This is a genomic window from Mesorhizobium sp. M1338 (genome assembly GCF_040318045.1).
In the GTDB taxonomy this organism is placed as follows: domain Bacteria; phylum Pseudomonadota; class Alphaproteobacteria; order Rhizobiales; family Rhizobiaceae; genus Mesorhizobium.
In genome coordinates, this window is sequence record NZ_JAMYLL010000003.1 from 1 (window position 1) to 55450 (window position 55450).

General features: G+C 62.3%; 59 protein-coding genes and 1 tRNA gene (1 of these 60 cut by a window edge). 21 read left to right on the forward strand and 39 right to left on the reverse strand.

The annotated features are described in order from the left end of the window. Positions 1-118: 118 nt before the first annotated feature. Both NKH19_RS03785 and betI read right to left on the reverse strand, forming a co-directional pair. Complete coding sequence (locus tag NKH19_RS03785; protein ID WP_352981882.1) at positions 119-1201, reverse strand: ABC transporter substrate-binding protein; 1083 nt, start codon at positions 1199-1201, stop codon at positions 119-121. Between the two features lie 30 nt (positions 1202-1231). Continuing rightward, entirely contained in the window at positions 1232-1939 is a 708-nt protein-coding gene (betI, locus tag NKH19_RS03790) for a transcriptional regulator BetI (protein WP_352871842.1), read from the reverse strand. 339 nt (positions 1940-2278) lie between these two features. On the opposite strand from betI, the gene NKH19_RS03795 reads away from it, so the two are divergent. Genes NKH19_RS03795 through NKH19_RS03810 form a run of 4 tightly spaced genes read left to right on the forward strand, consistent with a single transcriptional unit; the run spans position 2279 to position 6976 of the window. Continuing rightward, positions 2279-3898: a phytoene desaturase family protein gene (locus NKH19_RS03795; RefSeq protein WP_352871845.1), complete on the forward strand. Its 1620-nt coding sequence runs from the start codon at positions 2279-2281 to the stop codon at positions 3896-3898. Then, positions 3885-5450, forward strand: coding sequence for a phytoene desaturase family protein (locus NKH19_RS03800; RefSeq protein ID WP_352871847.1), 1566 nt, complete (start codon positions 3885-3887; stop codon positions 5448-5450). Before NKH19_RS03795 ends, NKH19_RS03800 begins: the two co-directional genes overlap by 14 nt. Before the next feature lie 3 nt (positions 5451-5453). Then, positions 5454-6713, forward strand: a complete 1260-nt coding sequence (locus tag NKH19_RS03805; RefSeq protein ID WP_502910877.1) for an aminomethyl transferase family protein — start codon at positions 5454-5456, stop codon at positions 6711-6713. 2 nt (positions 6714-6715) lie between these two features. Beyond that, positions 6716-6976 carry a hypothetical protein gene (locus tag NKH19_RS03810; protein ID WP_352871851.1) on the forward strand — a complete coding sequence of 87 codons (261 nt, stop codon included), beginning with the start codon at positions 6716-6718 and terminating at the stop codon, positions 6974-6976. A 6-nt stretch (positions 6977-6982) separates the two neighbouring features. Here NKH19_RS03810 and NKH19_RS03815 read toward each other — a convergent pair whose 3' ends face one another. From NKH19_RS03815 to NKH19_RS03830, 4 genes are all read right to left on the reverse strand, one after another. Beyond that, positions 6983-8041: a dipeptidase gene (locus NKH19_RS03815; protein WP_352871853.1), complete on the reverse strand. Its 1059-nt coding sequence runs from the start codon at positions 8039-8041 to the stop codon at positions 6983-6985. 143 nt (positions 8042-8184) lie between these two features. Next, positions 8185-8484, reverse strand: coding sequence for a GNAT family N-acetyltransferase (locus NKH19_RS03820; protein WP_023763762.1), 300 nt, complete (start codon positions 8482-8484; stop codon positions 8185-8187). A 2-nt stretch (positions 8485-8486) separates the two neighbouring features. Then, positions 8487-9107 carry an alpha/beta hydrolase gene (locus NKH19_RS03825; RefSeq protein ID WP_352871855.1) on the reverse strand — a complete coding sequence of 207 codons (621 nt, stop codon included), beginning with the start codon at positions 9105-9107 and terminating at the stop codon, positions 8487-8489. A gap of 3 nt (positions 9108-9110) precedes the next feature. Continuing rightward, the gene (locus NKH19_RS03830; protein WP_352871857.1) at positions 9111-10043 is read right to left on the reverse strand and encodes a VOC family protein; all 933 of its coding nucleotides are present in this window, start codon (positions 10041-10043) and stop codon (positions 9111-9113) included. Between the two features lie 226 nt (positions 10044-10269). Here NKH19_RS03830 and NKH19_RS03835 point away from each other — a divergent pair, with 226 nt between their 5' ends. Continuing rightward, positions 10270-11841: an alkaline phosphatase family protein gene (locus NKH19_RS03835; RefSeq protein WP_352871859.1), complete on the forward strand. Its 1572-nt coding sequence runs from the start codon at positions 10270-10272 to the stop codon at positions 11839-11841. A gap of 50 nt (positions 11842-11891) precedes the next feature. Here NKH19_RS03835 and NKH19_RS03840 read toward each other — a convergent pair whose 3' ends face one another. After that, the gene (locus tag NKH19_RS03840) at positions 11892-13184 is read right to left on the reverse strand and encodes a PRC-barrel domain-containing protein (protein WP_352871861.1); all 1293 of its coding nucleotides are present in this window, start codon (positions 13182-13184) and stop codon (positions 11892-11894) included. 275 nt (positions 13185-13459) lie between these two features. Between NKH19_RS03840 and NKH19_RS03845 the strand changes: the two genes are divergently transcribed. Further along, positions 13460-14380, forward strand: coding sequence for a diacylglycerol/lipid kinase family protein (locus tag NKH19_RS03845; RefSeq protein WP_352871863.1), 921 nt, complete (start codon positions 13460-13462; stop codon positions 14378-14380). A gap of 29 nt (positions 14381-14409) precedes the next feature. On the opposite strand, the gene NKH19_RS03850 is transcribed toward NKH19_RS03845, so the two are convergent. After that, complete coding sequence (locus NKH19_RS03850; protein ID WP_023757374.1) at positions 14410-14583, reverse strand: hypothetical protein; 174 nt, start codon at positions 14581-14583, stop codon at positions 14410-14412. A gap of 136 nt (positions 14584-14719) precedes the next feature. Here NKH19_RS03850 and NKH19_RS03855 point away from each other — a divergent pair, with 136 nt between their 5' ends. Further along, a complete protein-coding gene (locus NKH19_RS03855; RefSeq protein WP_352871866.1) occupies positions 14720-16252 on the forward strand; it encodes a sensor histidine kinase in 1533 nt (510 codons plus the stop codon). Positions 16253-16342: 90 nt separating this feature from the next. On the opposite strand, the gene NKH19_RS03860 is transcribed toward NKH19_RS03855, so the two are convergent. Together NKH19_RS03860 and NKH19_RS03865 are read right to left on the reverse strand one after the other, a co-directional pair. Then, complete coding sequence (locus NKH19_RS03860) at positions 16343-16801, reverse strand: hypothetical protein (RefSeq protein ID WP_352871868.1); 459 nt, start codon at positions 16799-16801, stop codon at positions 16343-16345. A 12-nt stretch (positions 16802-16813) separates the two neighbouring features. After that, complete coding sequence (locus tag NKH19_RS03865; RefSeq protein WP_352654111.1) at positions 16814-17140, reverse strand: ElaB/YgaM/YqjD family protein; 327 nt, start codon at positions 17138-17140, stop codon at positions 16814-16816. A 341-nt stretch (positions 17141-17481) separates the two neighbouring features. Here NKH19_RS03865 and NKH19_RS03870 point away from each other — a divergent pair, with 341 nt between their 5' ends. After that, positions 17482-17886: a response regulator gene (locus NKH19_RS03870; RefSeq protein ID WP_502910878.1), complete on the forward strand. Its 405-nt coding sequence runs from the start codon at positions 17482-17484 to the stop codon at positions 17884-17886. 34 nt (positions 17887-17920) lie between these two features. Here NKH19_RS03870 and NKH19_RS03875 read toward each other — a convergent pair whose 3' ends face one another. Then, entirely contained in the window at positions 17921-18472 is a 552-nt protein-coding gene (locus NKH19_RS03875) for a sigma-70 family RNA polymerase sigma factor (protein ID WP_027037058.1), read from the reverse strand. Between the two features lie 3 nt (positions 18473-18475). Continuing rightward, positions 18476-18679 carry a NepR family anti-sigma factor gene (locus tag NKH19_RS03880; protein ID WP_352871872.1) on the reverse strand — a complete coding sequence of 68 codons (204 nt, stop codon included), beginning with the start codon at positions 18677-18679 and terminating at the stop codon, positions 18476-18478. A 223-nt stretch (positions 18680-18902) separates the two neighbouring features. Here NKH19_RS03880 and NKH19_RS03885 point away from each other — a divergent pair, with 223 nt between their 5' ends. From NKH19_RS03885 to NKH19_RS03910, 6 genes are all read left to right on the forward strand, one after another. Then, entirely contained in the window at positions 18903-19697 is a 795-nt protein-coding gene (locus NKH19_RS03885; protein ID WP_352871874.1) for a response regulator, read from the forward strand. Positions 19698-19900: 203 nt separating this feature from the next. Then, a complete protein-coding gene (locus NKH19_RS03890; RefSeq protein WP_006203859.1) occupies positions 19901-20065 on the forward strand; it encodes a DUF1328 domain-containing protein in 165 nt (54 codons plus the stop codon). A 187-nt stretch (positions 20066-20252) separates the two neighbouring features. After that, positions 20253-21284 carry a sensor histidine kinase gene (locus NKH19_RS03895; protein WP_352871876.1) on the forward strand — a complete coding sequence of 344 codons (1032 nt, stop codon included), beginning with the start codon at positions 20253-20255 and terminating at the stop codon, positions 21282-21284. 132 nt (positions 21285-21416) lie between these two features. Then, positions 21417-21587, forward strand: coding sequence for a hypothetical protein (locus NKH19_RS03900; RefSeq protein WP_352871878.1), 171 nt, complete (start codon positions 21417-21419; stop codon positions 21585-21587). A 111-nt stretch (positions 21588-21698) separates the two neighbouring features. Continuing rightward, entirely contained in the window at positions 21699-22025 is a 327-nt protein-coding gene (locus NKH19_RS03905; RefSeq protein ID WP_352871880.1) for a hypothetical protein, read from the forward strand. Between the two features lie 83 nt (positions 22026-22108). Further along, positions 22109-22354, forward strand: coding sequence for a YMGG-like glycine zipper-containing protein (locus NKH19_RS03910; protein ID WP_023757387.1), 246 nt, complete (start codon positions 22109-22111; stop codon positions 22352-22354). A 97-nt stretch (positions 22355-22451) separates the two neighbouring features. Here NKH19_RS03910 and NKH19_RS03915 read toward each other — a convergent pair whose 3' ends face one another. From NKH19_RS03915 to xylF, 4 genes are all read right to left on the reverse strand, one after another. Next, positions 22452-24098: a CHASE domain-containing protein gene (locus NKH19_RS03915; RefSeq protein WP_352871882.1), complete on the reverse strand. Its 1647-nt coding sequence runs from the start codon at positions 24096-24098 to the stop codon at positions 22452-22454. A gap of 152 nt (positions 24099-24250) precedes the next feature. Then, complete coding sequence (locus NKH19_RS03920; protein WP_352871884.1) at positions 24251-25051, reverse strand: ATP-binding cassette domain-containing protein; 801 nt, start codon at positions 25049-25051, stop codon at positions 24251-24253. Positions 25052-25064: 13 nt separating this feature from the next. Next, the gene (locus NKH19_RS03925; protein WP_352871886.1) at positions 25065-26396 is read right to left on the reverse strand and encodes a sugar ABC transporter permease; all 1332 of its coding nucleotides are present in this window, start codon (positions 26394-26396) and stop codon (positions 25065-25067) included. Between the two features lie 144 nt (positions 26397-26540). Then, positions 26541-27581 carry a D-xylose ABC transporter substrate-binding protein gene (gene xylF, locus NKH19_RS03930; protein WP_352486460.1) on the reverse strand — a complete coding sequence of 347 codons (1041 nt, stop codon included), beginning with the start codon at positions 27579-27581 and terminating at the stop codon, positions 26541-26543. Positions 27582-27852: 271 nt separating this feature from the next. On the opposite strand from xylF, the gene NKH19_RS03935 reads away from it, so the two are divergent. Next, positions 27853-29097, forward strand: coding sequence for an ROK family protein (locus NKH19_RS03935; RefSeq protein ID WP_352871889.1), 1245 nt, complete (start codon positions 27853-27855; stop codon positions 29095-29097). A 138-nt stretch (positions 29098-29235) separates the two neighbouring features. On the opposite strand, the gene NKH19_RS03940 is transcribed toward NKH19_RS03935, so the two are convergent. The 10 genes from NKH19_RS03940 to NKH19_RS03985 form a co-directional block, all read right to left on the reverse strand. Continuing rightward, positions 29236-30555 carry an HlyD family type I secretion periplasmic adaptor subunit gene (locus NKH19_RS03940; protein ID WP_352871890.1) on the reverse strand — a complete coding sequence of 440 codons (1320 nt, stop codon included), beginning with the start codon at positions 30553-30555 and terminating at the stop codon, positions 29236-29238. A gap of 3 nt (positions 30556-30558) precedes the next feature. After that, on the reverse strand, positions 30559-32316 hold the full coding sequence (locus NKH19_RS03945; protein WP_352871892.1) for a type I secretion system permease/ATPase: 1758 nt from the start codon (positions 32314-32316) through the stop codon (positions 30559-30561). Positions 32317-32360: 44 nt separating this feature from the next. Further along, entirely contained in the window at positions 32361-33785 is a 1425-nt protein-coding gene (gene eglC, locus NKH19_RS03950) for an endo-1,3-1,4-beta-glycanase EglC (RefSeq protein WP_352871894.1), read from the reverse strand. Between the two features lie 737 nt (positions 33786-34522). Next, positions 34523-35212: a phosphate regulon transcriptional regulator PhoB gene (phoB, locus tag NKH19_RS03955; protein ID WP_010911896.1), complete on the reverse strand. Its 690-nt coding sequence runs from the start codon at positions 35210-35212 to the stop codon at positions 34523-34525. Positions 35213-35231: 19 nt separating this feature from the next. Next, positions 35232-35939 (reverse strand): phosphate signaling complex protein PhoU, encoded by a 708-nt coding sequence (gene phoU, locus NKH19_RS03960; RefSeq protein WP_023757396.1) that lies wholly within the window; start codon positions 35937-35939, stop codon positions 35232-35234. A gap of 25 nt (positions 35940-35964) precedes the next feature. After that, positions 35965-36768 carry a phosphate ABC transporter ATP-binding protein PstB gene (pstB, locus tag NKH19_RS03965; RefSeq protein ID WP_352871897.1) on the reverse strand — a complete coding sequence of 268 codons (804 nt, stop codon included), beginning with the start codon at positions 36766-36768 and terminating at the stop codon, positions 35965-35967. Further along, the gene (gene pstA, locus NKH19_RS03970) at positions 36765-37616 is read right to left on the reverse strand and encodes a phosphate ABC transporter permease PstA (protein WP_352633396.1); all 852 of its coding nucleotides are present in this window, start codon (positions 37614-37616) and stop codon (positions 36765-36767) included. Before pstA ends, pstB begins: the two co-directional genes overlap by 4 nt. Positions 37617-37619: 3 nt before the next feature. After that, entirely contained in the window at positions 37620-38603 is a 984-nt protein-coding gene (gene pstC / locus NKH19_RS03975) for a phosphate ABC transporter permease subunit PstC (protein ID WP_352871899.1), read from the reverse strand. A gap of 65 nt (positions 38604-38668) precedes the next feature. After that, positions 38669-39724 (reverse strand): phosphate ABC transporter substrate-binding protein PstS, encoded by a 1056-nt coding sequence (gene pstS / locus NKH19_RS03980; protein WP_352871901.1) that lies wholly within the window; start codon positions 39722-39724, stop codon positions 38669-38671. 512 nt (positions 39725-40236) lie between these two features. Beyond that, the gene (locus NKH19_RS03985; RefSeq protein ID WP_352981883.1) at positions 40237-44793 is read right to left on the reverse strand and encodes a PAS domain-containing protein; all 4557 of its coding nucleotides are present in this window, start codon (positions 44791-44793) and stop codon (positions 40237-40239) included. A 191-nt stretch (positions 44794-44984) separates the two neighbouring features. Between NKH19_RS03985 and NKH19_RS03990 the strand changes: the two genes are divergently transcribed. Then, positions 44985-45338, forward strand: coding sequence for a hypothetical protein (locus NKH19_RS03990; protein WP_352871905.1), 354 nt, complete (start codon positions 44985-44987; stop codon positions 45336-45338). Positions 45339-45387: 49 nt separating this feature from the next. Here the strand turns inward: NKH19_RS03990 and NKH19_RS03995 are convergent, their stop codons facing one another. Together NKH19_RS03995 and NKH19_RS04000 are read right to left on the reverse strand one after the other, a co-directional pair. Continuing rightward, a complete protein-coding gene (locus tag NKH19_RS03995; protein WP_352871906.1) occupies positions 45388-45624 on the reverse strand; it encodes a hypothetical protein in 237 nt (78 codons plus the stop codon). Between the two features lie 24 nt (positions 45625-45648). Next, complete coding sequence (locus tag NKH19_RS04000) at positions 45649-45786, reverse strand: hypothetical protein (protein WP_352871907.1); 138 nt, start codon at positions 45784-45786, stop codon at positions 45649-45651. A gap of 155 nt (positions 45787-45941) precedes the next feature. Here NKH19_RS04000 and NKH19_RS04005 point away from each other — a divergent pair, with 155 nt between their 5' ends. Beyond that, the gene (locus tag NKH19_RS04005; RefSeq protein ID WP_352871908.1) at positions 45942-46157 is read left to right on the forward strand and encodes a hypothetical protein; all 216 of its coding nucleotides are present in this window, start codon (positions 45942-45944) and stop codon (positions 46155-46157) included. Positions 46158-46210: 53 nt separating this feature from the next. On the opposite strand, the gene tolA is transcribed toward NKH19_RS04005, so the two are convergent. Then, a complete protein-coding gene (gene tolA, locus NKH19_RS04010; RefSeq protein ID WP_352871910.1) occupies positions 46211-46579 on the reverse strand; it encodes a cell envelope integrity protein TolA in 369 nt (122 codons plus the stop codon). A 54-nt stretch (positions 46580-46633) separates the two neighbouring features. On the opposite strand from tolA, the gene NKH19_RS04015 reads away from it, so the two are divergent. After that, positions 46634-46915: a hypothetical protein gene (locus tag NKH19_RS04015; RefSeq protein WP_352871912.1), complete on the forward strand. Its 282-nt coding sequence runs from the start codon at positions 46634-46636 to the stop codon at positions 46913-46915. A gap of 29 nt (positions 46916-46944) precedes the next feature. Here the strand turns inward: NKH19_RS04015 and NKH19_RS04020 are convergent, their stop codons facing one another. The 6 genes from NKH19_RS04020 to NKH19_RS04045 all read right to left on the reverse strand — a co-directional run bounded on the left by NKH19_RS04020 (position 46945) and on the right by NKH19_RS04045 (position 50132). After that, positions 46945-47754 (reverse strand): glutathione S-transferase family protein, encoded by an 810-nt coding sequence (locus tag NKH19_RS04020; RefSeq protein ID WP_352871913.1) that lies wholly within the window; start codon positions 47752-47754, stop codon positions 46945-46947. 21 nt (positions 47755-47775) lie between these two features. Further along, positions 47776-48357: a VOC family protein gene (locus NKH19_RS04025; protein ID WP_352871915.1), complete on the reverse strand. Its 582-nt coding sequence runs from the start codon at positions 48355-48357 to the stop codon at positions 47776-47778. A gap of 402 nt (positions 48358-48759) precedes the next feature. Next, entirely contained in the window at positions 48760-48936 is a 177-nt protein-coding gene (locus NKH19_RS04030) for a Flp family type IVb pilin (RefSeq protein WP_352871918.1), read from the reverse strand. A 209-nt stretch (positions 48937-49145) separates the two neighbouring features. Beyond that, positions 49146-49220, reverse strand: a tRNA-Glu gene (locus tag NKH19_RS04035). 90 nt (positions 49221-49310) lie between these two features. Continuing rightward, complete coding sequence (locus tag NKH19_RS04040; RefSeq protein WP_352871920.1) at positions 49311-49718, reverse strand: VOC family protein; 408 nt, start codon at positions 49716-49718, stop codon at positions 49311-49313. A gap of 30 nt (positions 49719-49748) precedes the next feature. Further along, positions 49749-50132, reverse strand: coding sequence for a fimbrial protein (locus NKH19_RS04045; protein ID WP_352871921.1), 384 nt, complete (start codon positions 50130-50132; stop codon positions 49749-49751). A gap of 26 nt (positions 50133-50158) precedes the next feature. Here NKH19_RS04045 and NKH19_RS04050 point away from each other — a divergent pair, with 26 nt between their 5' ends. Then, positions 50159-51199, forward strand: a complete 1041-nt coding sequence (locus tag NKH19_RS04050) for an RluA family pseudouridine synthase (RefSeq protein ID WP_352871922.1) — start codon at positions 50159-50161, stop codon at positions 51197-51199. 188 nt (positions 51200-51387) lie between these two features. Beyond that, on the forward strand, positions 51388-52299 hold the full coding sequence (gene rpoH, locus NKH19_RS04055) for an RNA polymerase sigma factor RpoH (protein WP_023757412.1): 912 nt from the start codon (positions 51388-51390) through the stop codon (positions 52297-52299). Positions 52300-52617: 318 nt separating this feature from the next. On the opposite strand, the gene NKH19_RS04060 is transcribed toward rpoH, so the two are convergent. From NKH19_RS04060 to NKH19_RS04075, 4 genes are all read right to left on the reverse strand, one after another. Further along, the gene (locus NKH19_RS04060; protein WP_352871924.1) at positions 52618-53490 is read right to left on the reverse strand and encodes an MBL fold metallo-hydrolase; all 873 of its coding nucleotides are present in this window, start codon (positions 53488-53490) and stop codon (positions 52618-52620) included. Between the two features lie 145 nt (positions 53491-53635). Further along, positions 53636-54295, reverse strand: a complete 660-nt coding sequence (locus tag NKH19_RS04065; RefSeq protein WP_352871926.1) for a peroxiredoxin — start codon at positions 54293-54295, stop codon at positions 53636-53638. 221 nt (positions 54296-54516) lie between these two features. Then, positions 54517-54882 carry a cell division protein ZapA gene (locus NKH19_RS04070; protein ID WP_352871927.1) on the reverse strand — a complete coding sequence of 122 codons (366 nt, stop codon included), beginning with the start codon at positions 54880-54882 and terminating at the stop codon, positions 54517-54519. A gap of 20 nt (positions 54883-54902) precedes the next feature. Further along, on the reverse strand, positions 54903-55175 hold the full coding sequence (locus NKH19_RS04075) for a DUF4164 domain-containing protein (RefSeq protein WP_013529251.1): 273 nt from the start codon (positions 55173-55175) through the stop codon (positions 54903-54905). Positions 55176-55438: 263 nt separating this feature from the next. On the opposite strand from NKH19_RS04075, the gene tkt reads away from it, so the two are divergent. After that, positions 55439-55450: the 5' end (the start) of a transketolase gene (tkt, locus tag NKH19_RS04080; protein WP_352871928.1), read on the forward strand. 1980 nt of this gene lie beyond the right edge of the window; the window shows 12 of its 1992 coding nt (coding positions 1-12); the start codon lies at positions 55439-55441; its stop codon lies beyond the right edge, outside the window.

Consider the following 55450-nt stretch of genomic DNA (forward strand, 5'->3'; position numbering starts at 1 on the left):
GCGGCGGGTTGATCCGCAGGCAACCCGGCCTCGCGCGCAGCATCGAACTGCTCGTCAAACCCGATAGCCTGCCCCGGCTACAACCCATCCAACCCGTCGAATCCTCTGTGCACAGGTACTAGTAACCGGCTTTGATCTTCTCGAACTCGGCGATCATCTTGAGCTTGAGGTCCGACGGCACCGGCGATTGGAACAGCGTCTTGTCGACGAATTTCTGCACATCGTCATAGCCCTTTTCCTTCAGCGCCGCCTGGTCGACGCCGGCCATGCCCTTGGCGTTGGCCTGGCCATAGCCCCAGTCCTTGACCAGCACCTTGGCCGTCTCCGGATCGTTGACCGCGTTCAGATAATCATAGGCTTTGTCGACGTTTCCGGGCACGTCCTTGAACAGCACATAGCCGCAGACCCAGGTCGAGATGCCTTCGTCGGTGTCCTTCTTCGCCATGATCGGCACGCCGGCTGCCACCGACTGCACGGTTGCGTCATTCCAGGCCCAGGCGAGGTCGACCTCCCCGCCGCTCAACAGCTGAACGACATCGGTGGTGTCGGTCCAGTAGGAGCGGACGTTCTTGTGCACCTGGCGCAGGAAATCCGACGCCTGCTTGAACTGCTCGTCGGTCATCTTGGTCCAGTCCCCGAGGCCGATGGCGAGGCTGGCCAGCGCATAGGCGTCGTCGACATTGTCGCCGATCGACACCTTGCCCTTGAATTTGGGATCGGCAAAAGCCTTCAGCGATTGCGCGTCCTTGGCGTCGATCTTGGAGGTATTGTAGGTGAGTTGGGTATTGCCCCAGTCCCAGGGCATGAACCACGCCTTGCCATCCGGCGTGGTGGCAAGATCCTTCATCGCCATGATGCCGGGATTGAGATCTTTCCAGCCCGTGATCTTCGACGTGTCGAGCGGCTGGAGCAGGCCCGCTTCGCGCCATTTAACCACGCTCTGCGAGCAGGGATGGCCGAGATCGGCCTTGAAGCCGGAGCGCACCTTTTCGAACGCCTCGTCCTCGTCGCCGAAGAAGGCGAAGGTCGGCGAGTCGCCGTTCTTCTCGACATATTTCGGATGGAAGCTGGGGTCCTCGTAGCCGGACCAGTCGAACACGATCAGGTCCTTGTCGGCTGCGACCGCAAGTGCCGCGGCCGATGCCGCCAGCGTTCCAGCCAGCGCCAAGGTCAATGTCAGCCGTCGAGCCAATGTCTTCATTGCTGTTCCATCCTCTGCGTCCTGATTTTCTTATGGTTTCGTCGCGTCCTTCAGCGGGTAGTGTTTCGGGAATGCCGCCGACAGGAATTCATTGGCCGCCTGCAAGGCGGTCTCGCGGGTGGTGTCCTCGGTCCCCATCATCAGCCGTAGCCACAGCCCTTCGAGCATGGCGCTGAGCGCCAGGGCCATGACCTGCGGCTCATAGGCATAGTCGCCGCTCTGCTTGAGTGTCACGCACAGGTCGATGAAGATGGTCTGATAGACGGCGTCGCGGGCGCTGCTCAGCGCCTGATAGGTCGGCCGCGACTTGGCCTCGCCCCAGAACGCGCACCATGCGGCCAGCTTGCGCTTGTTACAGATCGAACGGTCGAAATCGGCGGAGACCAGAGCGTGAAGCTGATGGGCGGGGTCATCGCCTGCCTTCTGCAAGGCATTGCGCCAATGCGCCGAGTACTCGTCATACATATGCTGCAAGGTCGCGATCAGCAGCTTTTCCTTGCTCTCGAAATGGAAATTGACGATGCCGCGCGACAGGCCGGCGCCGTCGGCGACATCGGCCATCGTCGTTTCCGAATAGCCGCGCTTGGCCAGGGAATCGATTGTCGCTTCGATGAGCTGAAGCTGCCTGACCTCCTTCGAGGCCTTGCGTCCGCGCTTTTCAGCCTCGCTTTTCCGCACCGAATCAAGGAGGGCTTCCCTGGCGACTGCTGTCTTCATGGGTCCGATGGTCTCCAGCATCGCCGGCTATCCAACCGGCTTTCGACCGCGAAGATGAGTGGGACGGTGCTCACCACTGTCAAGCATCTTCTGCATCGCTTCCCAGGTTCGTATGTTGTTGTCGACATAGGCTGCGGCCGCTATCTGCCGTTTCGATCATCGGATGTCGTCCTCGTCAGCCGATTTCAGAACTTTAGAACGCCGGCAAAGCGTAACGCATGGCAGCGAAAACGCAATATCATTTGTTGAACATTCATTCAGTACGGCTGGACAGAATGGCTACCCTCGTGCCAAATTCCGCGCATTCGGGAACAGATCACGCAAAAATGAGCGCGGGTCGCACACGAGAACTGGGCCAAAATGAAAGCTTGGGATGCGATCATCATCGGCGGCGGACATAACGGCCTCGTCAACGCCTGCTACCTGCAGCGCGCGGGCCTCGACGTGCTGGTGGTCGAGAAGAACGACTGGGTCGGCGGCGCCGCCACCAGCAGGGAACTGACGCCGGGCTTCCTCTACTCCAACTGCTCCTATGTCTGTTCGCTGTTCCGGCCGGAGATCATGCGCGACCTCGAACTGCCGCGCTTCGGCCTGCAGGTCATCTCCTACGAAGGCGGCGCGGTGTTCACTCGCGACGGCGACTACCTCGCCAACTACCGAGACCACGACGCGCACCGGCGCGAGTTCGCCCGCTTTTCCAAGCGCGATGCCGAAGCCTACGACCGCTACGCCCGCGACGTGACGCGACAGTGCCGCTTTATCCAGCCGCTGTTGATGCGCACTGCCCCCGATCCGACCAGCCTGCGGCCCCGCGACATCGGAGAACTGCTCTATCTCGGCAAGAAATTCGCCGATCTGTCGACTGAGGAAATAGCGCTGACGCTGCGCTTCTGGACCATGTCGATCTCCGAGTTTCTCGACGAGTATTTCGAGACCGATGTCATCAAGGCGAACTTCGCTTTGTCTGGCATCATCGGAACCGCACTCGGGCCGATGTCACCGGGCACGGCTTACGTGCTGCTGCACCACTATATGGGCGAGGTCGACGGTTCCATCGGCGCCTGGGGCTATGCGCGCGGCGGCATGGGCGCGGTGACCAAGGCACTGGCCGCGTCGTTCAAGGCGTCCGGTGGAACCATCCGCACCGGCGCCGAGGTCGACCATGTGCTCGTCCAGCGCGGCAAGGCCAGGGGCGTCGTGCTGGCCGGCGGCGAGGAGATTTACGGCAAGCTCGTCGTCTCCAACGCCGACGTCAAGCGCACCTTCCTGAAACTTGTCGAGGAAAAGGAACTGCCCGACATTTTCCTGCGCCGGGTCAGGAACTTCAAGATCCGCGGCTCCTCCGGCAAGGTCAACATCGCGCTCGATTCGCTGCCGGAATTCCCGGCGCTGCCGAAGGACTCGCCGGTCTATCGCGGTGACATGCATTTCACCGATTCGATTGAGCGCATGGAGCGCGCCTATGACGACTGGAAGGACGGCCGCTGGTCGGCCGATCCGTTCCTCGACATGGTCATCCCGACGACACTCGACCCGACCATGGCGCCGCCCGGCAAGCATTTCATGAGCTGCTTCGTGCAATACGCGCCGCCAAAGGTGAACGGCCGCGAATGGACAGATGCCGACCGCGACGGTTTCGCCGAAAGCGTGATTTCGCAGATCGCTGAATACTCGCCTGGCTTTCGCGACCGCATCGTCCACATGGAGGTGCGTACGCCGCGCGAGATCGAAGCGGAAGTCGGCCTCACCGAGGGCAACATCTTCCAGGGCGAACTGACCTTCGACCAGCTGCTGTTCAACCGGCCGGTGCCGGGCTACGCGCAATACCGTTCGCCGCTCAGTGGGCTCTATATGTGCGGCTCCTCGACCCATCCCGGCGGCGGCGTCATGGGCGCGCCCGGCCGCAATGCAGCGGCGGAAATCCTGCGCGATCTTGCCAAGTCGACCTCCCACATGAGCCCGGCCCATGACGTCATTTGATGCAATCGTCATTGGCGGTGGCCACAACGGCCTCATCGCCGCTGCCACGCTGGCGAAAGCCGGCCGCAAGGTGCTCGTGCTGGAAGCTGGAAGCGAGGTCGGCGGCGCCGCACGCACCGAGGAATTCGCACCGGGCTTTCGGGTCTCTTCGATCGCCCATCTGCTGAACCGGCTGCATCCCGATGTGGTGAAGACGCTGGAGTTGGAAATGCACGGGCTGCGGGTCGCCCGCACCGACTTCATGCCGTCGGTGGCGCTGTCGAAGGACGGCCCGTCGCTTGTCCTGCATGGCGCGTATGGCGAGGTGCTGACCGGCGCCAGTCCCTCCGAGCAATCGGCCTGGAAGGACCTGCGCGCCCAGCTGCTGCGCTATGCCGGCATATTGAAACCGTTCCTCTCCCGCCGGCCGCCCGATCTCGCCGGCATGTCGCTGATCGAGACCGCTTCACTCGGCCAGGTCGCGCTGGCGCTGAAAAAGCTCGGCAAGGAAGACATGCGCGACTTCCTGCGCGTGCTGCTGATGAACGTCGCCGACCTGCTCGACGAGCAGCTTGCCGATATCAGGCTGAAAGGCCTGCTCGCCTTCGATGCGACGCTTGGCAGTCACCTCGGCCCGCGCTCGCCGACCTCATTGCTCGGCCTTTACTATCGCCTCGCCGGCGAGGCGGGCGGTACAGCCGGCGCGCAGGTCCTGCCGCAAGGTGGCATGGACGCGGTTATCGTCGCCATCCGTGCCTCGGCGGAGAAGGCTGGCGTCGAAATCCGCACATCGGCGCCCGTAGCAAAAATCATCGTCGAGAGAGGTCGCGCCGTCGGTGTCGCGCTCGAAAATGGCGAGGTGCTGCGCGCGAGAACGATCGTCTCCGCCATCAATCCGGCCACCACCTTCCTCGACCTTGTCGGACCGCGCGAGATCGACACCGGCTTCGTCCGCAAGGTGAAGAGCATCCGCATGAAGGGCGATGCGGCCAAGCTCAATCTGGCACTCGACCGGCCGCCGCAATTCGGCGGCGTCGATGCCGCCGGCCACAAGGGCCGGCTGGTTATCGCCCCCTCGCCCGATCACGTCGAGCGCGCCTTCAATCCCTGCAAATATGGCGAGTTCTCGCCCGAGCCGGTGATGGAGATCACGCTACCCAGCGTCGCTGACCCATCGCTCGCGCCCAACGGCGCCTGCGTGCTGTCCGCGGTGGCGCAATATGCGCCCTATGCGCTGAAGGAGGGCTGGGCTGCCGGCAAGCCGAAATTCCTCAAGGCGATCATGACGCAGCTCGAGTCTCACGCGCCTGGTATCGGCAAGATCGTGGTCCATGCCGAGCTTCTGACGCCGGCCGACATCGAGACGCGCTACCGCATGCCGGGCGGCCACTGGCATCACGGCGAATTGCAGGCCGATCAGATGCTGGTCTCGCGCCCCGTGTCCGGCTGGTCCGGCTACGATACGCCGGTCGAAGGGCTGTTCCTGGCTGGCGCCGGCTCGCATCCCGGCGGCGGCGTTTCCGGCGCTCCTGGCCTCAACGCCGCGCGGCGAATCATTGCGATGAAGGGATAGGCCATGGTTCAGGCAAACAGAAAGAAGCCCATGGCAAAGACAGCCGGTGCAGCCGCTTCCGATCGAGCAGCCGCACAGGCTCATTTCCGCACGCTGCGTCTGGGCACGCCGTTCCAGCCGCGCATCGATGCGCTGGCCAGAACCCAGGACTGGTACAATTGGGCCGGCTACCGCGCCCCGCATTCGCTGTGGGACGAGGAGCTCGAATATTTCGCCATCCGCAGCCAGGCGGCGCTGTTCGACATTTCGCCGATGACCAAATATCGGATCGAGGGTCCGGACGCCGAAGCCTTGCTCGATCGTGTCACGCTGCGCGACGTCACCAAGCTCAAGCCCGGCCGCGTCCACTACACCGCCTGGTGCGACGATGAGGGCTTTGTCCTCGACGACGGCACGCTGTTTAGGCTGTCGCCGACCCACTTCCGCCTCTGTTCGCAGGAGCGGCACCTGCCGTGGCTGCTCGACAGCGCCATTGGATTCAACGTCACGGTCGAGGAAGAAACCGAGGCCGTCGCTGGCCTCGCTTTGCAAGGCCCGACCTCCTTTGCCGTGTTGCGCGATGCCGGCTTCGCCGGCGTCGAGCGGCTGAAAATATTCGACCTCGCCGACTTCCCGCATGATGGCGGTGCCGTCAGCATTTCGCGCACCGGCTTCACCGGCGATCTCGGTTACGAACTGTTCGTGCCGAACGGCAAAGCGCTGAGCCTGTGGGACCGGTTGATGATTGCGGGCGAACCGCGCGGCATTCGCGCTATCGGTTACACCGCGCTCAACCGCGCGCGTCTCGAGGCCGGGCTGATCGTTGCCAATACGGATTTCACCACAGCCGAGCACGCCATCCGCACAGACCGCTTGCGCATGCCCGACGAGATCGGGCTTGGCTTCATGATCGATCTGGAAAAGGGCCATTTCAACGGCCGCCGCGCCATCCTCGAGGCGAGAGCGAAACGCAAATTGCGTTATGTACTGGTCGGGCTGGAGATCGAAGGCAACATCCCGGCCGAACAGGCCATCGTCTACCACAAGAAGACTCAGGAGGTCGGCCTTGTCAGCGCCGCCATGTGGTCGCCGATGGCCAAGCGCAACATCGCCATCGCCTCGCTGGCGCGGCCATATGGTGATACCATGGTCGAGGATCTCTGGGTTGAGATTTACGCGATGCGCGAGCTGCGGTATCAGAAGCTGATGAAGCGAGCCAAGGTGGTGGCGCGGCCGTTCGTCAAGCTCGACCGCCGCACTGCCAACCCGCCGGCGGACTTCTGATCATGACCGACGAAGCCGACAAGCTGGATGGAGACGGGGAAGCAGCCGAACAGTGGGAGCTGGTCAACACGCCGCTCGGCGAAAAATGGTCAGGCCGCACGCGCTATGCCGCGGCCATGTTTTTCTACAAGCGCGACGAGATGAACGCCGAGACACTCGAAGTCTACCGCATCTGCGCACGGCTCGATTCGGAAGATCCGCTGCCGATCATCCGCGTTCGCGGCGTCGGCAGGGACTGGCTTAAGCGCATGGGCTTCCAATAGGTCGTCCTAACCTATCGTTTTTTCCAGCATGTTGAGCCAGTTGCGATAGGCGATCTTCTCGATCAGCGCGCGGCCGAAGCCACGCGCGGCCAATGCATCGAGCAGCTTCGGCAGGCCGGCAACGTCGCCGATCACGGCCGGGATCATGGCGCCGTCGAAATCGGAGCCGAGGCCGACGCCATCTTCCCCCAGCGCCTGCAGCAGGGAATCGACGTGGCGCACCATGATGTCGAGGCTGGTGTCGGCATTCATGCGCCCGTCCTCGCGCAAGAAGCCGGTGGCGAAATTCAGCCCGACCATGCCGCCGGACTCACGGATCGCGCCGAGCTGCCAGTCGGTGAGATTGCGCGAATGACCGCAGATCGCATGCACGTTGGAATGGGTGGCGACCAGCGGCGCATCGCTGAGCGCGGCGACATCGCGAAAGCCCTTCTCGTTGAGATGCGACAGGTCGACCATGATCTTCAGCTGGTTGCAGGCCTTGACCAGCGCCTTGCCGGCATCGGTCAGGCCGGGCCCGGTGTCGGGCGAGGACGGAAAGCGGAACGGCACGCCGTGACCGAAGGCATTGGGCCGGCTCCAGACGATGCCGAGCGAGCGCAAGCCGGCGGCGTGCAGCACGTCGAGCATGGTGAGTTCGGGATCGATCGCCTCGACCCCTTCGATGTGGAACACCGCCGCGATCGAGCCTTGCGCCATGGCGTTGCGCACGTCGCCGGCGCTGCGGCAGACGGTGAGCGCTCCGGCCCGTTCCAGCCGGAATAGGATCGAGGCCATCGCAATCGTCGAGGTCAGCGCGTCATTGCGCGGAACCTCGGGCGGCAGCGGCTCGGCATGGCTCGGCGCCAAGGGCACGGCGCTGCGCCTGGATTTCTCGACAGGCGGCGGAAAGACGGCGAACATCCCGCCGGCAAAGCCACCGGCCTTGGCACGCGGCAGGTCGATATGGCCGCCTGATTTCCCCTCTATGAACAGCTTTTCGACGTCGGTGTCTTTCGACTGATAGAGTCTGAGCAACGTATCGTTGTGGCCGTCGAAGACGGGAACGAGGTCGGTTTCGGTCATGGGGGATCATTCGATTCGTTTGTCGGCAAGGTGGCTGCGATAGATCATATCTACTTAGGCAGGATGCGCCACCCGGGCAAATGCCAAAGCCACCCCGGTGAGACCGCAGCCGCCTGCCGCGCCGTTTGCGAACGCCAAAATCCCTACTGCTTCAGCACGTCGGCCCATTCCTTGTGGCGGCGGAATTGGGCGTTGGCGAACGGGCAGAGCGGAATGATCTTTTTCCCCGCCGCGCGCGCATCCTCGACGGCGCGGGTGACGAGCCGAAGCCCGGCACCCTGGCCGCGAAACGCGTCTGGTACCTCTGTGTGATCGATGATGATCTGGTGCTCGCCGATCTTGGTGAAGGTCATCTCTGCTTCGGCGCCACCGGGCCCGCGAAGGACGTAGCGACCCTTGGAACCGCGATCCTCCAGTTCGATCTCAGGCAGTTGATCCGGCATCGCTATACTCCTTGGGCAGCACCGGCAAAGAGCCGCCGTGCCGCCTCGATCTCGTTTGGCCGCACCTCGTGCCCGCCTTCATGCCACTCCACTGTGACATCGGCGCCATCGGCACGCAAATAGGCTTCGAGCCGCGTCGTCAGGTTCGGCGGGCTGATCGGATCGCGCTTGCCGGCGGTCACGAGAATGTGACGGCCGGCAAGGCTGCCCTTGACCTCCGGTTCGAACGGGATCAGCGGATGCATCAGCACCGAAGCGTCGAACTGCGCCGGCGCCGCAAACACCACCGAGGCCAGGATATTGGCGCCGTTGGAGTAGCCGAGGCCGAGCGCGGCCGATGGCTTCGCCGCCTCGACATGCGCCTTGACGAAGCCCGCCATCTTGTCCGTCGCCCGCGCCAGATCGTCCATGTCGTAGACGCCTTCGCCAGTGCGACGAAAGAAGCGCGCGGCACCTTGTTCCGACACATCGCCGCGCGGCGAGATGATGGTTGCCCGCGGCGCGAGATCGCGCCCCAGCGACAGAAGCTGGTTCTCATCGGCCCCCGTGCCATGGAAGACGAACAGCAGCGGACCGCCCGGCGAACCGGGCAGCAGCTTGTGGATGTACGCGTCCTTGCTCATGGTCTAGCCTTCCAGCTTCTGCAGATGCTGTTCGAGATAGGGTCGCAGGTGCTGGTGCTGCGTCGGCAGCTTCAGCGCCTCGCCGAGATGAGCGGTATCCTCATCGCGATCGAAACCCGGCTCGTTGGTGGCGACTTCGAACAGCACGCCACCCGGCGTGCGGAAATAGATTGCCCAGAAATAATCGCGGTCGATCACCGGCGTCACTCCATAGCCAGTGTCCATCAACGCCTTGCGCACTTCGAGCTGCTTGGCGCGGTTCTCGACGGCGAAGGCGACATGGTGGACGGAGCCAGCGCCGAGATCGGCGAAGGCCGTGGTCGGCAGCGATTCGATATCGACGACGTCGGCGCCGTTGCCGTTCTTCACAGCGAGCCGCCTGACATTGCCTGATTTCTCGATCTCCTCGTAGCCCATGAATTTCAAAAGCTCCTCGGTAGCGCCGCCATCCTTCAGCCGGAGCGACACGGAATGGAAGCCGCGGATCGCCTCATCAACGGGGATGCCGCCTTTCGCCCATGGCGCTCTGCCGTCTGCCTTGTCCTCGACCAGCGCGAAACCGTCGCCATCGGGACCAGCAAAGGCCAGACGCTTCTCGCCGAATGCCTCTTCGCGCGACACGCCGGTGACGCCTTCATCGGCAAAACGCTTTTCCCAGTAGGCAAGCGTACCTTCGGGCACCGAATAGACCGTGGTGCCGACTTCGCCGACGCCATGACGGCCTTTGCCGATGTTGGGGAACGGGAAATAGGTCATCACCGAACCGGGCGTCCCGGACTCGTCGCCATAGTAGAGGTGGTAGACATCGGGCGCGTCGAAATTGACGGTCTTCTTGACCCGGCGCTGGCCAAGCTTTTGGGTGAAGAACTCATTGTTCTGCCGGGCATCCCTGGCCATCGATGTGACGTGATGCAGGCCCTTGATCTGGTCGAGCATTGTCTTGCTCCTTCTCTTGGTGCTTGTGCGGCCTCGCCGCTGTCCACGCCAATATGAGGATGCGAGCGCTTTGGGCAAAGACGGCAAACACAGAATGGACTGTGCTGTAAAAGTGAACAAAGGAAAGAGGTTTGTTCACCAAATGACTCGCGAGACAAACTTGCGCCGTCGCCGGAATTCGGTTCCATGAGCGGCGTTCGACCATCCAGCGACAAGGGTATCGCGAATGACTGGAAAAGCCAGGCGGCCTAACATTCTGCTGATCACATGCGACCAGTGGCGCGGCGATTGTCTGTCGGCCGCGGGCCATCCGCTTGTGAAGACGCCGAATGCCGATGCGCTCGCCGCGGAGGGAGTGCTGTTCAAGCGGCACTATGGTGGTGCTGCGCCCTGCTCGCCGGCTCGCGCGTGCCTCTACACCGGCCTCTACCAGATGAACAACCGCGTCTGCCGCAATGGGACGCCGCTCGACGCCCGTCACGGCAACATCGCGCTGCATGCCCGCGGCCTTGGCTATGATCCGACGCTGTTCGGCTACACCGACGTGTCGCTCGATCCACGTTTGCTGGCGCCGGGCGACCCTCGGCTGCAAAGCTATGAAGGCGTGCTGCCGGGCTTTACGGTGCGCCAGTTGCTGCCTGAGCATCAGAAGCAGTGGCTGTCCTGGCTGAAGCAGCGAGGTATCGACACCAGCGCCGGATCTCCCGACATCCACCGCCCGGTGACCGACGGCAAGGCCGGTGCCGGCGTCAGCAACGCGCCGCCCATCTATTCCGAGGACGAAACGCCGGCCGCGTTCCTGACCCGCGAATTCACGCGCTGGCTCGGCGAGCAGGAGCACGCATCACCTTGGTTCGCGCATCTGTCCTTCATCAGCCCGCACCCGCCCTTCATCGTACCGGAGCCCTACAACACGCTGTATGAATCAGCAGACGGTCCCGCCTTCCAGCGCGCGGCAAGCTGGCAGACAGAGGCGGAAAGCCATCCCTATCTCGCCTATGACCTCGGCCGGCAGAAGCAGGCCAAGTTCCGTCCCGACGCCAGTGGCATGGTGCATGACTGGAGCAATGAAGACTTTCGCCGCCTCCGCGCGATCTATTACGGCATGATCTCCGAGGTCGACGCGCAGCTCGGCCGCGTCTGGCAAGCGGTCAAGGCCGCGGGCGCGTGGGACGACACCATCATCGTGCTGACATCGGACCATGCCGAGATGATGGGCGACCATTTCATGCTGGGCAAGGGCGGCTACTTCGACGGCAGCTACCACATTCCGCTGATCGTCCGCGATCCGCGACACCGCAAGGCGGCCGGCGGCAGCGTCGACCGCTTCTCCGAAGCGGTGGACCTAGTGCCGACGCTTCTCGACCTGCTCGGCGAGGATCCCGCGCCGCACCTCGACGGCCATTCGCTGAGGCCGTTCCTGGACGGCAAGAACCCTGCAGCCTGGCGCGATGCCGCGCATTGGGAGTTCGACTTCCGCTCGGTTGCCGAAGGTGAGGCCGAACGCCATTTCGGCATCGCCTCACGCCAGTGCAATCTCGCCGTCATCCGCACGAAAAGATTCAAATATGTGCATTTCGGTGGTGGCCTGCCGCCGCTGCTCTTCGATCTGGAAAGCGATCCGGGCGAACTGCACAATCTCGCGGCCTCCCCAAAGCATCTCGCCGTGCGGCTGGAGTTTGCCGAACGGCTGCTTGCCTGGCGTGCCGAACATCTCGACCAGTCGCTGGCACTGGCCGAACTCACCGAGCACGGAATTGCGGGCCGCGCCGCCGGTCTCCCTCCGCGCCTGACATGAAAAAGGTCCGCGCCGTTGCCGGGGCGGACCTTCTTCAAGACTGAACCGAGCTACCGCACAATCATGCGCTGCTGATCGCGCTTCTCGGCATAGCTGCCCTTTTCATAGGCGGTTTGAGCCTCGAGCTGTTCCTTGGTGAAGGTCGTGTAGAGATACTTGTTGCCGTCCTTGTCGGTCATGAATTTGAGATTATCCATACCGACCGCGACTTCCTTCGCGCCAATGCCGAGGAAGCCGCCGACATCGACGATCACGGCATCGGGTTTTTTGTCGGGGGTCAAGACGACGTCGCCGATCACGCCGACCTTGGCATCGTTGGCACCGTAGACGGTGGTGCCCTTCAGATCGTCGGCGCGGATCTCACCAACCGGCATTTCGGTCAGCGCGGACTTGTCGATGGCTGCGGTCTGTGTCTGGTCAGGAGCCGTCGGAACAGCCGCGGTCTTGTCCGCCGGAGCGGTCGTGGCAGAAGGTGCGGCGGCCGGTGCGGTTGCTGGCGGCGCATTGGAAGCCGTCGTTGCCGGTAGCGGATCATAGGCCTTGCGGTCGAAATCCGGCTGCGCCTCCAGCTCTTCCTTGGTGGTCTGGGCCACCAGCCAGCGATCGCCATTCTTCTCGGCCCATTTGGCCTTGTTGAAATCATAGGCGACGTTCTTGGCCCCTATACCGAGGAATCCGCCGACGCCGATGATCAGGGACTGCGCTTTGCCTTCCTTGGTCAGAACGATATCGTTGACGCTGCCGATGTTCTGCGCGTCATCGCCGGTGCCGTTGTAGACGGTTTCGCCGAGGATGTTGGTGGCAAGGTTGCCGTCGGCGCGCTTCACCGGTTCCGTCGGAGCGGCGTTCATGTCGACAGGCTTTTGCGCGGTATCCGTCGTCGCGGGTGCTGTTGGCGCCGCGGTCGATGCGGCAGGTGCAGGAGCGTAAGGCTTGCTATCGAATTCTGCCTGCGCCGTCAGCTCGTCCTTGGTCGTCGGGGCAACCAGCCAGCGGTCGCCGTTCTTTTCGGCCCATTGCAGCTTGTCGTAGTCGAAAGCGACGTTCTTCGCTCCGACACCCAGAAAACCGCCGACGCCGATGATGACGGATTTCGCCTGCCCATCCTTGTCGAAGACGACGTCAGTGACCTTGCCGATGTTCTCGGCATCGTCGCCGGTGCCGTTGTAGACGGATTCACCGACGATGTTGGTGACGATGCTGCCTTCCGCGCGCACTACCGGAGCGGCCGGCTCCTGTACGGCAGGTGCATCCGCAGGTGCCGGGGTTGTCGTACTCTGCGCGTAGGCCCCGGTCGCGACCAGCGCTGCGAGTGCGGTCGTGGCTAAGAGGTTGCGGGTCATGATGTTCTCTCCTCGTGCCTGATTTCGTGCACGCCGCGCTCATCGCTAAAAGGAGATCGGACGCGGCGTCTTTTACAGCTTCACAACGTCGTGAGCATGCTGTTGTTCCGACAAAAAGCGCGGGCGTCCGTGCCAGAAAGCACCGAGCGATGTAACCTTGGTCGCAGAGCGACCCGAGCGAATGTCAATTGCTCTCGAGCGGAACCTTTCCCGCTTCGCCGCGTTTCAGCCTGCGGCTGGGTCTGTCCCGGTCCAACCTAATGACGGGAGCGGGCATGAAATTCGCGGCGGTGCTGAACCGGGATGGTGGCACCTTACGCACAACTGACCTTGCCGCTTTCTCCGACAGGATGCATCAGACGCTGGAGACGGCAGGTCACTCTCTCAGCATCGAGATTGTCGCAGGCAAGGATGTGGTGGAAACGCTCGACGGCGCGGCTTCACGCCGCTCCGTCGATGTCGTGCTGGCCGGTGGCGGCGACGGGACCATTTCCGCCGCGGCTGCTCGGCTAATGGGCACGAAGAAGGCGCTCGCCATATTGCCGGCCGGCACCATGAACCTGTTCGCACGCGGGCTGGGTATTCCGCAGTCGCTCGATGCCGCGCTCAAATCCTTCGCCGACGGCGAAATCATCGCGGTTGACATGGCGACTGCCAACGGCCGACCCTTCATCCACCAGTTCTCGATCGGCATGCATGCGAAGATGGTGCAACTGCGCCAAAAAATGGAGTTCGGTTCGCGGCTGGGAAAGATCCGTGCCTCGGTCAGGGCGGCTTGGGTGACGATCAAAAATCCACCGGCGATGAACGTGACGCTCAGCATCGGCGAAGCCGAGATGGCGGCCCGCATTACCGGCATCGGCATCACCAACAATCTGTTCGGCGAAGGCCACTTGCCCTACGCCGACAACCCGGCGGGCGGTGTGCTTGGCGTCTATGTCACGGTGGCGCGGCAGCGCGCCGAACTGGTCAAATTCTTCTTCAACATGGCGCGCGGCAAATGGCGCGACAACGAACATGTCGAAATCCATCAGGCGAGCAAAACGGTCCTGAAAATCCATTCGGGGAGCAGCAAGTTTCGCGCCGTGATGGATGGAGAACTGGTCCGTCTCGACCGTGAAACGACGATCGAAATCCACCCTGGCGCACTGAATGTGCTGGTGCCGGCCAGCGTCGCCGAGGCAAAGGCCGCCTGATGCGATCTCTAACCAGGAAGCCCGAAAATCTAGCCGCTCGGCGCACTTCCTTGCTCTGTCGCCGGCGTCTTGACAATTTCACCATAGATCTCGGCGATGCCCCAGGCGGCGAAGGCCAGCAACAGCGCGGCAATCAAAATGCGCAGGCCGTGCCAGCCCCATCGCCCCTGACGCGCTTTGTTTTCGGGAATGATCTTGGGCATGGTCGGTCCCTATCGCGTTTTGCGCCAGGTGACGGGTCCGGCACAATATTGTCAGGTAACGGTTCCTCGCTAGGATGGTTCCGGGTCGACGAAGACAGCGCGGGGCGAAGACGAAGACCGGGCATTGGGGACTTGGGTGAATAGCAAGGCGGAGATAGTGCCGGATTTGCCGGCCGAAGTTGCGCGCGCGGTCGAGGACGAAGACCGGCTGGCGGTGCTGCATGGGCTGGAGATACTGGATATTGCGGCCGACCCGGATTTCGACCGCATCAGCAGCCTTGCCGCGGCGGTGATGCGGGTGCCGATCGCCCTGGTCACGCTCGTCGACCATGGGCGGCAATGGTTCAAATCCTGCTTCGGCCTGGACGAGACCGAAGCCGCGACCGACGCCTCCTTCTTCGCCCATGCGATTGCCGCCGGCAACGAACCGATTGTGATCGCGGACGCAACGATGGACCCCCGTTTCAGGGCCAACCCGCTGGTCACCGGCAAGCAACATGTCCGCTTCTATGCCGGCGCGCCGATGATCGCCGCAGGTGCCCACATCGGCACGCTGTGCGTGCTCGATCGCAAGCCGCATGCCTTTCCATCCCGCGCCGAACTCGACCAGTTGAAGGCGCTCGCCGGCCTCGCCGCCAGCCTTTTCACCTTGAAGGACGCCACCCGCAGCGGTGCCATCGCCGAGGCTGCACTGGCGCGTGAGGAAAAGCGGCGCGCCATCGCGCTCGATGCGGCGTCGCTCGCCAGCTGGGCGTGGGACATCCGCACCGACATCATCGAATGCGACGCCTTGCTGTCGGAACTGTTCAACCTGCCGCGCTCGAACCGGCTGCGGGCACGCGACATCCTCACCGCCATCGATCCGCGCGACGTCTATCAGAGCAAAACCCGCTTTCGCGATGTCTTGACCGGCAGCGACGACTATTTCGGCGAATACCGGGTGAAGGGCTTTCATCCGCCACGCTGGCTCGCCACGCGTGGCCGCGTCATCGAGCGCGGCGGCGACGGCAAGCCGACGCTGATCTTCGGCGTCAACTACGACATATCAGAGCGCAAGCTTGGCGACGAGCGGCAACGGCTGCTGCTGCGTGAGGTCAACCACCGCGTCAAGAACACGTTGGCGACGGTCCAGGCACTGGCGACGCAGACCGTGCGCCATGCCCGCCAGCCGAGCGAATTCCTCGAAGCCTTCGGCGCCCGGCTTCAGGCCCTGGGCATCGCCCACAATTTGTTGTCGGACCGCGAGTGGCGCGGCATCGGCATTCGTGAACTCGTCAAGATCGAGGTCAGGCCTTTCGAAACGGCAGCGCAGCCGCGCATGACGATCTCCGGCGACGATTTGCTGCTGTCGCCCGACCAGGCTGTCGGTCTTGGCCTGATCCTGCATGAACTGGGCAGCAATGCGCTGCAATATGGATCGCTGTCGGTGGCATCGGGCAAGGTTGATCTCGACTGGAGGACGCGAGGCAGGAAGGGTGCCCGACGCCTTGTGCTGACCTGGCGCGAAAGCGGCGGCCCGCAAGTCGCTCCGCCGGAGCGGCACGGCTTCGGCTCGATCCTCATCCGCCGCGGCCTTGCCAAGGTCATTTCCAGCGAAGTGACCCATGAGTTCCGGCCGGAAGGCGTGTTTGCCGAAATATCGATGCCGCTGGAGGATCCGTCGAAGTGACAGACCATGATCCCCGAAAAGTGGAAACCTGGTTTTCGCGGCCAAACGGTTTCCGTTTGTCCAGAAATCCTGGTCAAAGAGGAAAACGACCTATTTCCGCTCGCTCTCATCTGGATCGTCGGATTTCACATTCTCGCGGTAGATCGCGTAAGCCGCGAGCGCCACGGCCGGACCCAGAATGACACCGAGACCGCCCTTTCCCTTGAGCAGCATCGGCAGCACAGCCAATGCGGCGGTGATGCCGATTGCTTTCATGTCGGCATTGCGGCGCTGCGCCCGGCGCCGAGCGCGCGAGCCCGCGGATATCAGGTAAATCAGCAGGATCAGCCCGGCAAGCACCAGGAAACCGGCGCCAAAGCCTAGCGCGGCGGCAAGCGACCCGTAGCGCGTCGCCGCCCAGATATAGGCTGCCCCGACCAGAAAGCCGAGACCACAGAGCGCTGCCGTTATGGCGATCCCATAGACGATTGCCGCCGTGCGCGCCCGGCGCATGGCGGCAACGATTTCGCCCGACGCCAGGCCGGAAATCAGGGATGCGAGCATTCCCATCCGAGGATGCGATTAGCGACGCGCGAGGAGCGCGAAGAGGAAGCCGACGCCGGCAGCGATCGCCAGTGACGTCACCGGCTTTTCGCGCACGCTGGCCATCATCTGAGCTTCGATGTCCTTGGCGTTGCTGCGCAGACTGTCAAAGGCGGCTTCGCCTTGCGCACGCAGTTGCTCGACCCCTTCGGTGGCCGCGCGGCGGGCCGTGCCATAGCCATGCTCCCCGGTCTTGGCCAACTGCTTGGTGAGCTTGTCGATATCGGCCTTCAGCTGCCTGATGTCGGCTTCGAGGTCCGCATTCGCACGGGCGTCGTTTGCGGTCTTTCCTGCGGCAGTTGCCATTGCTTAACTCCTTGTGATTGCTTGGTTTCAAACGCGCCGCGTGTCTCAAGGTTCCGACACCAGGGGCAAACTAGCCGAAAACGCGTCCGCGCGCACCCTGTCCGCCGACATAGTAAAAAAAGCGCTTCGTCAGATCAGCGGCCGGCGGCCGCAACGGGCAGTTCTCGCAAGGATACTGGCGGCTGGAGAAAGCGCGATTGTCCTGCGCTGACATTTCGACCCCTCTTCGAAAGCCCGCTCTTTGGAAGAGCTGCATTTCAACGCGTTGCAAGGATTGAGGTTCCGCCGCCTGCCACATGTCTTTTTTAAATGACAGCACGCCGATTAGCGATCATGAGTCTATGCGTTTCAAGGAGTCCTTGCCTGTGCCCACATTGCTCGACGGATTGCGGATTCTCGTCCTGGAGGACGAATTTCTTATCGCCATGGATGTCGAGCAGCTTTGCCGTGACCACGGCGCCGGTGAGGTGGTGATCGCGCGCGATCTGACCGAGGTCGATGGCCGGGAGGTCGCCTTGCAATTCGATGCGGCCATCGTCGACCTCATGCTGGGCGGCGCCTCGACACTCGATTTCGCGTCGGGGCTGCGCGCGGCGGGCGTTCCTTTCGTGTTCGCGTCGGGCTATTCGGATGCCGATGAAATCAAGGCATCGTTTCCGGGTGTCAGGCTGGTCGGCAAACCCTATTCGGGCGAAGACCTCGTGCAGGCGGTGGCGGCGGCCTGCGGACGTTCTGCTCCCGGTTGAGACAAGATTTCGACCCGCGCCTGGCGATCGCGGGTCAGCTGGCTGGCGAGCCCGTTACCTGGGCCGAAATCGCATCCGGACCATACTCGTCTTCGCCCGATATTTTCAGGATCTCCTGCAGGCGCGTGCGGGCCCGGCTGACGCGGCTCTTGATCGTCCCGACCGCGCAACCGCAAATCTCGGCCGCCTCCTCGTAGGAGAAACCCGACGCACCGATAAGGATGATGGCTTCGCGCTGGTCCTCCGGCAATTGTTCAAGGGCGCCGCGAAAATCCTTCAGATCGAGCTGGCCATGCTGGGCCGGATGAACGGCAAGCCTGGCCGTCATGATGCCGTCGCTGTCTTGCACTTCGCGCCCGCGTTTGCGCATCTGCGAATAGAATTCATTGCGCAGGATCGTGAAAAGCCATGCCTTGAGATTGGTGCCGGGCTGGAAGCTCTCATGCTTGTCCCATGCCTTGACCAGCGTTTCCTGGACGAGGTCGTCCGCTTTGTCGGCATTCTGCGTCAACGACACGGCAAAGGCGCGCAAGCTCGGGATCGCCCCAAGCAAATCGGTCTTGAAGCCTTGGGAGACCGCTGCCATGCCTCAGTCCTTCTTCTGTGCGGGTTCGGCCTGTTCCAGTTGGCTGAGCAACTGGGCGAAGCGATCCGGCACATCGTCGGAGACCAGCTCGTCGTAATATTGTTTGAGTTTGCGTCCGATTTCGGAGTTCGGCCCGAGGGCGTCACCAGAACCGTTCCGGCGCCTCCCCGCGGCGCCAGCTAGAATATCTTTCGTCATATCCTTCATTTTGCCCTTGTATTCCCAGAACCCAAGCCGCTCACAACAGACTCAACAAAACGCAAGCGGCACCCTCGTCTGGTTGCCCATCCCGGCGCCTAAACGCCGTCTGCCCGCATTAGTTCCATCGAGATCGGAACTTTTTCTCAGGACCAGCGTTGTTTGACCGGGGTTGCAATCAGCTTAACCTGCAATCTATGCAATTACGTCATTCTGAGGGAGACGTCCTATCATGAGCTTATCCGCCACCATCGCACCACATCTGCCGTTCCTGCGCCGCTTCTCGCGGGCCGTTTCCGGATCGCAGGAGAGTGGCGACGCGCTGGTCGCCGCGATGCTCGAAGCCATTATCGCCGATGTCGATATCTTCCCCGAGGCATCGAGCGATCGTATCGCGCTGTACAAGGTTTTCGCCAAGCTGTTCACATCGGTCGCCATCCGCGTCCCGCAGGAGCAGGTGCAGTCGGCATGGGAACAGCGCGCCGCCGCCAATCTGAATGCTATAGCGCCGCTCCCCCGCCAGGCCTTCCTGCTCGTCGCCGTCGAAGGTTTCAGCGAGGACGAGGCGGCGGAGATTCTCGATGTCGGCGACCAGGAGTTTTCCGAGCTGCTTGCCCAGGCAAGCAACGAGATTTCCCGCCAGGTGGCAACCGACGTGCTGATCATCGAGGATGAACCGCTAATCGCCATGGATATAGAGGAAATGGTCGAGAGCCTCGGGCACCGCGTCGTCGGAACGGCGCGCACCCATGCCGAGGCGGTGATGATGTTCGGCAAGACACGGCCAAAGATGGTGCTGGCCGACATCCAGCTCGCCGACGGCAGTTCGGGCATCGAGGCGGTAAACGAGATCCTGTCGTCGACATCGGTGCCGGTCATCTTCATCACCGCCTTTCCCGAGCGTCTGTTGACCGGCGAACGTCCCGAACCGGCCTTCCTGGTCACCAAGCCGTTCAATCCCGATATGGTCAAGGCGCTGATCAGCCAGGCGCTGTTCTTCGATCGCCAGGCAAAAGCCGCCGCCTAGACTCGCGGCACGTCCTGCCGGCACGACATTGAGGACCGCCCGATGCGATACATCGGGCGGCTTTGTGGCGAGCCGGATTCATCATCGGCGAAATTCCCGCACCTCCGGCTTCGAACGATTTGCAAGCATCGTCTTTTTCGGCAAAGGGTGGAACAAACCGCATCTACCCACGTTTTCATCGCACCATTCGAAGGAGATGGACCATGCTTTACTGGGCGCTCGTATTTCTCGTCGTGGCAATCATCGCCGGCGCGCTTGGTTTCGGCGGCATCGCCGGTACGTCTGCTGGCATAGCGCAGATATTGTTTTTCATCTTTCTCGCTTTCCTGATCATTTCGCTTCTTGCGGGCCTATTCAGACGGGCGTGAGGGCCGAGCGATCATCCGAGCGAACACTGGAAGCCGCACCCCTCAAACGGTTTCCAGTCACCGCCGGGCGGTATCCTGCAAAGGGCACTGTCCGGCGGACCGCTTTTGGAGGCTGGTTTCGGGAATCTCTTTTGGAACCCATTCAACAGTGAGCCGTTCAGCCTGAGTTGGGTGGACAGTTTGGCCGATGCGTTCCAGAACCGGAGATAGGAAGGACGACGTGCAAAGCGATGAAGTCATCGCCCTGCATCCTGCCGAAAGCGGTATGCAGCTTGGCCGGGCTCTTCTCCACGCCTTGCACAATGCCGGCATTTCCGTTCTCTATCAGGATCGCGAGATGAAAACCGTATGGGCGCGCAACATGCGCGCGCCCTGGGTTTCCGACACCGCCGACAGCAACGGCATCCTGCCGGCGGCGCAGGCCGACCGCATTGGCGCGGCCAAGCGCGACGTCATTGCATCCGGCAACCCGCAACGTCTCGAGATCAGCGTTCCCGTCGAGGATGGCATCCGCTGGTTCCAAGTCTGGATCGATGCCGACCACGGCGATGGCGGCACGGTGCAAGGCGTCGTCACCACCATGGTCGAGACGACCGAGCAGAAACGCCGTGAGCAGACCCTGACGACGCTGCTGCGCGAAGTCAGTCATCGCTCGAAGAATCTGCTGGCGATCATTCAAAGCATAGCCACCCAGACCGGGCGCTACTCCGACAGCATCGGTGATTTCCTGACACGCTTCCGCGGCCGGCTGCAATCGCTGGCTTCGTCCCAGGATCTCGTGACCTCCTCCAATTGGAGAGGCGCCGCACTTCGCGAACTGGTATCGGGCCAGGTTGGCCGCTACGGCGGAGATCCGGTGCGCAGCCTGCGTTTTCAGGGGGCAAACCCCTATCTCAATCCGAACGCTGCCCTGCATATCGGCCTCGCCATGCATGAACTCGCCGTCAACTCGGTGAGCTATGGCGCCTTGTCGCGGCCGGATGGGTTCGTCGAGGTTACAGCCAGCCTGCCTGCGGCCGACACCGGGACCTCCCTGTCTCTGACATGGGCCGAGACGATCGGAGCCAATGATATCACGCGTAGCGAGAAGCGCTTCGGCAGCGTCGCGCTTGAACGGGTCGTGCCGGCGTCGCTGAACGGCACGGCGACGCTTGAAATCGAGGCTGGTCGCCTCGAATACCGCCTTGTCGTTCCACGGGGCAATTTCGAGACGGAATGAGCGACCGACGCCGATCCTTAACCGGGTGTTCACCATAAAAGCGGATGCTGTTTTTCCCAGATACCGCTGGAACCTGTTGCATCGCCGGACATTGCCGCGGCAGGACTTGCAGCATGGTGCGGGAGGAATGCCTTGACGGTTGCCGATATGAACAGACTGGAACAGGCCGCTCGTATCTCCATGGGCGAGTTTGAGGACTCCGAGGCGTCCGTACCACCTGTCCCCCATGCCTCACTGCGCCTTCTCGCCTTAGGTCTGGCCGCGGTTGTACTCGCAGCCGTGCTCTTCCAGTTGGCTTTCTGACGTCGAAGCCCGGCGCGCCCAGCCCGCCCCATCCTAATTAGCTGGTAAGCCTTGCGATGCAGGAACTTTGTCCAATATGAACCGTTACTATGGCGGGAGGACTTTTCCGCCATGGAACACATCGCTGCATTGTTGCTGGTCATCGGCTGCTCGAACACGATGGCCGACTGCCGTGAACTCCAGGTTCCTGTAAGTGTCTTCGAAACCGCTGACCAATGCATTGCCGAACGGCCGTTTGCGATGAGCGATGTCCAGGGGCAGGCTCAGCATATCGTGGGCAAGTGCCTTTCGGTCGATCCGGCTCTGGAAGACGACTATGACCAGATCGTCTGGAATGTGCATCCGGACGGCACGCTCGACGCTTCCCTGGCGATTTCCAGCGTCGTGATGGCGTCGAACACGGTGCGCCCAGAAAAAGACTATCTTCGGCAACAATAGATTGCAGCAGCAAAGGCCTCCATTTCATGCTAAATGGCGGTTGGAGCTTATTAAAGTGAGGACACAAAGTGAGGAGTGACTCTATGCGGAAGATGATTATCGCCATGGTTGCGGTGGTGGCGGTCAGTGGCTGCACCTCGACCGAACAGGACGTGGTTGGCGGCGGCTTGATTGGCGCCGGTGTCGGCGGCTTGGTCGGCGGCGGCAAGGGCGCGCTGATCGGCGCGGCCGTGGGTGCCGGTTCCGGCCTGCTGGTGCGCAATCTGCGCAATGGCTATTGCCAGTATCGCGATCATCGCGGCCGGATCTACACGGCTCGCTGCAACTAGTTCGGGCGATAATCGAAACGTTGATCCGGAGACCGGTCGGCCGGCCTCCGGATTTTCGATGTTTGGATGCTTGATCCTGGCCGCCTGACGATCGCCGTCAGCTCGCCAGAGGGATTCTGATTTCCACGTTCAGCCCATTGGCCCGGAAATCACGCTTGATCGTGCCGCGCAATTCGCGCGTGACGTTGAGGTCTATCAGCTTGGTACCGAATCCGGTCTTGGCGGGCGCTTCGAATTTCTTCTGCCCGGTTTCGCGCCAGTTGAGAGCCAGCGTCCTGTCACGCCCGCGCCCTTCGAGCGACCAGTCCACTTTCAGCGCCCAGTCCCCCTTGAGCGAATTGGCCGAATTGCCGGCTTCGCCGTATTTCAGCGCATTCGTCGCCAGTTCGTGAAAGGTCAGGCCGAGCGCTTGCGTCGTGGTTTCGTCGAGCAGCACCTGCGGCCCTGACAACAGCCCTTCGGGCAGTTCCTTGCCGAACACCTGGCCGAGCTCGATACGCAAGAGATCGCCAAGATCGGCCTTCTGCCAGCGCGAGCGCGTCAGCATGTCCTGAGACGCCGCCATCGCCTGGAGCCGGGCCGAGAAGGATGCGGAAAACTCATTGACGTCGGTGGCCCGCGAAGCCGTCTGCCGCGCGATCGCCAGCACCCTGGTGATCGAATTCTTGATGCGATGCTTCATCTCCTGCAGCATCAGGTCTTTTTCGAGCAGGCTCTTTTCCGTCGTCTCGTGCAAGCGCGCCGCCGCCTCATAGGCCCGCTCCTGATAACGCGCCACCAGCGCGATGGCGCCGGCCAACAGCAGGCCGAACAGCCCCAGCATCACCGGAATGGCGCGCGACGAAGGCTGCGAGAAGGCGCTCGTCGGCCGGAACAGAACAGTCCATGGCCGCCCGGCCACAATGATCTTGCGTGTGACCAGCAGCCTGTCCCCGAAGGTCGAAGCCGGTGGCGTCTCAGACCGGAACAACAGATTGTCGCCGCTCACGGCGCCGTCGCCGTCGTAGATTTCCGTGTTGACCGGCAGCAGCGGTGACCGGCTGAGCGCGGTCTGGAACAGGTCGCGAGCTCGAAAGGCCGCATAGAGAAAACCGGCTGTGGAGGATCCGGGCGCATTGATGGCATCGGGTGCGGTTTCGACATTGAGCCGAACGAAGACGAGGAAGCCGGTGAACGTCTGCGCGGCACCGGTGTCCTGACCCAGCTGCACCAGCCCGCTGGCGTGCTGCTGGTCGTCCGACATCGCTTTTTCGATCGCCGCGCGCCGCACCGGTTCACTGAACATGTCGTAGCCGACGCTGGTCTGGTTGGAAGGATCCAGCGGCTCGAACAGCACGACGGGGGTGCGCCAGGGCTGCGTGGTATCAGGATAGATTGGATGGCTGACGCCATGGTCGTGCGGCATATCGCGTTCGATCGCCGCCTCGTCTCCAGCCCTTGCCAGCCTGAGATAGCCGATGCCGCGTAAGCCGGCAAAGTTTCTGTCGACATCGAGCGCTTTGAAGAACGCGTTGAACTCGTTGCCGGAAATATTGCCGTTGCGGGCATCGAACAGGGCCTGCGTCGAGCGCAGCAGCGAGAGGTGGAGGTCGATGCGGCTCTCGATCCGGTTGAGCGCGTCGTCGGCTGTCGCTTCGAACTTGATGCGGGCGGCCTCTTGCGTCGCGAAATAAGCAAACCCCGCCATCGTCATGCTGATCAGCGCGACGGCGATGAACGCGACGATTGGAAAAAACCTTTTCAACGGATGATGCGATCCCTGGGCATGTCGGGCCTTTATGGGCAAGTCGCCGTGCCAACACAATGGCAAGGCCAAGCCATCCTGACGGCTGGCACATCAGATGGTCCGAGACCCGGCATATTCGTCCAGCCAGCTGGCACCGCTACCGGCAGGCCTCAAGCGGCGATCTTCAGCGCGCCCGGTCCGGGGATCGCGCCGGGCGGGCATTTGCCCAGAATGATCATGCCGAGCACCTCGTCCTGGGTCACGTCATTGGTGCGGGCGGTGCCGACCACCTGGCCGTTCTTCATGACGCAGACCCGGTCGGCAAGTTCGAACACATCATGGATGTCGTGGCTGATCAGGAAGATGCCGATGCCGTCGGACTTGAGCTGCTTGACCAGTTCGCCGACCTGCGCCGTTTCCTGCGGGCCAAGCGCCGCCGTCGGCTCGTCCATGATCAGGATCCTCGCGTTGAACAGGATCGCGCGCGCGATCGCCACCGACTGCCGCTGGCCGCCCGACAGCTTGATCACCGGCTCCTTGAAGCGCTGGAAGCGCGGATTGAGCCGGCCCATCACCTTGCGCGCCTCCGCCTCCATGGCAACGTCGTCGAGCGTGCCCCAGGCGGTCATCAGCTCGCGGCCGAGGAACAGATTGGCGGCGGCGTCGACATTGTCGGCCAACGCCAGCGTCTGGTAGATCGTCTCGATGCCGTATTTCTTGGCGTCGCGCGGATTGGAGATAGCTGCCTCCTCGCCATTGACGAAGATCTGGCCCGCATCGCGCTTGTAGGCGCCGGACAGGATCTTGATCAATGTCGACTTGCCGGCGCCATTGTGGCCGAGCAGCGCCACGACCTCGCCGGGGAAAAGATCGATCGAGGCGTCGTCGACGGCGCGAATGCCGCCAAAGGCGATCGAGACGTTGCGCATGTCGATCAGCGCGGTGCCGGTGGGAGCGGTCTTGTCTGCCATGATCTTGTCCTCCCTAGACGCGCTTGCGATAGACGGTATCGAGCCAGACCGCGACGACGAGCACGGCGCCGACGACGATGCTCTGCAGCGGCGAGTCGATGCCAAGCAGCACCATGCCGGACTGCAGCGACTGCATGAGCAGCGCGCCGAGCATGGCGCCGAGCACCGTTCCGGAGCCACCGGCAAGCGAGGTGCCGCCGATGACGGCGGCGGCGATCACCAGCAACTCGTCCAACGTGCCCAGCGCATTGGTCGCCGCGTTGAGGCGGGCCGACGAGATCGCCGCGCTGATCGCGGCCAGCACGCCCATGATCATGAACACCTTCATGGTCACCCAGCGCGTGTTGATGCCGGCGAGATTGGCGGCCTCCGGATTGCCGCCGATGGCAAAGACATAGCGACCGAAACGGGTGCGCTTGGTGATGAAGGTCATGACGATGCCGACCGCGACCGCCATCAGCACCGGTATGGCGATGCCGTGGGCGATGAACAGCCCGCCTTCGGGAATGGTGATGCCGTTCTGCTGCGCATACTGGCGCACGATGCCGATTGGCCACGGATAGGAATTGGCGATCCAGACGGCTCCAAGGATGGCAGCGCAGGTGACCACACCGAGGAAGGTTTCGGCCCAGACGGGGCGCAGTGGAAAGTTGAACCGTTTGCGCTGCGACCGGCCGTTCAGCAGCGCGAAAGCGACAGCCACGCAAGCGACGATGCCGATGATCCAGCTGGCGGTGGCGCCGACGGAGCCCCGCGGCCCGCCGCCCATCAGCTGGAACGTAGCGTCAAGCGGCGCGACCGTGCGCCCGTTGGTGATCAGCCATGCCATGCCGCGCCAGACCAACAGACCGCCCAGCGTCACGATGAAGGCAGGAACTTCGAGATAGGCGATGATGAAGCCCTGGAAGGCGCCGATCACAAGACCGAGCACCGCGCCGGCGGCCAGGGCGACGATCCAGAGCCAGGGATTTCCAAGCTGGAAGCCGATGACGCGAATGAGGAATTCGGCTTGCGCCACGCCCATGATCATACCGATCACGCCTTCGACGGAACCGACCGAAAGGTCGATGTTGCGCATGACGATGACCAGCACCATGCCGGTTGCCATGATCGCGACCGAGGAGGTCTGCACCGACAGGTTCCAGAGATTGCGCGGCGTCAGGAACAGTCCGCCCGACAGGATGTGAATACCGACCCAGATGACCAGCAACGCACCGACCATGCCAAGCATGCGCGTATCGAGTTCGGTTGCCTTGAGAAAGCGTCCGACAGCGCTCAGTTCGGACGCGCGCGCTTGGTCCGCGGGGGTATCTGCAGCAAGTGGGTTGGACGTCGTGTCGGTCATGATTTTCTCCCAACCGGCGGGCCGTCTGACGCGAATACCGGAACCAGCCTAGAAGCTATCCGCGTGATGCGGAAACACAAATCTTTTTGAGAAAACGCCGCGGCTTTTGGGCCGCGGCGTTGAGAATGCAGAAAGATCCCAGTTCTAGTTGCAGGCCGCGACGGTGCCGGCGGCGACGCCCGCGCAGACTTCGTCCTTCTTGATCCAGCCGGCGTCGATGACGACGTTGAGATTGTCCTTGGTGATGGCAACCGGGGTCAGGAACAGCGACTTGACGGTGTTGCCGCCCGGTGTCGTGAAGTCCTTGGCGCCTGCAATGTCGCCCGTCTTCTTGCCGTCGGCCAGCTGCGAGGCGATCTCGGCGGCATTCTTGCCGAGTTCGCGCGCATCCTTCCACACCGACACGGTCTGCGTGCCGAGCGCGATGCGGTTGAGTGCTGCATGGTCGCCGTCCTGACCCGAGACCGGCACGGTGCCGGCAAGTCCCTGCGCCGTCAGCGCCGCGACGACGCCGCCGGCGGTGCCGTCATTGGCCGCGACCACGGCATCGACCTTGTTGTCGTTAGCGGTCAGGAACTGTTCCATGTTCTTCTGGGCGTTGGCGGGCAGCCAGCCGTCCGTATAGGCCTCGCCGACATTCTTGATCTTGCCGCTGTCGATGGCTTCCTTGAGCACTTCCATCGAGCCGGCGAACAGGAAGTCAGCATTCGGATCGGCGCCCGAACCCTTGATGAAGACATAGTTGCCTTCCGGCTTGACCTTGAACACTTCGCGGGCCTGCATGCGGCCGACTTCCTTGTTGTCGAAGGTCAGATAGAAGACGTCCTTGTTCTCGATCAGCCGGTCATAGCCGACGACCGGAATGCCTTCGTCCAGCGCCTTCTGTACCGCCGGGCCGATGGCCGAGGCATCCTGCGCCAGGATGATCAGCGAATTGGCGCCCTGCGAGATCAGGCTCTCGACATCGGTCAGCTGCTTGCCGGGATTGGACTGCGCGTCGGCGGAGATGTACTTGTCGCCGGCAGCCTCGATCGCCGTCTTCATGGCGGCCTCGTCGGTCTTCCAGCGCTCTTCCTGGAAGTTGGACCACGAAACCCCGATGACCTTGTCCTTCGCCTGTGCGACCGACGCGAGCGTCAGCGACATGGCGACACCCGCCAGGATGGCGGCTGTGAATCTTTTCATAATATCCTCCCTGCGCCGCGTATGGCGCGACCAAACTGACCCGAAGGCCGGCACAGAGGCTCTATTTTTTCGAGCCTCGAAAAAATACTGATCCAACGCCCGAACGCTGTCAACATCGATTCTGATGGATTTTGAGGTGCTCGCGAATTTTTTTCGAGCTCCGGAATAAATAAATGACAGAGTGGACAGCTTCTGCCAGTATTTGGCTGCGTCGCCGACAGCGTTCGAGGGGTACGGAGAACCGCGGCGACCGGGAGGACTTGAAGAGGACATGTCGGTCGGAATCCGCCACGACGATTTGCGCCGGCGCAACCGGGCGATGGTGATCGCCGCCGTACGCCGAGCCGGACAGCCGTCACGTACCGAGATCGCCGCGACCACGGGCCTAAGCCACTCGACCATATCGGCGATCTCCTCCGACCTGATCGGCGAAGGCATCCTGGCCGAAAGCAAGCCAAGCGAGGCCGCTTCGCTCAAACGCGGCCGGCCGCAGGTCGGCCTCAGCCTCAATCCGGAAGCCGCGACGGTGATGACCGTGGTGCTGTCGCTGAATTTTCTCTCCGTCGCCGTCATCGACTACGCCGGCCAGGTGATATCGGAGGAACAGCGCCGGCTGGACACGCTGACAATGCCGCGCGACGCGCTGATCGGCGAATGCATGGCAATCGTGCGGCGCCGCTTCGAAGACCCGGACCTCGACATGCGCAGCGTCGCCCGCATCGCGTTGGCGATCCAGGGCATCACCGACACCCGTTCCCGCGCAATGCTGTGGTCGCCGATCACCCCGCACACCGACATCGCCTTCGCCGACATACTCGAAGCCGAGTTCGGCATCCCCGCCACCATGGAGAACGACTGCAACATGATGGCGATCGCGCTGCGCTGGCGCGATCCCGATCGCTACCGCGACGATTTCATCGCCATCCTGCTGTCGCACGGCATCGGCATGGGCCTGGTGCTGAAAGGCGAGCTGTTTACCGGCACCCATTCCTCGGGCGGCGAGTTCGGCCACATGATCCATCAGCCAAACGGTGCGCTGTGTCGCTGCGGGCGGCGCGGCTGCGTCGAGGCCTATGCCGGCAACTACGCCATCTGGCGCAATGCAAGGCAGATGGGCGAAGACGCGGAACCAGTCGCCGATGTCAGCGACGCCGACATGCGGGCCCTGGCGACCGCGGCCCGCGAAAGGGATGGGCCCGAGCGCGAGGCCTATCGCAAGGCCGGTGAAGCGCTCGGCTACGGTCTCGGCAGCTTGTTCGCGCTGATCGATCCGGCGCCCGTTGCCATGGTCGGCGTCAGCGCCGCCGCCTTCGACTTGATCGAGCCTGCATTGCGGCAGGCCATTTCCCAGACCGCCGGCGGCCAGCACTCGGAATCGATCTCCTTCGACACCGAGCCGAACGAACTGCCGCTGATCCGCGAAGGCTGCGCGATGCGCGCGCTGACCTTTGTCGACCAGGAGATTTTTGCACCCGGCGCGCAGACGAGAGGAAGCGTCGGAAAGAGCGTTGCGTGAGGACCAGGGTCAAAAACCAATCATTCTGAACGACCGAGTTCGACCCTGAGCGGAAGTTCGCACGCCCTCGGTTGAACTCTCATACCCAGCCCTGGTGATCATTGACCGTGCCTGAGGGGATTGCGCGGCCCGTAACATCTACCGCTCGGTGAAAGCGCGAGCGAAGGAATCAAGCATCGGCCGTGCGAGATACTCGAAGAAAGTCCGGTCGCCAGTTCTGATGAACGCCTCTACCGACATTCCGGGGTAAAGCTGCTCCGCTTTCACGCCGGGCGGCAGGTTGGCGGCAATCTTCAGCTTGGCGCGGAAATAGGGTTCATGCGTAGCCTCGTCGATGAGCCGGTCCGCGGAAACTTGGGTCACGATGGCTGAAATCTCAGGGGTGAGCCGCATGTTCAACGCGGACAATCGCAATTTTGCCGGCTGGCCGATACGAACCTGATCGATGTCTTTCGGCGGTAGCCGTGCATCGACTATCAGGCCCGATGCCGTAGGCAGGATCTCCATGATCTTTTCGCCTGGGGCAATCACGCTGCCCTTGGCATTGTAGGTGGACGACACCACGATGCCCGCTGCCGGTGCCTTGATCGTCGTCCGCCGCAGCACTGCCTCGGATGCGCGCATCTGTTCGTCAATGTCGGCCAGCGAAGAATGCACCTCGTCGAGCTTCGTCAGGGCCTCCTCCACGCGTTGCGTGGTCAGGCGCTCGATCTGCTCCTGGGCTTCGACGATCTCGGTGTTGGCCGATGCAAGATTTGCCTCCAGCGCCCCTGCCTGCCCGACGAGATCGGCCTCGCTGCGCAAAAGCTGCGAATATTCGGTGCGATTGGTGAGGCCTTTGCCCAACAGGCTGGTCTTGATGCCGAGTTCTTTCTTCACGACTTCGGCCTGTTGCTGAATGGCCTGTTTCTGGGCCTGCAATCCCACGACCGACTGGCGATGCATGGCAAGCCGTTGCCTGAGGATCGATTGTTCCGATCGAAACCGGGCGAGCCTGGCGTTGAATTCCTTCTGCTGTTCTTGAACCAGAGTCTCGAAATCGTGCTGGAACGGTGGTGGCGCAGCCTCCGCGATTGGCGCAAGCCGGTCCAGTCCGTCGCGCTCCGCCTCCAGCCGCGAGGCGCTGGCCTTGAGCGCGACAGACTGCCTCGCCAGTCGGTTGAGCTCGGCTTGCGCGGCTGTTCGATCCAGTATGATCAGATCCTGGGCCTGTTGCACGCGATCACCTTCATGAACCAGCAATTCCTGGATGATGCCGCCTTCGGGATGCTGAATGAGAATGTTGCCGCCCGTCGCCGAGATCGTGCCTTGCGTGATCACCGCTCCGGACAACGGTGCACTGACCGCCCAATAGCCAAGGCAGCCCACCAATATTGCTATTGCCGCGTATCCGGCGAATGCCACCCGCCGGATGTCGGTGCGTGCTTTGCCTTCCCAGACAAGACTCTGTGCTGCCATCTTCTAGGATCCAAAGCGGACGCTATGAGGGGTGCTGCGGATCGTCGTGGCAAAAGACCCTGTCACCACCGTGTCGCGCTGTGGGGGAAGGCCGTTACCGGCAATCGACCGCCGCAATACGTCGCCGCTTGGACCGAAGGCTTCGATCACTCCACCGCGCAGAAGCATCACGCGGTCGCAAGCCGCGGCGATCGAGGGACGGTGCGTTATCAGGATTGTCGTAACGCCCGCCGCTTTCGCCGCGGCAAGCGCCCCTTCAAGCGCCGCTTCGCCGCTGCCATCGAGATGGGTACTGGGCTCGTCCAGAACCAGAATACGCGGATTGCCGTAGAAGGCGCGCGCCAGCCCGATCCTTTGGCGTACGCCGCCCGACAGTGTTCTGTCCGACGGACCTATTCTGGTCTGATAGCCGTCTCGCTGCTCCAATATCAGCTCATGCGCCTGGGCATTCTTTGCCGCTTCGACGATCGAGGTGTCACTTGCATCGGGTTCAAAGCGGGCGACATTTTCCGCGATCGATCCGGGAAAGAGTTCCACCTCCTGAGCGAGATATCCGATATGACGGCCAAGCTGCTTCTCGTTCCAGGTTCTGAGGTCAGCGCCGTTGATCCTGACGCAGCCGCTGGTCGCTTGGATCGCACCGACAAGCAATCTCGCCAGGGTGGACTTGCCGGCTCCGCTTGGACCTATTATCGCAACCGCTTCGCCGGCGCCGATGTGGAAGTTCAGTCTCTTGATGATGGGTTCGGTGCCGGGCGTGGCGTTCGGCGCGACAAAGATCAGGTCCTGCACGACGATTTCGCCCGACGGATCCGGCAGTATCAGTTTTTGCGTTTGTGCCGAATGGGCGGAAAGCGCCTTGTCCAACCGCTTCCACGATCGTCTGGCGTCGACGATCTGGCGCCATGAACCGATCAGTTGGTCGAGCGGCTGCAGCGCGCGGGACGACACCAGGGAAGACGCGAAGATCATCCCGGCCGTCATCTTCCCTTGCAGCACGAGCCATGCTCCGACACCCAGTATCGCCAGCTGAAGCATCATGCGTACGGCTCGCGACGTTCCGCTGAAAATCGCGTTGGCCATGGACGAACGGTCATGAAGAATTAGCGCCTCCGCCACGTGCCTACCCCAGACGCGCGCGGCGTTTTGGACCATGCCCATGGCGAGCAGCGTCTCCGCGCTGCGGGCAAAGGCCTGCTCCGACAGGCTGGCGACAGCCGAACGTTCCGCGGACAAAGCGTCGTTCCTGCCGACGGCAAGCTGATTTGCCACGACCAGCGCAAGCAACAGCGCAACTCCTGTCAGCGTAAGCCAAAATAGAAAAGGATGGATGAGGTACAGCAGGGCGAGGAAGAACGGAGCGAACGGCAGGTCGAACAAGACCGCCGCGCCGCGTGACCTGATGAAGGCGCATACCGAGGCAAGGTCGCGCAGTGGAGACAGAGCTGCGCCGCCGGCGTACTTAGCCTCAAGCGAGACGGCGAATGTCCTCGCGCCCAATCTGTTGTCGACCGTGGCTGCAACGCGCTGCGTGTAGACGGAGCGGATCGTATCGAGGAGACCGAGAAAGGCGAGCGCGAGAACCGCGATAGCAGAGAGGTAGAGAAGCGTCTCGACGCTGGAGGACAGCAGGACGCGGTCATAGACCTGCAAGAGATAGAGGGGGATCACCAATAGCAGGATGTTGATGAGGAACGAGAAAACACCGACATCTACGATGGCGCGCCTCAAGACTGCCCGCAGACCAGACTGTGCAATCATTCCCGCGCTCCCAACGGCTCATGGCCCCAACGTGAGGGCGTCGCTTAGACCGAATGGTCGGCCGCGATGTCCAAGGGGTGGTGCTGCAGGTCGTCCAGCGTATAGGCGCGGATGTAGTCGATTTTCATCTCCGCCGGCGTCGCCAGATGGTCAGGAGGCTGGCCGGCAATGCCGCCCACCGCGAGATTTGCCAATATGTACATGGGGTCGTGCATGTCGGACGGCGTTGCCGCTTGGGCGACCTTTACACCATCGTAGGTCCAGACAAGCTCATCCTTCGTCCAGAGCAGGCCATAGGTGTGGAAACCGTCGGTGTCCGCAACGTTCACCGTGGACGAAACCTTCGTGTGCGCTCCCGTCTCATTGGTATGCGCCGTCATGTAGAGCGTGTTCAGGTCCTGGCCGCGCGTTTCGACAACGTCCAGCTCCGGCGGCCACGATCCGTCTTCCGGAAGCAGCCAGAAGGCCGGCCATGCTCCGGCTGTTTCGGGCAGGTCCGCCCGCATTTCGAAATAGCCATAGGCTTGCGCGAAGGTGTCGTGCGTCGTCAGGATCCCCGAGGTGTATTCGTAATTGTTGATCAGAGGCTTGATGTCCTCCGGCGCCTGCGCCGCGGTGATGGTGAGGACGCCGTTTTCAACGCTGAACGGGTGGACGGAACTCGTCGGGCCATAATTGGCGTCGACATACCATTGCAACTCGCCATTGCTGCTCAATGTGCTGCCGTTCGGCGCTCCCCACCAGAAATTGGAATTCCAGGTGCCGTCCTGTCCGTTCCGAAGGCTCAGCGTGTTAAATTCGTCGGAGAAGGACAGCGTCATTCCGGACTTGTCTATCGGCAGCTCGAACTGGGTGGGCTGCAACTTGTCGATGGTCGTATTCTTGAACACCAGGATCTCGTCGGATCCGAGGTTCAGCATCACGTTTGATTCCACCTGAACCATCTGTGAACGGACGGCATCGAACGAAGTGAAGTCATAGCCGTTAAGGCGGACCGTATCAGTCGCACCGAAATCGAAGATAAGATCACTTCCATTTCCTTTAGAGATGGCGAAAGTGTCGGCGCCGTCTCCGCCGATCAGGACATCGTCGCCCTTGCCGCCATCCAGCGTCTGATGACCCGACCCGCCCTTGATGATGTTGTCCAACGCATTTCCGAACGCATATCGATTGGCGCCGGTAACGACGAGGTTCTCGAAATTGTCGGGGAGCTTGTAGCTCATCCATGTGTCGATCGTGTCGATTCCTGCCCCAGGATCCTCGACCACCTTATTGTTGGTGGAATAGAGGTGATAGTAGTCGTCGCCGGCGCCACCGTAGATCGTGACCTTGACGCCGGTGTCTCCCCAGAAGGAGTCGTTGCCGGAGGTGCCATGCAGTTCCGGTCCAGACCCAGTGGCCGAGAACCAATGAGTGGAAGCGCCGGTGTAGGGAAGAGGGATGCCTTTGGCGTTTACGACGGTGCTCATCAGAAATCCTTCCTCATGGTATCCGACCTGGTGAAATCATTCGATACGAGTCCCAGCGACTGCTTCCCAAGCAACGTTGCAACGGATGAAATAGTTCCAGGGAATCGTCATCCGATCCGAGATAATATTGACCATTCGGCGCACATACACTGAATAAAGAGAAGGAATCCGTCCTCCGTCAAAAATATAATTTTAATAAAATTCTATATTTATGTGAAAGTCGCGTGCTTTGACGGATATAGATAAATGCATTAGTTCAATCCTCGCTAGAAGGAGCACGATTTGGAGGGCAGAGTTTTACGGGCAAAATGGCGATTATGACCGACTAATCGCGAACCGTTCTTCCCGCGGCCAGCCGGACACAACAGCAGTTTGAGAGATCGCAGAGCAATCGAGTTGTGAAGTGACCGACCAGTTAGCCACGCACAATCAATTCCAGCATGGCTCACTCCGCTGCGGACGTTTCGCTGCGACCGGGCAACGACCGCGAAGGGTCGGTTAAAGATTTCAATCCCGCCTGCTTGAATGTCCGCCATCGCTTTTTGGATGCCAGAAGCCGCCTGTCGCCTTGGCCCAAATGCGGTCATTCGAAAACTGATGGGATGACCGCTCCTGGGCGCCACATGCTCGTTCTCCACCGATGAGACGAATGCAACATTCCACCCTTCGCGGCCGTTGGCGACCGCCTGCTGACCGAGCTTGAACCTGGGTTCCGATTTATCGGGATGGGATGGGAATTAATCTTCCCTGATCGCGTAGCCTGCACCTCGAATGGTGCGGATGACGTCGGGCATGCGGCCGTTGTTGACCGCCTTGCGCAGCCGGCCGACATGCACGTCCACCGTGCGTTCGTCGATGTAGATCGTCTCACCCCAGACATTGTCGAGCAGCTGGCTGCGCGAGAACACGCGGCCGGGATGGCGCATCATGAATTCGAGCAGGCGGAATTCGGTCGGCCCGAGCCGGATCTCGCTCTTCTTGCGATAGACCCGATGCGATTCTCGATCGAGCACGATGTCGCCGACCTTCAGCACGCTGGACAGCACTTCCGGCTTGGCACGGCGCAGCAGCGCCTTGACCCTGGCCATGAACTCCGGCGTCGAGAAAGGCTTGACCAGATAGTCGTCGGCGCCGGTCGAGAGGCCGCGCACGCGGTCGCTCTCCTCGCCGCGCGCGGTCAGCATGATGATCGGCAGCCGCTCGGTCTCGGGGCGCATTCGCAGGCGTCGGCAGAGTTCGATGCCGGAAACCGCCGGCACCATCCAGTCGAGCACCAGAAGGTCAGGCACGTTCTCCTGCAGCCGGATCTCGGCCTCGTCGCCGCGCGTCACCACCTCGACCTGATAGCCCTCGGACTCCAGATTATAACGGAGCAGCACGCCTAGCGGCTCCTCGTCCTCCACCACCATGATGCGTGGCGCGATCATCGGCTGGTCACCCCTGTCGTCATGCCGCCGGCGCGGACATTGTCGTCTCGTCCTGCTTCGGACGATTGGCCGGCAGCTGCGTGCCGGTCAAAACATAATAGGCATTTTCCGCGATGTTGGTGACGTGGTCGCCGATGCGCTCGAGATTCTTGGCGCAGAACAAAAGATGCGTGCACGCGGTGATGTTGCGCGGGTCTTCCATCATATAGGTGAGAAGTTCGCGGAACACGGAGGTGTATTTGACGTCGATGCGTTCGTCGTCGGCACGCAGTTTCGCCAGCGCGGCGGCGTCACGCGCCGCATATTCCTCGATGACGCCCTGCACCTGGATCAGCACCAGTTGTGCCATTCCATCGATCGAGTGCGAAAGGTCGCGCGGCGTAACGCTGAGGCCGACAGTGCCGACGCGCTTGGCGATGTTCTTGGCAAGGTCGCCGATGCGTTCGAGATCGCCGGCCATGCGGATCGAACCGACGACATGGCGCAGATCGTCGGCCATCGGCTGCCGCTTGGCGATCAGCGTGATGGCGCGGTCGTCGAGCTCCCGCTGGCGCGCGTCCATGATCGCGTCGTCGGAGACGACGCGCTGTGCCAAGGCGTTGTCGGAATTCAACAGCGCCTTGGTCGCACCGCCGACCATCGAGCTGGCGAGATCGCCCATGTCGCTGATGAGCTTGCTGATCTGACCGAGATCCTCGTCGAAAGAAGCGACTGTGTGTTCGCTCATGATCCTGTTCCTCGTATGCCTGAGCTCAGCCGAAGCGGCCGGTGATGTAGTCCTGCGTGCGCTTCTCGCGGGGCGACGTGAAGATCTTCTCGGTGCGGTCGAACTCGACCAGCTCGCCCAGATACATGAAGGCCGTCTGCTTCGACACGCGCGCCGCCTGCTGCATGTTGTGGGTGACGATGACGATCGTGTAGTCGGCTTGCAACTCGTCGATCAGCTCCTCGATCTTGGCGGTCGACAGCGGATCGAGCGCCGAGGCGGGCTCGTCGAGCAGGATGACTTCCGGCTTCACCGCCACGGTACGGGCGATGCAGAGCCGCTGCTGCTGGCCGCCTGAGAGGCTGAGGCCGCTGGCGTCGAGCTTGTCCTTGACCTCGGTCCAGAGTGCCGCGCGCTTCAGCGCCTGCTCGACGCGGCCGTCCATCTCGGATTTGCTCAGCTTCTCGTAGAGCCTGATGCCGAAAGCGATGTTTTCATAGATCGACATCGGAAATGGCGTCGGCTTCTGGAACACCATGCCGATCTTGGTGCGCAGCAGGTTGAGGTCCTGCGAGCGGTCAAGAACGTTCTGGCCGTCGAGCAGCACCTGACCGTCGGCCGTCTGCCTGGGATAAAGCTCATAGATGCGGTTGAAGACGCGCAGCAGCGTCGACTTCCCGCAGCCCGAAGGCCCGATGAAGGCGGTGACGCTGCGCTCCGGCAAGGACAGCGTGATGTCCTTCAGCGCCTTCGATTGGCCGTAGTAGAAGTTGAGGTTCTTGACCTCGATCTTGGCCTTGGCGGTGGCCTCGGCGGCGATCGTCATGTCTGGAGACAACATCTGGCTCATTTGTCCTCTCTGCGTCCGGTCAGGCTGCGCGCAACGATGCTGAGCGCGAGAACCGTCAATGTGATGATAAGTGCGCCGGTCCAGGCCAGTTGCTGCCATTCCTCGTAAGGGCTGAGAGCGAACTGGAAGATGGTGACAGGCAAGCTGGCCATCGGCGCGTTGAGATTGCTCGACCAGAACTGGTTGTTGAGCGCCGTGAAGAGCAGTGGTGCCGTCTCGCCGGAGATACGGGCGATCGACAGCAATATGCCGGTGACAATGCCGGAAAGCGCGGCGCGGTAGGCGACCGACTTGATGACCACCCAGCGCGGCGCGCCGATCGCGGTGCCGGCTTCGCGCAAGGCGTTCGGCACCAAATTGAGCATGTCTTCGGTGGTGCGCACCACAACCGGAATGACGAGGATGGCGAGCGCGACAGCACCGGCGATTGCCGAGAAATGCCCCATCGGCCGCACCATCAATTCGTAGACGAACAGGCCGATGATGATCGACGGCGCCGACAGCAGGATGTCGTTGATGAAGCGCACCACGGTGGTCAGCTTGGAAAAGCGACCGTATTCGGCCATGTACGTGCCGGCCAGCACACCGATTGGCGTGCCGACGATGACGGCGATGATCGTCATGACCACGCTGCCGTAAATGGCGTTGAGCAGGCCGCCGGCGTCGCCGGGAGGCGGCGTCATCTGCGTGAAGACGTCAAGGGACAGGCCGGCGGCGCCCTTGTAGACCAGCGCGCCGAGGATGAGCGCCAGCCAGGCAAGTCCGATGCCCGCCGCGGTGACGCACAGCGTCATCATCACGGCATTCTTCCTCTTGCGGCTCTGGTGAAGCGATGTGGCTGTCGACATCGGTCAGGCTCCGGTGCGGGCGTCGATGCGCATCAGCATGTAGCGGGCGATGGCAAGGATCAGGAAGGTGATGACGAACAGGATCAGGCCGAGCGCCACCAGCGAAGACGTGTAGAGGTCGCCGACGGCTTCGGTGAATTCATTGGCGATGGTCGCGGAGATCGTCGTTGCCGGCGCGAACAGCGAGGTCGAGATGCGGTGCGCGTTGCCGATGACGAAGGTCACCGCCATGGTTTCGCCCAGCGCGCGGCCAAGGCCGAGCATGACGCCGCCCATGATACCGATCCTTGTGTAGGGAATGACGACGCGGCGGGTCACTTCCCAGGTCGTGCAGCCGATGCCGTAGGCGGATTCCTTCAGCACCGGCGGCACCGTGTCGAAGACGTCCTTGGTGATCGAGGTGATGAAGGGCAGCACCATGATGGCCAGGATCAGCGACGAGGTCAGCAGGCCGATGCCATAGGGCGGACCGGCAAACAGGCTGCCGAGGCCGGGAATGCCGTGGAACACGCCGATGATGAACGGCTGCACGATCGTCTGCAGGAACGGCGCCAGCACGAACAGGCCCCAGATGCCGTAAATGATCGAGGGGATGCCGGCCAGCAGTTCCACCGCCATGCCGATCGGCCGCCGCAACGGGCGTGGGCAAAGCTCGGTGAGAAAGATGGCGATTCCGATGCCGAGCGGCACGGCAATCAGGATGGCGATGGCCGACGTGATGATGGTGCCGTAGATCGGTGCCAGCGCGCCGAACTTCTCCGTCACCGGATTCCAGCTTTCGCTGGTCAGGAAAGAGAAGCCGAAGGTCGACAGGGCTTGCCAGGATCCGGCAAACAGCGAGATCGCGACGCCGCCAAGCAGGACCAGCACCAATATGGCGGCGGCCCGGGTCATCCCGTGGAAGATTGCGTCGGTCAGCGCGAATCGTCTGACGATCGCATCGCGCGAACCTCGAATGGCTGGCAAGGCTTCCTGGACAGCGCTCATGTGAAGCTCGGCTCTTTGAGTTGAGGAAAAAGGAGCGCCGCGCCGCGGCGCTCCTTCAAAGGTTATTACTCGCCTGCGTAGACGGGCTTCCCGTCGGCCTGGATGTCGGCCTTCCAGGAGGTCTTGATCAGGTCGACGACGCTGTCGGGGATCGAGACATAGTCGAGCGCCTTGGCGGTTTCCTTGCCGTCCTTGTAGGCCCAGGCAAAGAACTTCAGCGCTTCACCGGTGGCGGCGGCATCGTCGGGAACCTTGTGGATCAGCACCCAGGTCGAAGCAGCGATCGGCCAGCTGGTGTCGCCGGGTTCGTTGGTGATGATGACGTTGAAGTTCTTCGCGCCTTTGAAATCGGCATTCGAAGCAGCCGCACCGAAGGATTCGAGCGACGGCTCGACGACCTTGCCGGCGGCATTCACCAGCTTGGAGTAGGAAAGGCTGTTCTGCTTGGCATAGGCATACTCGACGTAGCCGATGCTGCCGTCGGTCTGCTTGACGGTATTGGCGACGCCTTCGCTGCCCTTGGCGCCTACGCCCGTAGGCCATTCGACGGCTGTATCCGAACCGACCTTGTCCTTCCAGTCGGGCGACAGCTTGACCAGATAGTTGGTGAAGTTGAAGGTCGTGCCCGACCCGTCCGAGCGATGCACGACGGCGATCGCGGTGGACGGCAGGGTCAGGGTCGGGTTCAGCGCCTTGATCGCAGCATCATCCCAGGTGGTGATGGCGCCGAGGTAGATCTGGGCCAGGGTCGCGCCGTCAAGAACCAGTTCGCCCGGCTTGATGCCGGTCAGGTTGACGATCGGCACGATGCCGCCCATCACCATCGGGAACTGCACGAGGCCGTTCTTTTCCAGGTCGGCATCGGACATCGGCTTGTCGGTGGCGCCGAAGGTCACGGTCTTGGCGATGACCTGCTTGATGCCGCCGCCCGAACCGATCGACTGGTAGTTGAGGCCGACGCCGGTGTCTTTCTTGTAGGTGTCGGCCCATTTGGCGAACACCGGATAGATGAAGGTCGAGCCGGCGCCGGAAAGATCAGCTGCCATTGCCGCGGAAAGGGTGAAAGTGGACGCCGTAGCCATTGCGATCGCAACGGCCGCCGAGCGGATGAAATGTCTCATGTGGCCTGCTCCTGTTCGGAAGATGGTCTCTCGGCGCCATTGCTCTCGGCGCCCGCTGAGGCCAATAGCCTTCGATTATTACAGTCGCATGACAGTTTGATGTCACCCCGGTAACGCATGATCGGGACGAACAAATTGTGGCCTGGCCAGCACTCCCGATGGAGCCCGGCTTTGTCCCCGGAATCAGGGACTTGCGACGTTTAGGCCCGAGGCTGGCCGGCGATTTGGGATCAGCAGGGCTTTATAAAGAAAAGCCGGACGGGAGCGCGTTGCTCTCGGCCACGGTGTCGTGGCCGGGCCATCGCCGAAAACAGGTCCGTTGGGGTAGGTTGACGCTGTCTCATGCCGGCGGTCGCTGCTCCCGCCCGTAACTGGGAAGAGCGGAATTCGAATACGGCCATTGTCTTGATCAGGCACAGTTTTGATATGGTGCGATCGCGCCATAGTGCTGCGCGCGGGACGCGTCGCGAATCTTTGCTTGGCTTCTCGCGAACCGGTGCGGCGAGAACCCCTTACCCGGCGTTGCGCTGAGCCTGACGGCTGGCGCCGATCCAGCGCTCGACCTTCTCGAGCAGGGCCCTGGGGCTGATCGGCTTGGGCAGATAGTCGTCCATGCCGGCCTCCAGGCAGCGCTCGCGATCGCCTTTCAGCGCATGCGCGGTGACGCCGACGATCGGCACATGCGTGCCGGTTTCTTCCTCCAGCCGACGAATGGCGGCGGTTGCCTCCAGCCCGTTCATCTCCGGCATCGAGACATCCATCAGGATCATGCACGGATTGAGCCGGCCGAAGGCGTCGAGCGCCTTGCGGCCATTGCCGACGATCTCGAAACCAAAACCGGTCTCGCCGAGAATCTGGGTGAACACCATCTGGTTCACCTCGTTGTCCTCGGCTACCAGTATGTCCAGCCTGTCGTCGCCACCCGTCGTGGCTGGCCGTGGGCGAATTGAAGGCGGCTGCAGCAGCGCCCGCTGTTCCGCCGGCGCCGACGGCTGTGGCCGCGCTGCAGGGACGGTGCCTGCGAGCGGCAGGTCGTCGCCGCCGCTCGTGTTGTGGCGATGCCGCTGGATGGTGGCGACCAACGTTTCCAGCAGCACCGATGAGCGCGCCGGCTTGATCAGCTGGGCATCGATGCCGAGATCGCGATAGCTGGTGTTGGCGAGCGACTGGTCGACCGAGGTCAGCATGATGATCGGTGTGCCGGCAAGGCCGGCGGTGTTGCGCACGATCCGCGCCATTTCGGCGCCGCTCATCTCAGGCATCTGGTAGTCGAGCACGACGCAATCGACCGGCACGCCATAGGCGGCGGCGGCGATCAGCACCTTGAGGCCCTCGGCGCCGCTTTCGGCCGCGCAGGAATCGAACGTCCACGATGTCATCTGTTCGGTCAGGATGGCCCTGTTGACGGCATTGTCGTCGACGATCAGCACGCGCGCGCCGGTCACGTCGATCGGCATGATGGGTTGCCCGTTCTGCTCTCCGGCCCTCGGTAGCGTCACCGCGAACCAGAAGGTCGAGCCTTTGCCTTCGGCGCTCTCGACACCGATGTCGCCGCCCATCAGCTCGACGAGTCGCGAGGTGATGGCGAGGCCAAGGCCGGTTCCCTCGTGCCGTCGCGTCGATGAGGTGTCGACCTGGCTGAACTTCTCGAACACAAGTTTCAGTTTTTCCTCGGGGATACCTATGCCCGTATCGGTGACCGAGATGGTGAGCTTTGTTCCGGTCGCAACTCTCTCGCCGGTGACATCGACCAGCACATGGCCTTCATCGGTGAATTTCACCGCATTGCCGAGCAGGTTGGTGACGATCTGCCTGATGCGGCCCACATCGCCGACGAACAGGCTCTCGAGACGGGGCTCGATGCGCACGATGAGCTCGAGGTCCTTTTCCTTGGCGCGTGTCGACACCAGCGTCGCCACATCCTCGATCGCCTCGGCAAGATTGAAGGGCGCCGGATCGAGCACCAACTGGCCGGCATCGATCTTGGAGAAATCCAGGATGTCGTTGATGATGGTGAGCAGCGCGTTGCCCGATTTCACGATGATGTCGGTAAATGTCTTCTGCTTCGGGTCGAGATCCGATTTGGCCAGCAGCTCGGCCATGCCGAGCACGCCGTTCATCGGCGTACGGATCTCGTGGCTCATATTGGCGAGGAATTCCGACTTGGCGCGGTCGGCGAGAATGGCGCGCTGCCGCGCCTCGCGCAGTTCGGCCTCGCGCATCTTCAGCTCGGTGATATCGGTGGTCGATCCGATCAAATAGAGCGAACCGTCGGATGCGATCATCGCGCCCTTGCGGGCGAATTGGTGCCTGACGCTGCCGTCGGCCGCCGTAACGGTCTCTTCGACCTCTTGCGTCTCACCGGTGCGCAGTACCGCAAGGTCGCTGTCGACGAAGGCTTCGCCATCAGGCCCGAAGATCTCGATGTCGGTCTTGCCGATCGCCTCGTCCTTGCCGAAGCCGGTGAGATCGCTCCAGCCCTTGTTGACGTAGAACTGCCTGAGGTCGGAGCGCTTGGCGTAGATCGACACAGGTACGTTGTCGATCAGGCTGCGGAACACCTCGTTCTCGCGCATGCTCTCTTCCAGCGCGCGCTCGCGCGCCTTGACGTCGGTGATGTCGGTGCTCGAACCAACCAGATGCACGGATCCGTCCAGCGCCACCAGGCGGCTCTTGCGCGTCATCAATTGCCGAACCGTGCCGTCGCGATGGGTGACGGGTTCCTCGACCTCCTTGACGGCGCCGGTCACCGCGACTTGTGCATCGTCATCGCTGTAGCCATCGGCGTCCTGCGCACCGAACACCTGGCGGTCGGTGCGGCCGATGACATCCTCCTTGCCCAAGCCCGTGATCGCGCACCAGGCCTTGTTGACGAACTCGATGCTCAGGTCCTGCGCCTTGATGAAGGCGGCGACCGGCAATTCGTCCAGCACATGCCGGAACAGATCGATCTGGCGCATCGAGTCGCGCAACGCCGCCTCGCGGCTCTTGATCTCGGAGATGTCGACACGAACACCGATGAAGGTGCCATCGTCGGTCCGCATGTCATAGACCTGATACCAGCGGCCATCGGGGTTGTGACGCTCGTAGGAGGAATTGGGCAAGCGGTAGCGGGCGAGGATCGCATCCAGCCAGCGATCATGGTCGCTGTCGTAGAGCTGGTCGACTTGCGGATCGCCGCTGTTGCGGAAATAGCCGTTCGCATGGCCGAGGACGAGCGCCTCGCGGAATGTGCAGCCGGGCTGCCATGCCGGCTTCAAGGCCGGCAGCGTGTCCTGGATCTTGCGGTTGGCGAAAACGAACCTGTCGTCGCGATCGTAGATGATCACGGCGGCCGGCAAGGATTCCAGCACGCTGGCGAGATGCTTGCGCGCATCCTGCGCCTCGGTCTCGCGGCGCTTCATGTCGGAAATGTCGAACAGGAAACCGGCAACGTAATTGCGGCCGCTGGGCATGCCGACGCGGCTCTTCCTGACGATGCGCGAACGGCTGGCGCCGTCAGCCTCGAAATTTTCTTCCACTTCGTATGGGCGTCCGCTGGCAAGCACGTCCCGTTCGCTCTGCTCGAAAAGCGCGACGGCGTTCGTCGGCAGGAAATCGCCGCCGGGTTTGCCGAGCATGGCTTGCGGCGTCTGGCCGAACAAGGCGGCGAACGCCTCGTTGACGAAGACGAAGCGCAGATGATCGTCCTTGACGAAGATCGGATCCTTGACCGCGTTGATCACCGCTTCCGCCAGTCGCGCTTTCTCCAGCGCGTCGGCAAGGTCGGCCTCGCGGTCCTTCATGTCGGTGACGTCGACATAGGAGATCAGCCGCTTGCCGCCGGCCAGCGGCGCCATCGACGATATCAGCGTGCGGCCGTCATTGCGCGGGAACTGCCGCGATCCGGCGGTGCCGGCCCTGATTTCCGCCTCGCGCTCGGCAATATGCCGCTGCCATGTCGCGTCGTCGGAACCAAACGGGTCGATGTCGCGGCTGGCATCCATCAGATCGCGGAAGCTGCAGCCGATCTCGGCGCGCCGGGCGTCGATCTGCCAGAAATCGTAGAAGGCACGGTTGATGACTTCGGCGCGCATATCGGCGTCGAGGACGAGGACACCGATCGGCATCTGGTCGACCATGATGCGGAGATTGGCGAAGGTCTCGGCGATTTTGGCGTTGGCGTTCTCGATCTCGGCATCGCGATGCTTGATCTCGGTGACCTCATAGTAGGTCAACAGCCGCTTGCCTCCGGACAGCGCCGTCACCGAGAACATCATGGTCCTGCCGTCGGCGTGGAGAAACTCACGCGGCGCGACGGAGCCGGCGCGAATTTCCTCGATGCGGGTGGCGAGATAGCGCTGCCATTGCTGTTCGTCGATGTCGCCATAGATGCCGTTGCGGCGGTTGAGTTCCATCAACAGGCTGAACGGAGCGCCGACGGTGACAGTGCCGTCCGGAATCCTGGAAAGCTCGCGATAGGCCTTGTTGACGATCAGCGTGTCGAGCCTAGCATCGAGAAGCACGACGCCCATGTGCATGGCGTCCATCGTCCGCTCGAGATCGACCAGATGCTGGTCGGGTTCGCCGACCGCCGATGATTCCTGCCTCGGGGTTTGGAAGGCGCCGACCAGTGCCGTGATGTTGCGGCCGACACCGCGATAACCGGCGAATTTTCCCTCGTCGTCGAACCTTGGAAAGCCCGATGTCAAAACCCAGCGGCAATCGGCGCTACCACCTTTCAGTTCATAGACGAAGTCGCGAAACGGCCGGTGCGCCTGCAGATCCTCCAGATGCGCGGCACCGCTGCGGTCGCCGTTCAGGACCTGGTTGAGGAAGTCGAAGCGGAACCGGCCAAGCACCTTTGCCGGATCGATGCCGGTGGCTGCCTGGTAGTTTTGCGAAAGCCAGGAGAAGCGCAGTTCGGCGTCGGTTTCCCAGACCCAGTCCGCACCGGCTTCGACCAGTTGGCGAAGCGCATGGACCGACCCCCTACCTGTGGCGGACGATGATGTACCGTCGCCATGCATTGTCGATTTGCGAGGCCCGCGCTTGCCGCGCGCGCCGATTGTTTCGTCCGCTTCCGCCATGCCGTCCCCACCCCGAAAACCAAGGCCGAACCCTCCTTCGCGGTTCGTCGGCGGAATGTGCCCGAGAAGCATTAACGATCCGCTAACCATAACGGACTCGGCGGACAAATTGACCGGCACGAGCTGCGTTGTTCCGCCCGGTTGTCGGCGGGACCGAAGCCGCTATATAAGCGCTGGCAGGGGTAATGCTGATGTCTGGACGGATCGTGCCTTTTTTCATGGGGCTGGCGCTGCTTTTGGGCAGCGGCTGCTCGCGCAGTTATGACGGCACCGTCGTCATCCCGAGGCCGCTCGATGTCCGGCGGTTCTGGGACCGGCCACCCCCTAATGTCGACTACGGGCCTTCCGAGGTCGAGAACAGTGCCTTTCCGGTGGCGCCACAACCGCCGAGGCGATTTTCCGACAGCAAAGTGATGACGCATGCCGCGCCGAGACGGCACCAGACGAGGCTGCCCGCGTCAGCCTCTCTATCCGCCCCGGCGAAGCCGCTGGTATGCAGGAACGTCAGCGAACCCGGCAAGAGGGCTCGCATGGTCTGCGACTAGATGGCGGTCAAACGAGAAGCGATCGGCAAATAGCTTCGGTGAACTGCCCTCACAGCGAGGCTGCGCCCTTTTTCGGCTGTTTCGCGCCGAGCTTGTCGAGTGCGAGACGAACCTGACGCAAATCGTCCTGCCAGCCGTCATCGTCGTCCATCGGGCTCTCCGAGGCCGCCCGCTGCAGCCCGCGCGCCTCGGATTCGATCTCGCGCAGTTCAGCGATTTTCTGTTCGGTGGTCAGGGAGTCGTCTTCGACGATCTCCAGCACCCGCATTTCCCTGAACGTAGCCATGGCATTTCTCCTGGCTGATGTCGATCACAACGCCGTGAACGCCTCTCTGTTCCGGATCGCAAGGGCGTTCGCTGCAATAGATTTTGACAGTTGCATGCCTTGAAATTCATCGCGGCCGCCGGCACTTCGGTGTACCGGCTTGCGCATGTCGAGCGCGGCCATCTGATCGGTTTCAAGGCTGGCGTCGCCCCACGTGTAGGGTGGCAATGATCGTCGATGGCCTGCGGCGCGACGAACCCGTGATATCCGCCGTTGCCGCCGGGCGCCTTTGAAACCTTTGCCCCGTCTTCGGCGTTCAGTGGCCAAGGAGAACGCAGATGTCGATCCACTTCACGGTCTCGGACCTGACAAGAAACCTGTTTCACTCACTGGGACTGGATCACGAGCGCGCGCCAAGGCCTCTCAACCCCGAGCAAAGCCTGTTGTTGGAATGCTATCTGGCCGGCCAGGTGCCGGAATCGGCCTGGAACGACTATGTCTTCGAGACGCCCGACCTTGCCCGGCATGCCGAGGCAAGGCGCGGCCACCACTGAGCCGGCGAGCCGTGCGCACGGCTGCGGTACAGTGACTTGCACAGCTTACGGGCTTACTTCGGAGAGGCGAACTGCAACGTGAACACGTTGCCAGCGATGCCTTGCGCCAGCTTCGGCGAAAAGGTCAGCGGCAGACATTTCCGCAAGGCCGTTGTTGCTGCCTCGACAAACGATTTTTTTGCGTTGGAATCGCCATCCACCTTGATGGCCGTCGGCCTCGGTGGACCGATCAGCGTGCCGTCCCGCCTGAAGCTGAAGCTCAAGGTCACGCTGGCGGTTCCGGCGTCCGCCGGTGGCGTCCAGCATGCCTGGATGGCGGCCCCGACATCGTTCATGGTGTTGAGTTCAGCCGCATTCGAAGGATAAACGGCGCTCGCCAGCATCACGCCCGCAACCGCGACCCGCCTCGCAACGCTTTTCATCGCCAGCCCTCATCTCACGCCTGACCGACAATCCATGCCGGACTGCCGAAATGGATGGTAGGGCCGACGCCGGCAATGACAATATCTCCCGGCAAAGATGACGCCGAAAAAGCGACACCGGACGCGGCTTGCGTGGCCCAATCGCTGCTCGATCATGTCCGGATAGCACAATGCCAGGAAAAGTGTGAAACGGTTTTCCGTCCCGGAATTGCGTCAAACAAGGAGATGGCGCGCGAAAAGCAAAAAGGCCGGCATGGCGCCGACCTTTCCTATCGCTACGACGTTCTGCGCCAGTACATCCGTGGTCGCGGGCCGAAAGCGAATTACCGGCAGTAGACAGGGCTTTGGTTAACGAGTCCTTAAGCTCAGGCCTTGGCCTGCGACTTCACATAGGCGATGTAGCCGCGCACGTCGCCGGCCGGCTCGCTATACGCCTTGCCGAGCTTCTTCTCGACCGCTGCCACATAGTCCTTCGCCCATTTGGGCAGGACATAGTCGATGACGGCCAGGAATTCGAGCGTCGCCGCCAGGCGGATGTCGGCGATGGACGGGTTCTTGCCGCCGATGAACGGCTTGCCGTCCCTGAAGAAGCTGTGGAAGACCTCCAGCGGCTCGGCGATCGCGGCCATCGCGGCCTTCTGGGCTTCGGACTTCTTGTCTGGATGGGCGTCGCTGTGACCGACCTCGCCGGCATACTGCGGAAAACCGAGGAAGGGATAGGTGGCGCGCGCCACATAAGGGTAGAGCGTACCGACCAGGTAGAACATGGCGCTGTCGATCATCGCCCGCTTGGCCGGCGCCTTCGGATAGAATTTCTCCAGCCCGTGCTTGTTGGAGAGGTATTGCATGATGGCGCAGCTTTCCCACAACACGCCTCTGGGAAGGCCCTTGTCCTCGATCATCGGCGTCAAATGGGCGGGGTTGCGCGCCATGAATTCCGGCGAGCGGGTGTGGCCCCAGGCATCGGTCTCGGCGGCATCCAGCCCGGCCGCGCGCGCGAACACCCGAACCGTCATGTTGTTGACGCTGGGCTTCAGCATGCTGAGCTTCACGCCAGGCCTCTTCGCCGGCTTCGCCCTGGCCCTAGGCGCGGCTTTTGCCGTCGCCTTCGTGGCGGGCTTGGCGGCTGCTTTGGCCGCGGATTTCTTCGCACTCTTCGTCGCTGTCTTGGCCATGTGTTCCTCCCTCTGGTCTGTTCAGTATGGGTTCTTCGGTGCCCGGTCGTCCGACAAGGTTGCGCGGGAACGCTCGACGAGCGCCTGGATCGCATCGGCGAGGTGCACTTCCGCGATGTTGTAGTCGCCGCGCGCGACACGCAGCGTGTGCGCTTCCATCAGCACGTCCGCATGTGTGAAGCCCGCCGGCGGCTCGAAACGGTAGGACGCCAGTTCGATCAGCAGGCCGAGCGGATCCTCGAAATAGATCGAATCCATGAAGCCGCGATCCTTGACGCCGCTGTGTTTGATGCCGCGCTCGTCGAGCCGTGCGACCGCCTGCAGGAAGGTGACGCGCGACACCGAAAAAGCGATGTGGTGGACGCAACCCGGTTCGGTCGGCGTGCGCCGTTTCTCCGGCGTGCGGCTCTCGTCGGTGAAGATGGTGATCAGCCGGCCGTCGCCCGGATCGAAATAGAGATGGCTTTCGCTCGCCTTGTCGAGGTTCGGCTGCTCGAAGATGAACGGCATGCCGAGCACGCCTTCCCAGAAATCGATCGAGGTCTGGCGCCCGGCGCCGACCAGCGTGATGTGATGGACGCCCTGCGATTGCAGTTTCTGCATCGGCCTTCTCCCCATGGCATCAACTGTCCGCCCGGATCTGCCCGGCACCCCGCGCTCTGCGCGCCGCTTGAGCCTAGGAATCCATGAAGGGATGCTAATGCAATCGGCCCCGCCGCGCCAGAAGCGACGAAAGCGGCGACGCAAAGGGGTAAAGCCGAGATCGGTTGGCTGTGTCAGGCACTTGCGCGGTGAGGAAGATACGCGGCACGCCTCGCAAAGGGACTTCGGGGAGGCGATGCAGATGGCCGTGGCTAAGATGAAACAGGAGCGCGCAGTGCTCGGCTATAGGCGGCGTCGCCAGTACGGCAAGTAGCGTGCCGTGCCGGATATTGGCAGGTACACGCTACGCTTTTGGAGGCCGAAGTCGACCAATCCGGCCGGTGGGCCGAACCGAATACCGACTTACGACCCGCTGCTGTTGACCGTAGTGCCTATATTCGTGAACATGCCGTTGAGCGAATTGCCGACCGCGCCGGCGCCGGTGATGATCGCCAGCGCGATAAGAGCCGCGATTAGGCCATACTCGATCGCGGTCGCGCCAGACTCGTCCCGAGCGAAACGGTAGATTATTTTCCGCATTTCAATCTCCTTGGCTAATAAAGGTAATACTAATATACGGCCGCGAGTTGCGGGGCGGTTAAGGTTCTCGGTTGCGAGTCAGTTAATATTTGCCAGAGAAATGAAATGAAGGCTGGGGCCGCGGGTGCCATCGCGGTCTTCAAGGTTGCGGCCACAAGGTGGGCGCCCGGGATGGCGCGATGGCATTCTGCGAATTTGTTGAAATTCCTTGGTACGCCCAAGGGGAATCGAACCCCTGTTCCCGCCGTGAGAGGGCGGTGTCCTGACCGCTAGACGATGGGCGCGTTCAAGAACCGGCGATATAGGCTGACGGCTGGGAAAAAGCAACTGGGGTTCGGCCGCTTTACCGCTTCGAGGAAAAGGCGGCCGTCAGCCTATCGTTTTGGCTCGATCAGGTCCCAGAGATTGCCGTGCAGGTCGGCGAAAACGGCGACCGTACCGTAGGGCTCGAAGCGCGGCGCTTCGCGGAATTCGACGCCCTTCTCCAGCATCGCTGCGTGGTCGCGGGCAAAATCGTCGGTTTCGAGGAACAGGAAGACCCGGCCGCCGGTCTGGTTGCCGATGCTTTTGCTCTGTGCCTCGTCGGAAGCCTCGGCCAGCAGCAGCCTGGCGCCTTGCCCGTTGGCTGGCGCCACCGTGACCCAGCGCTTGCCGCCGCCGAGATCGACGTCCTCGATGAGCAGAAAGCCCAGCCGATCGACATACCAGTCGATCGCCTCGTCATAGCTGGCGACGACCAGGGCGACGGTCGCGACGCGGCGGTGTTCGGCGAACCCGGTCATGCCTGAGGCTTGCGCATCGTTACTGCCCGCTCATTTGTTGCGGATCGCAAAACGGCCGAGCAGGCGGCGCTCGGCGATGTCGTAGACGAAGATCGTGCGGCTGCCGTCGGCAAGCTCGGCATCGATGGAGACGCGATTGCCGGACAGCGATTGGCTGACCACCTTGGCACCGACCGGCAGCACGATATCGCCGTTGATCGGTTCGCCGGCGGGGGTCTGGATATCGCCAGCCAGCGGCGGGTTCTCAGGAGATGCTTTGCGGGATTTGTAGACAACCGCCGCGATCACCACCATAAGAGCCAGCAAAAGCAGGCCGAGATTGATGGCCATGAAGCGGACGAGCTTGCCACGCACCTTGTCGATCTCGGGGTCGAGCGGCTTTTCTTCGTCTTCGTCGGCAGCGGGCCGGGCCATGGCAAACATTCCGGAACGGTTTTTCAATGAGCGCTCATAGCGAAGAGGCCCCTGAATTGATAGAGGCCGCGCCGACCGTGCTGGTAGCAGGCGCGGATGCGGCCGGTCAGCGCCTCGACCAGTGGCTGGCGGCAAGCCTCGGCCCGGACATGTCGCGCAGCCGCGTGCAGATGCTGATCAGGCAGGGCGCGGTGAGCGTCGACGGCAAACCGGTCGACGAGACCAAGCGCAAGATGGCGCCAGGCGAAAGCGTGTCGGTCGCCATGCCGGAGCCGGAGCCGGCCGAGCCGCAAGGCGAGAACATCGCGCTTGATGTCCTCTATGAGGACGACGAGCTGATCGTCATCAACAAGCCGGCGGGGCTTGTCGTGCATCCCGGCGCCGGCAATTGGACCGGCACGCTGGTCAATGCGCTGATCCATCACTGCGGTGACAGCCTTTCCGGCATCGGCGGCGTGCGCCGGCCGGGCATCGTGCACCGCCTCGACAAGGAGACCAGCGGCGTCATGGTGGTCGCCAAGACCGACCGCGCCCACAAGTCGCTGTCCGAAGCCTTCGCCGATCACGGCCTGACCGGCGATCTCGAACGAGCCTATCTGGCGCTGGTCTGGGGCATACCGCAGAGGCCGACCGGAAAGGTCGATGCGCCGCTCGGCCGCGCCGCCGATCGCGTGCGCCGTGCCGTGGTGCCGGAGGGACGCGACGACGCCCGCCATGCCGTTACCCACTTTGCCGTGCAGGAGCGCTTCGGCGAGACACAGCAGGAATTCGCGACCGCCAGCCTAGTCGAGTGCCGGCTGGAGACCGGCCGAACCCACCAGATCCGCGTCCACATGGCGCATATCGGCCATCCCGTGATCGGCGACCCAGACTATGGCCAGGCCTTCCGCACCAAGGCCAACCGGCTGCCCGAACCGCTGAAAAGCCAGGTCAAGGCTTTTCCCCGACAAGCTTTGCACGCCTGGCTCCTTTCATTTCGCCATCCGAGTACCCATCTAACGATGAGGTTCGAAGCACCTATACCGAGGGATATGGAGAAACTCGTAAGCGGCTTTCGCAAGCTCTGAACCTGTCCAGAAAACTTGAGCAGCATTGTTCACTTCAACGTGACACACTGTTTCGTGTTGAACAAATGCCTGTCTTTTCTGGGTTTGTTCCTGTATAACAACTGACGTCGCGAGCGAGCCGTTTGGTGCTCGCGTCACATGCCCGCCGCGTTTCGGGGGCATCACTCCAATAGAGAGGGGGCGCTATCATGGCCCAGTCATTGCCCAGTATCGTTTCCGGCGAAGGCGGCCTCAGCCGCTACCTGGAAGAAATCCGCCGCTTTCCCATGCTGCAGCCGCAGGAAGAGTACATGCTCGCCAAGCGTTACGCCGAGCATGAAGACACTACCGCTGCGCACAAGCTGGTCACCAGCCACCTCAGGCTCGTCGCCAAGATCGCCATGGGCTATCGCGGCTACGGCCTGCCGATCGGCGAAGTGATCTCGGAAGGCAATGTCGGCCTGATGCAGGCCGTCAAGAAATTCGAACCCGAGCGCGGCTTTCGCCTCGCGACCTATGCCATGTGGTGGATCAAGGCCTCGATCCAGGAGTACATCCTGCGCTCGTGGAGCCTGGTCAAGATGGGCACGACCGCCAATCAGAAGCGCCTGTTCTTCAACCTGCGCAAGGTGAAGGGCAAGATCCAGGCGCTCGACGACGGCGACTTGAAGCCCGACCAGATCGCCGAGATCGCCACCAGGCTGAACGTTTCCGAAGCCGAAGTGGTGTCGATGAACCGCCGCCTGTCGGGCGACGCCTCGCTCAACGCCCCGATCCGGGCGAGCGAAGGTGAGTCCGGCGAATGGCAGGACTGGCTGGTCGACGACCACGAAAGCCAGGAAGAGATGCTGATCGAGCAGGACGAGCTGGAAAACCGGCGCGGCATGCTGTCGGGCGCCCTTGCCGTGCTCAACGAGCGCGAGCGGCGCATCTTCGAGGCCCGTCGCCTCGCCGAGGAGCCGCTGACGCTGGAAGAGCTGTCGTCCGAGTTCGACATCAGCCGCGAGCGCGTGCGCCAGATCGAGGTGCGCGCCTTCGAGAAGGTGCAGGATGCCGTCAAGGCCGCCGCCAAGCGCCAGACGCAGGCGCTGCGCACGATCGAGGCGCAGCCGGCGGCGTAGCCGGGATCGGTAATGAAACAAAAAGGCGGCGCCAGGAAACTGGCGCCGCCTTTTTGTGTCTACGGTTGCGCGGGCGATTGGCGAAAACCAGGGCGACAGCCAATCTCCCCCCTTGCGGGGGAGATGTCCGGCAGGACAGAGGGGGGTGTGAAGGATCGCTACTTTTCGGCGTTAGTCACCCAACCGAAAGACTGAAGGCATAGCCACAATTAACTGACAGGTCGGAGGGGCAGCACCCCCCTCTGCCCTGCCGGGCATCTCCCCCGCAGGTGGGGAGATCGGCAGTTTCACCGGCCGCGCCCGCCACAGAAATACTCCTCAAAACCCATCCAGCGGAAACTTCAGATAGCGCCTTCCATTGGCTTCCGGTTCCGGCAGCCGCCCGCCATTCATATTCACCTGCAGCGCATGCAGGATCAGCCGCGGCATCGGCAATGTCTTGTCGCGCGCTTCGCGCAAGGCGACGAACTCGGCCTCGGTGTGCGCCGCAACCAGGTGGACATTCTTCGCCCTTTGCTCAGCAACAGTGCTCTCCCAACGCGGCTCGCGGCCACCCTCCTGGTAGTCATGGCCAACGAATACCCGCGTGTCGTCCGGTAATGCCAGGATGCCCTGGATCGAGCGCCACAGCCGCGCCGCGCTGCCACCGGGAAAGTCTGCCCTTGCCGTGCCGCTGTCGGGTATGAACAGCGTATCGTGGATGAAGGCTGCATCACCAACGACGTAGGTGATCGAAGCCAGTGTATGGCCGGGCGAGAACAGCACCTTGACCGGAAGGCTGCCGATCCGAAAGGTATCGCCTTCGCCAAACAGCCTGTCCCACTGCGAGCCGTCGGCGGGAAAATCCGGCCAGTTGTAGATCGCCTTCCACAGTTTCTGGACCTCGATGACCCTGTCGCCGATCGCCGTCGGCGCGCCGGTCTTCTCATGAAGATAATGCGCCGCCGAGAAATGATCGGCATGCGGATGGGTATCGAGGATCCACTCGAGTTCCAGTCCGTTTGCCCGGATGAAGTCCAGCAAGGCATCGGCGCTTTTCGTTGCCGTCGCGCCGGATCTCTCGTCGAAATCGAGGATCGGATCGATGATGGCGCAGCGCTTCGTCGCCGGGTCGGCGACGACATACTGTATGGCTCCGGTCGGCTTGTCGTAAAAGCCGCTGACCAGCGGCTTGGCCAAAGCTGCGTCCAATTTCCGGCCCCCTGCCTATCGCTCTGGCAGGAATGATTTTCTCTGCCGGAATGAACTAAGAGCATGGTCATCTAGCAAGGCGAGCTCGTCAAGCACGCCTTGCCAGAAACAGGACAAAAATCGAAAACGACCCGGTCGAGAAAACCTAGGCCGACGGCTGCTTGGTCTTCCTGAGATAGGGCAGGATTGTCTCGTAAGCGCCGAAACGCTTGATCGCATCCTCGTTGGAAACGGCGGCGGTGATGATGACATCCTCTCCCTGCTTCCAGTTCGCCGGCGTCGCCACCTGGTGTTTAGCGGTCAGCTGCATGGAATCGACCGCGCGCAGGATCTCGTCGAAGTTGCGGCCCGTGGTCATCGGGTAGGTCAGCACCAGCTTGATCTTCTTGTCCGGTCCGATGACGTAGACCGAGCGTACCGTGGCGTTGTCGGCGGGCGTGCGGCCCTCCGACGTCTCGCCGGCTCCGCCCGGCAGCATGTCGTAGAGCTTGGCGACCTTGAGATCCTTGTCGCCGATCAGCGGATACTGCACCGTTTGGCCGGTCGCCGTCTTGATGTCGTCCTGCCATTTGCCATGGCTTTCGACCGGATCGACCGAAATACCGATGATCTTGACGTTGCGCTTCTTGAACTCGCCCTCGAGCCCGGCCATCGTGCCAAGCTCGGTCGTGCAGACCGGCGTGAAGTTCTTCGGGTGAGAGAACAGGATCGCCCAGCCGTCACCAATCCATTCATGGAACTTGATCGTCCCTTGCGTGGTCTCGGCGCTGAAGTCCGGCGCGATATCGTTGATACGAAGGCTCATGGCATATCTCCCCTGTAAACAGATTCCGCTAGAAGCAAGAGGCGGCAGATCATGCCGCCATCACATGTCCACGCTCCGGCAATCCCCGCATCTTAGCGCAAAAATCGCGGCCGCGAGATAATATCAAACTCTTGTCGGCGGCAGAGCGAGAATTTTCATGCTGCCGGCGGCACCGCCAGCGGATGAGAGCCTGGGGTTGAACTCGAAAGCTGCGCTTTGCCTCAGGCCTTGTTGACCGCCAAGGTCGCCGTCAGGTCTTCCATCCGCTGTGCCAGCGCGCCAAGCGCGTTGGTCAGCACGCTGTCGTTCTTGTCGGCCTTGGTCAGCGCATCGTCGCGCGTCTTGCGCAAGGTCAGCACTTCGCTCTCCATGCCCTTGACGCGCTTCTGCAGCTCCGAGAGTTCGTCCATCACCATGATGCCGGCCATCACCGTCAGCCGCTGGTCGCCGATCTCGCCAAAGGAGTCCTTCAGATGCGAGACATAGCGGTCGAAACGTTCGGCAAGGTCGATCAGATGATCTTCCTGGCCTTCGTCGCAGGCCATCCGATACTGTTTGCCGTCGATGGAAACCGTGACTTGAGCCATGAGCCTACCTGTCCAGCCCCCTACCTGTCCAACACAGCGCGGATGGTTTCCATGGCGGTCACCAGCCGTCGCGAGACTTCCTTGTTGGCGTCTTCCAGCCGTTCGGCGCGCGCTTCGGAATTGTCGAGTTCCTGCGCCAGCCGGGAACGGTCGGCATTCATCCGCTGCACCTCGGCCTCGGCTTCCGAGTAATCGCGTTCATGCTCGAGCTTGGCCGCGACGGCGTTTTCCAGCCCCTCGATGGCCTTGCCCAGCCTGGCGATGACTTCCTTGAGTGTGGCTTCCCCGGTCATGGCCTTCGTCCTGTGCCCTGCCCATCACCGAATCGTTCGCGTTCAGAACGCGTTATCCAGGAAACATTAGGCACCGGGTGAAGGCAACGTCAACAAAGCTCTCGCGACTGTCCCCTGCTAACGCTAATGTAGACCCGCCGCCGGCATCACAAGGCCGGCAAATGTGCACCCGATTTGTTGACTAAAAGCGCGCGCCTGCTATGTGTCGCGCACCCTTTTCAAGGGCTCTCCCAAGCCCCCAAACCCCCACTTCTGGAGGAACCATGACGTCGCGT

Coding starts and splice junctions, on each gene's coding strand:
- NKH19_RS03830 (WP_352871857.1), bottom strand. CDS start 10,043: ATGCTCGACCAGATCAAGGGCCTGCATCACGTCACATCGATGGCCAGG.
- pstB (WP_352871897.1), bottom strand. CDS start 36,768: ATGAGCCAGATGTTGTCTCCAGACATGACGATCGCCGCCGAGGCCACC.
- NKH19_RS03865 (WP_352654111.1), bottom strand. CDS start 17,140: ATGGCAACTGCCGCAGGAAAGACCGCAAACGACGCCCGTGCGAATGCG.
- NKH19_RS04045 (WP_352871921.1), bottom strand. CDS start 50,132: ATGGCCCGGCCCGCTGCCGACGAAGACGAAGAAAAGCCGCTCGACCCC.
- NKH19_RS03820 (WP_023763762.1), bottom strand. CDS start 8,484: ATGCCGGATCAACTGCCTGAGATCGAACTGGAGGATCGCGGTTCCAAG.
- NKH19_RS03935 (WP_352871889.1), top strand. CDS start 27,853: ATGTCGGTCGGAATCCGCCACGACGATTTGCGCCGGCGCAACCGGGCG.
- NKH19_RS03840 (WP_352871861.1), bottom strand. CDS start 13,184: ATGACCCGCAACCTCTTAGCCACGACCGCACTCGCAGCGCTGGTCGCG.
- NKH19_RS03905 (WP_352871880.1), top strand. CDS start 21,699: ATGGAACACATCGCTGCATTGTTGCTGGTCATCGGCTGCTCGAACACG.
- NKH19_RS03805 (WP_502910877.1), top strand. CDS start 5,454: ATGGTTCAGGCAAACAGAAAGAAGCCCATGGCAAAGACAGCCGGTGCA.
- NKH19_RS03850 (WP_023757374.1), bottom strand. CDS start 14,583: ATGCCCAAGATCATTCCCGAAAACAAAGCGCGTCAGGGGCGATGGGGC.
- NKH19_RS03800 (WP_352871847.1), top strand. CDS start 3,885: ATGACGTCATTTGATGCAATCGTCATTGGCGGTGGCCACAACGGCCTC.
- NKH19_RS04050 (WP_352871922.1), top strand. CDS start 50,159: ATGAGCGCTCATAGCGAAGAGGCCCCTGAATTGATAGAGGCCGCGCCG.
- NKH19_RS03785 (WP_352981882.1), bottom strand. CDS start 1,201: ATGAAGACATTGGCTCGACGGCTGACATTGACCTTGGCGCTGGCTGGA.
- NKH19_RS03885 (WP_352871874.1), top strand. CDS start 18,903: ATGAGCTTATCCGCCACCATCGCACCACATCTGCCGTTCCTGCGCCGC.
- pstA (WP_352633396.1), bottom strand. CDS start 37,616: ATGTCGACAGCCACATCGCTTCACCAGAGCCGCAAGAGGAAGAATGCC.
- betI (WP_352871842.1), bottom strand. CDS start 1,939: ATGCTGGAGACCATCGGACCCATGAAGACAGCAGTCGCCAGGGAAGCC.
- phoB (WP_010911896.1), bottom strand. CDS start 35,212: ATGATCGCGCCACGCATCATGGTGGTGGAGGACGAGGAGCCGCTAGGC.
- NKH19_RS03985 (WP_352981883.1), bottom strand. CDS start 44,793: ATGGCGGAAGCGGACGAAACAATCGGCGCGCGCGGCAAGCGCGGGCCT.
- NKH19_RS04075 (WP_013529251.1), bottom strand. CDS start 55,175: ATGACCGGGGAAGCCACACTCAAGGAAGTCATCGCCAGGCTGGGCAAG.
- NKH19_RS03990 (WP_352871905.1), top strand. CDS start 44,985: ATGTCTGGACGGATCGTGCCTTTTTTCATGGGGCTGGCGCTGCTTTTG.
- NKH19_RS03890 (WP_006203859.1), top strand. CDS start 19,901: ATGCTTTACTGGGCGCTCGTATTTCTCGTCGTGGCAATCATCGCCGGC.
- NKH19_RS03940 (WP_352871890.1), bottom strand. CDS start 30,555: ATGGCAGCACAGAGTCTTGTCTGGGAAGGCAAAGCACGCACCGACATC.
- NKH19_RS03875 (WP_027037058.1), bottom strand. CDS start 18,472: ATGGCAGCGGTCTCCCAAGGCTTCAAGACCGATTTGCTTGGGGCGATC.
- xylF (WP_352486460.1), bottom strand. CDS start 27,581: ATGAAAAGATTCACAGCCGCCATCCTGGCGGGTGTCGCCATGTCGCTG.
- NKH19_RS03835 (WP_352871859.1), top strand. CDS start 10,270: ATGACTGGAAAAGCCAGGCGGCCTAACATTCTGCTGATCACATGCGAC.
- NKH19_RS04000 (WP_352871907.1), bottom strand. CDS start 45,786: ATGGCCGCGCTCGACATGCGCAAGCCGGTACACCGAAGTGCCGGCGGC.
- tolA (WP_352871910.1), bottom strand. CDS start 46,579: ATGAAAAGCGTTGCGAGGCGGGTCGCGGTTGCGGGCGTGATGCTGGCG.
- NKH19_RS04030 (WP_352871918.1), bottom strand. CDS start 48,936: ATGCGGAAAATAATCTACCGTTTCGCTCGGGACGAGTCTGGCGCGACC.
- rpoH (WP_023757412.1), top strand. CDS start 51,388: ATGGCCCAGTCATTGCCCAGTATCGTTTCCGGCGAAGGCGGCCTCAGC.
- NKH19_RS03910 (WP_023757387.1), top strand. CDS start 22,109: ATGCGGAAGATGATTATCGCCATGGTTGCGGTGGTGGCGGTCAGTGGC.
- NKH19_RS03815 (WP_352871853.1), bottom strand. CDS start 8,041: ATGACCGAAACCGACCTCGTTCCCGTCTTCGACGGCCACAACGATACG.
- NKH19_RS03845 (WP_352871863.1), top strand. CDS start 13,460: ATGAAATTCGCGGCGGTGCTGAACCGGGATGGTGGCACCTTACGCACA.
- NKH19_RS03995 (WP_352871906.1), bottom strand. CDS start 45,624: ATGGCTACGTTCAGGGAAATGCGGGTGCTGGAGATCGTCGAAGACGAC.
- NKH19_RS04040 (WP_352871920.1), bottom strand. CDS start 49,718: ATGACCGGGTTCGCCGAACACCGCCGCGTCGCGACCGTCGCCCTGGTC.
- NKH19_RS03860 (WP_352871868.1), bottom strand. CDS start 16,801: ATGGGAATGCTCGCATCCCTGATTTCCGGCCTGGCGTCGGGCGAAATC.
- NKH19_RS03880 (WP_352871872.1), bottom strand. CDS start 18,679: ATGAAGGATATGACGAAAGATATTCTAGCTGGCGCCGCGGGGAGGCGC.
- NKH19_RS03810 (WP_352871851.1), top strand. CDS start 6,716: ATGACCGACGAAGCCGACAAGCTGGATGGAGACGGGGAAGCAGCCGAA.
- NKH19_RS03870 (WP_502910878.1), top strand. CDS start 17,482: ATGCGTTTCAAGGAGTCCTTGCCTGTGCCCACATTGCTCGACGGATTG.
- NKH19_RS04020 (WP_352871913.1), bottom strand. CDS start 47,754: ATGGCCAAGACAGCGACGAAGAGTGCGAAGAAATCCGCGGCCAAAGCA.
- NKH19_RS03945 (WP_352871892.1), bottom strand. CDS start 32,316: ATGATTGCACAGTCTGGTCTGCGGGCAGTCTTGAGGCGCGCCATCGTA.
- NKH19_RS03825 (WP_352871855.1), bottom strand. CDS start 9,107: ATGAGCAAGGACGCGTACATCCACAAGCTGCTGCCCGGTTCGCCGGGC.
- NKH19_RS04025 (WP_352871915.1), bottom strand. CDS start 48,357: ATGCAGAAACTGCAATCGCAGGGCGTCCATCACATCACGCTGGTCGGC.
- pstS (WP_352871901.1), bottom strand. CDS start 39,724: ATGAGACATTTCATCCGCTCGGCGGCCGTTGCGATCGCAATGGCTACG.
- NKH19_RS04005 (WP_352871908.1), top strand. CDS start 45,942: ATGTCGATCCACTTCACGGTCTCGGACCTGACAAGAAACCTGTTTCAC.
- NKH19_RS03795 (WP_352871845.1), top strand. CDS start 2,279: ATGAAAGCTTGGGATGCGATCATCATCGGCGGCGGACATAACGGCCTC.
- NKH19_RS03925 (WP_352871886.1), bottom strand. CDS start 26,396: ATGACCGACACGACGTCCAACCCACTTGCTGCAGATACCCCCGCGGAC.
- phoU (WP_023757396.1), bottom strand. CDS start 35,939: ATGAGCGAACACACAGTCGCTTCTTTCGACGAGGATCTCGGTCAGATC.
- eglC (WP_352871894.1), bottom strand. CDS start 33,785: ATGAGCACCGTCGTAAACGCCAAAGGCATCCCTCTTCCCTACACCGGC.
- NKH19_RS04070 (WP_352871927.1), bottom strand. CDS start 54,882: ATGGCTCAAGTCACGGTTTCCATCGACGGCAAACAGTATCGGATGGCC.
- NKH19_RS03895 (WP_352871876.1), top strand. CDS start 20,253: ATGCGTTCCAGAACCGGAGATAGGAAGGACGACGTGCAAAGCGATGAA.
- NKH19_RS04065 (WP_352871926.1), bottom strand. CDS start 54,295: ATGAGCCTTCGTATCAACGATATCGCGCCGGACTTCAGCGCCGAGACC.
- pstC (WP_352871899.1), bottom strand. CDS start 38,603: ATGAGCGCTGTCCAGGAAGCCTTGCCAGCCATTCGAGGTTCGCGCGAT.
- NKH19_RS03920 (WP_352871884.1), bottom strand. CDS start 25,051: ATGGCAGACAAGACCGCTCCCACCGGCACCGCGCTGATCGACATGCGC.
- NKH19_RS04015 (WP_352871912.1), top strand. CDS start 46,634: ATGGTAGGGCCGACGCCGGCAATGACAATATCTCCCGGCAAAGATGAC.